This window comes from Virgibacillus sp. AGTR, assembly GCF_016919725.2.
Taxonomy (GTDB): domain Bacteria; phylum Bacillota; class Bacilli; order Bacillales; family Amphibacillaceae; genus Virgibacillus; species Virgibacillus salarius.
In genome coordinates this window covers 1-57,671 of record NZ_JAJERH010000010.1, presented here as the reverse complement: position 1 = coordinate 57,671, position 57,671 = coordinate 1, and the positions used below count along the sequence as shown (strand labels likewise).

The window sequence follows — 57,671 nt, the reverse complement described above, 5'->3', positions numbered from 1 at the left end:
GCTGCTGACATGCTGCCAATATAAATATATTAGCAAGTAATATTAAACCTATTCGCCATCTCATTAGAAATTCCTCCATCCATAATAAAAACGATTACTGTTATTTTGGATGAAATAATATAAATTATACAAAACGGTAAGATATTGAGGGTTATTTACGAAAACTATGATAAAGATAGTATTAGAAAAAATTACTTCGGCAAAGAACAAAAGCGCAAACGCCCGAATAGAAACGTAGTAACTGGAGCGAGTCAACGAAGATAAAGGATTACGGTGTGCTTGTGAGCCGATGATGACTTAGATTAGGGCGATTCATGAAGTCGCCTCGTTTCTGAAGGCTGGTGCTGGACGTGGCTCAACACGCCAAGATTTATTCACATGGGAAAATTTATAATTTCCCTGCTTATAAAAAAAGGTTGTCGCAACAATGTGCACAACCTTCAAAATCATTCGGTAACTTTTTAATAAAGTTTTTCATCACTGCTTTCCCATTATTTCTTTCCGTTGTTCTATGGTCAAATAGAAAGAAGAAGATGTCTAAGTTAGTGTTACTTTATTTTTATAGCAGTAATATGTTTAATAGGATTATCCTTGTTGGAACCGTCTTGATAATATAAATGAACCGGTCCGTCTTCTTTAAGAGGTTTTCCATCCCGAGCGAATAGAAAATAACTATGGTATAAATCATCAATGGAAATAGGGATTTCTTTACTATCAGTAACTAAAATTGCACCCGATGCATCCTTGCTAATTTCTGCATTATCAAGAAAATGACCTATTGGCATCACGTAAGAGCTTTCCAAGATTTTTTCGCGCTCGTATTTTTTAATACTTCTATTTACGGGTGGTTTTATATTTTGTTGATAGACCTCTTGGCTCCATCTTTGAGAAGCACGTTCTAATTCGTCTTGATCATTGGTATCAACTGGTTTTTCTGTAAAAGCTTTCTCTAGTTCTATTTTTCTGTCATCGAATATCCACACTGTTGGATCTAATGTAATGGGATACGCTACTTTCCCGTTTATTGGTACGATCATATTTATCACCTCTTAAAAGTTGTCCTTCTTAAGGATAGCAGACCTATACTAATTTTTCACTTCTAAGATTATGATTTTCTTTAATTTTATTTGCATTTTATTGATGCTAACGATAATATAATATAGAGAAGGAAGCTTATTTTTGGAGGGGATAGATTTGATTCATGAGGTGACAGTAAATCATCGCGAAAAAGCCCATGCCCTTCTTAAGGCTGATGCTGACAAAATTTTGCGACTAATAGAAGTTCAAATAGATAACCTAACAATGCCACAATGTCCTTTATACGAAGAAGTTCTCGATACACAAATGTTTGGGCTTTCCAGGGAAATTGATTTTGCTGTTCGTTTGAACTTAATCAGCGAAGATGAAGGTAAAGCACTCCTTGAAAATTTGGAGAGGCAGTTAAATATTCTGCATGAAGCAGCGCAGAAATCCGTGTGATAGTAACGTCACGAGATTAGTTGCGGGTTGAACGAAGATGCAAAAACTTTGCCTACAAACTAAAACGGCAAGGTTTTTTTGTTTAAACACAATGTAAATAGGTAAGTGAGTAGCTTCATACCCTGCGATAAGACATAATAAATATAGAATTTATAGAAAACAATACCGCTTGTAATACATAAAAGTAGGGAGAAGGAAAATGGTACAGAAATTAAAAAATTATGATTTTACTTTAATGATTACCCCAATCCTCTTAGCTGCATTTGGATTAGTAATGATTTATAGTGCGAGTATGGTATTCGCAGTAGTAAATGAGTATAAACCTACGCATTATTTGGGCTTACAATCTGTTAGATTTGCAATGGGATTAGGAGCATTTATAGTTTGCTGTATTTTCCCTTATAAGTATTACCAAAAATTAATAAAACCAATCATATTAGGTATCATTTTATTATTAATAGCTGTGTTATTGTTTGGTTCAAATGTAAACAATGCTCAGTCATGGATATTTGGAATACAGCCTGCTGAGTTTGCTAAACTTGCACTAATTATGTACCTAGCTTCTGTTTATTCGAAAAAACAAGAATATATTGATCAGTTTAGTAAAGGAGTACTTCCACCGCTTATACTAACAGGCATAATTTTAGGCTTAGTCGTCCTTCAGCCTGATATTGGAACAGCATCAATTATCTTTTTGATTGCATGTTCCGTAATTTTTAGTTCAGGAATTCGATTAAAACACTTGCTGATATTAATAGGTATTGGTGTTGCATTATTATTATTTGCAATACCATATATGATAACAGACGAAAGGCTTTCCCGTTTTACAGGAGCATATCAGCCCTTTCAAACACCCGATTCTCATGGCTATCAATTAATTCAGTCCTATCTGGCGATAGGTAATGGTGGTATTTTGGGAGAAGGGCTCGGGCAAAGTGTTCAAAAGCTCGGCTATTTAACCGAGGCTCATACTGATTTTATTATGGCAATTGTTGCTGAAGAGCTTGGTTTTTTAGGGGTGGTTATCGTTATAGGAATGTTAGCCATTATTGTTTTACGCGGAATTTTTATCTCGCGAAAAACAAAAGACAGCTTTGGAGCATTATTAGCTATAGGTATATCGTCAATGGTAGGTTTGCAGGCTATTATTAATTTAGGAGCAATTAGTGGTTTACTTCCTATCACAGGAGTTCCACTTCCGTTTGTAAGCTATGGTGGTTCGTCTCTATTGGTATTAATGATATCGATGGGGGTTTTAAATAATATAGCAATGCAAGTAAAGAAGAGAGAACAAGAACCAGCAACCGAACAACAGAATAATGATAGTAAAGTACTTTATACTAATCGAGGAGGAAAAACATGGAAGAACAACTTAAGCAGATAAACAAAATATTAGTTGCAAACCGAGGAGAGATAGCAATACGTGTTTTTCGGGCTTGTACTGAATTAAACATCCGGACAGTTGCTATTTATTCTAAGGAGGATTCTAGCTCTTACCATCGGTATAAAGCGGATGAAGCGTATCTTATCGGTGAAGGAAAGAAGCCAATTGAGGCTTACCTTGATATTGAAGGCATTATTAAGCTCGCAAAAAAAGTTGGTGTGGATGCGATTCACCCTGGGTATGGTTTTCTTTCGGAGAATATTTTATTTGCGAAACGTTGTGAAGAAGAAGGAATCATTTTTATTGGTCCCACAAGTAAGCATCTCGATATGTTTGGGGATAAGGTAAAAGCACGAACACAAGCGATTAATGCAGGAATTCCTATTATACCAGGAAGCGATGGGCCAGTTACTTCTTTAGAAGAAGTAGAAGAATTCACTACGCAGCATGGCTTTCCAATTATAATAAAGGCATCACTTGGTGGTGGCGGTCGAGGTATGCGCATCGTACGCAGTGAACAAGGACTTGCAGAAGCGTATGACCGTGCGAAATCTGAAGCAAGGGCTGCTTTCGGAAATGATGAGATCTATGTTGAAAAATTAATTGAGAATCCAAAGCATATTGAGGTGCAAATAATTGGTGACCATGCTGGTAATACAATTCACCTGTTTGAAAGAGATTGCTCTGTCCAGCGAAGACACCAAAAGGTAGTAGAAGTAGCACCTAGTACATCATTGCCTGACAAATTACGGATGGAAATATGTAGTGCAGCAGTACACCTAATGGACAATGTTCAATATGTTAATGCTGGAACAGTAGAATTTCTTGTAACAGAAAATGAATTTTACTTTATAGAAGTAAATCCACGTGTTCAAGTAGAGCATACGATAACTGAAATGATTACGGGTGTGGATATTGTTCAGACACAAATTAAGGTAGCTGAAGGAAGAAACTTACATGATACTTCTATTGGCATACCGGAACAAGATAAATTGGTTACAAATGGTTTTGCTATTCAATCTCGGGTAACTACAGAAGATCCCTTAAATAATTTTATGCCTGACACAGGAAGAATCATGGCATATCGAACTGGTGGGGGATTTGGAGTTCGATTAGATGCAGGTAATGGGTTTCAAGGAGCAGTCATCTCACCTCATTACGACTCACTCTTAGTAAAGGTATCTACTTGGGCACTAACATTTGAGCAAGCTGTACAAAAAATGGTCAGAAACTTAAAAGAATTCCGGATACGTGGAATTAAAACAAATATTCCTTTTTTAGAAAATGTCATCTTACATGAGAATTTTCTTTCAGGTGTTTATAATACGACCTTTATCGACCAAACACCGGAGCTATTCGTTTTTCCGAAACGAAAGGACCGAGGTACAAAGATGTTAACCTATATTGGTCATACGACTATTAATGGGTTAGATGCATCAGGGAAGAAGGCAAAACCATCTTTTTCAAAATTACAAATTCCTAAATTTGACTCAGCAGAGAAAATCCCTGATGGCACAAAACAAATTCTTGATCAGCAAGGACCTGAAGGACTTGCAAATTGGTTGAAAGAGCAAAAGGAAGTCTTATTAACTGATACGACATTCCGTGATGCCCATCAATCTTTATTAGCAACGAGGGTTAGAACAAAGGATTTGTATCAAATTGCTGAGCCGACAGCACGATTATTACCAAATTTATTCTCCGTAGAAATGTGGGGTGGAGCGACCTTTGATGTTGCTTATCGTTTCCTAAAAGAAGATCCATGGGAACGTCTGTTAAAGCTTCGAGAAAAAATGCCAAACGTACTTTTTCAAATGTTGCTACGTGCAAGTAACGCGGTAGGGTATAAAAATTATCCAGATAATTTAATTAAAGAATTTGTTGAAAAAAGTGCTACTGCAGGAATAGATGTTTTCCGAATTTTTGATAGCTTGAATTGGGTTGAAGGAATGCAATTAGCAATCGAGTCCGTTCGCGAAAATAACAAAATTGCTGAAGCCACAATGTGTTACACTGGAGATATATTAGATATTGGCCGTTCTAAATATGACATAGAATATTATAAAAAACTTGCTAAATCATTAGAGGATTCTGGTGCCCACATACTAGGTATTAAAGATATGGCTGGATTATTAAAACCGGAAGCAGCATATCAATTGATTTCAACCTTAAAAGAGACTGTTGATTTACCAATTCATTTGCACACGCATGATACAAGTGGAAATGGAATTTATTTATACGCTCGAGCAATAGATGCAGGTGTTGATGTTGTAGACGTTGCTGCTGGGCCAATGGCTGGGTTAACATCACAGCCAAGCGCACAAACACTATATCATGCGTTAGAATCCCATTCGAGACAGCCAAAGGTAAATGTTTCTGCTTATGAAAAACTTTCGCATTATTGGGAAGGGATTCGAGACTATTATCGTGACTTTGAAAGTGGTATGAAATCACCGCATACAGAAATATATATGCATGAAATGCCTGGTGGACAATATAGTAATCTAAAACAGCAAGCCAAGGCAGTCGGTTTAGAAGACAGATGGAATGAAGTAAAAGCAATGTTTAGGCAAGTAAATGATATGTTTGGCGATATTATTAAGGTAACTCCTTCCTCAAAAGTTATTGGTGACATGACATTATTCATGGTACAAAATAATTTAACAGAAGATGATATTTATGAACGAGGGGAATCTATCGACTTCCCTGATTCGGTAATAGAATTTGCTCAAGGCTATATTGGACAACCATATCAAGGGTTTCCTCAAGAATTGCAACGCATTATTCTAAAGGGTAAGGAACCAATTAAGGTACGTCCAGGCGAACTACTAGATCCGATCGATTTTACCCAATTAAAAGAAACGTTATTTAAGACACTAGATCGTCAGGTTACTAGTTTTGATTTGATATCACATGCATTATATCCAAAGGTATTTATGGATTACAATAAATTCTACGATACATATGGAGATATGTCGGTTTTAGATACACCAACTTTCTTCTATGGTATGAATCTAGGTGAAGAGATAGAAGTAGAAATCGAACAAGGAAAGACGCTAATTGTAAAGCTTGTATCGATATCTGAAGCAAGGGCAGATGGTACTAGGGTTATCTATTTTGAGTTAAATGGACAAACACGTGAAATTGTCGTTAAGGATGAAAATATCCAGTCAGAATTAGAAATAAAGCCAAAGGCGGATAAAGGAAATGATAAGCATATCGGAGCAACAATGCCTGGTACGGTTATTAAGGTTTTAAGAAATGTTGGTGAAAAAGTAGATAAAGGTGATCATATTTTAATAACCGAAGCTATGAAAATGGAAACAACTGTTCAAGCACCTTTTACAGGTACAATTAAGAATATATACGTTAGTGACGCCGATACGATCGAAGTAGGAGATTTGCTCATCGAATTTGATTAAATGGGATACCACTTGATTAATAGGGTGTTGGTCAGCGCTACTTGACGTAGCTTGTTACTATGTGAATAGCTGTGCCAAAAGTGTACCTGAAATAAAAAATCTCAAGGAAAAAAATTTCCTTGAGATTTTTTTATGCAAATAATTGACATAAACAGTTTCCATATTAAGTTGATGAAATATTGGGCTTATCTTGCGTTTGCTTTTCATACTTGCCACTTCTTGTTGCTAGCAAAACAAAATAGCTCAGCATGCCAAAATAAAGAGAAATTACGAGTGCATGTAAAAGTGCCGTACCTAGATGGAGTCGAGTAAAGATTATCATTGCTCCAAAGAATACTTGTAAGGAGATAAATGATAATGTTATGATCCAACCCCAATACATAATATGGTTGGAACGATAATTTTTAATCATTTGTATAAAAGCTATTACTGTCCATATAAATAATATTGCCGCAGCTAATCGATGTCCCATTTGAATCCATTGAGGTATAGTATATTCTGAGAAAGCAAATGGAGCATTATTATTACAGAATGGCCATCCACCACACACCAGATTAGATTCAGTATGGCGCACAAGGGCGCCAGTATAAACAACCAACATAGTGTATATCGTTAATGCATATATTTCGATACGATGAAACCTCTTAATAAATAGAGATTTAGCATCGAATTTTTTGTCAACCTCAAAAACGAGAAGCATAAGCAAAAAGACGGAAGCAAAGGAAATTAGCGAAATGCCAAAGTGTGCAGCTAATACAAAGTCAGATTGCCCCCATTTCACTGCTGCAGCCCCAATAAGTGCTTGAAGAATTAAAAAAAATAATGAAAGAAATGACAAGAACTTCACTTCACGAATATGGCCAATATGTCTCCAAGCTAATACTGCCAAGCCCAATACTGCAAAACCAACAATACCTGTGACCATACGGTGACTTAATTCAATTATTAACTCTGGTGTAATCGTAGTTGGTATTATTTCTCCTTCACATAATGGCCAACTATCTCCACATCCGTCAGCTGATCCTGTTTTCGTTACAAGTGCACCACCTAATAAAACGAACATCATACCAATGGTTGCCACGACAGATAACCACTTTAAGATTTTGATCATTAGTAAATCCTCACTTTATGTAATTTAAAAAATAGTATGTTTACAAATCCGATAGATTTATCATAATATTAATACCTGAGAAAAAGCAATGGTTTGCCTCAAAAATGGATTGTGTTGACACACAATTGTAATAGTATCATGTTTTGTTTTTCTTTTCACTATAGAAAATATAAAAAACGCTTGCATTGTTGTCTGTTGTTTGCTAGAAATAGTGTAGGGGAGTTTGATATACTTACCATCATTACGCGAAAATAACTACCATCCTACATAGCCAATTCTTTATTGTTTTAAAATGATTCACAAAATCGTCACAAAAACATGAGTGAATTACAGTAAAATAATTACTAGGTAGTTATTAGATTGTAAAACAATTCCATGATACAATTAATTTTTGGGGATACTTTGTTTTTATTGGATTTTCCACTAAAGTATACCTTGTCTCATTATGCCTTTTGGTAGGCGCTTGAAGGGGGGATATGAATGGATAAAGCAGAGACACCTACATCAACGGTTGTAAGCAATGCTGGTGTTTCCGACGATAAACGTTCCAACACGTTACTTGCAGATATTAAGTCATTGATCAAAGTTGGAATCATTAATTCCAATTTAATCACTGTATTTGCAGGTTTCTGGTTAGCGCTATATTTTACCGGATCTTCTTTTACAGATTATATTGGAACATTTATATTAACAATGGTAGGAAGTGCACTAGTGATTGCCGGAGGGTGTATGTTAAATAATTGGTACGATGCTGATATTGATCCAATTATGACAAGAACGAAATTACGCCCAACCGTAACCGGAACCATTTCACTTCAAGCTGTTCTTACACTTGGTATCGTTACCACATTAATAGGATTTGGACTACTCCTGTTTACAACTATTGAAGCGGTATTATTTGCGTTTATTGGTTGGTTTGTATACGTTGTTCTCTATACGATGTGGTCTAAAAGAAAGTATACGCTGAATACAGCAATTGGTAGTTTTTCTGGGGCAGCACCACCTTTAATTGGCTGGGCGGCAGTAGAACCGAATTTTCATATTGTTCCATTTATTCTGTTTTTAATTATGTTTATTTGGCAGACTCCACATTTTCTTGCATTAGCAATGAGAAAAAGTAAAGAATATAAAGCAGCAGGTATACCAATGCTACCAGTAGTACATGGTTTTGAATTCACGAAACGTCAAATTGTAATTTACATTGCATGTTTATTACCATTACCGTTTTACCTAGCTTCGTTGGGAACAACGTTCATGGTTATTGCTACTTTACTTAATGTTGGATGGCTAGCAATTGGTATCAGTGGATTCTTTATGAAAAATGATCTGAAATGGGCAAACATCATTTTTATTTATTCATTGAATTATTTAACTATCTTATTTTTAATGATGGTTCTAGTAACATGGAACTCTCCATTTAGTTAATTCGTCCTTAATTTAATTTATATATAAGGAGCATCAAGAAAAGAAAGAGAGGTATGGATACATGAAAGGTTGGATGGGAAAATTCAAATCTGTATTCCTTTTAAGTTTACTTGCACTTGTCCTTGCTGGGTGTGGGAAAGAAAACTTAACTGCCCTTGTACCAAAAGGGTATGGAGCAGAGTCTTCCATGAATTTAATTATTCTATCATCAATTATTATGTTATTTGTGTTTGTTATCGTATTTTTGGTTTATGTAATTACACTTGTCCGTTTTCGCAAAAAGAAGGGACAGGAAAATTTCATACCAAAGCAAGTAGAGGGCAACAAAACCTTGGAAACAGTATGGACAGTTATTCCAATTATTTTAGTGCTTGTGCTTGCAGTACCAACCGTTGCTGCTACATTTGATTTGGCAGATACATCCAAATCAAAAGATGGTATCAACATTGATGTTACTGGTAATCAATACTGGTGGCACTTTAGTTATGCTGGTGAAGAAATTCAAACAAGTCAGGATTTATACATTCCAACAGGAGAAAAAGTATATCTAAATATGCAATCATCAGATGTAATCCATTCATTATGGGTACCAAGTATCTCTGGTAAGATGGATGTTAACCCTGAAAATGTCAACACCATGTATATTGAAGCAAAAGAAGAAGGGGTTTACTGGGGCAAATGTGCAGAGCTATGCGGACCTTCACATTCCTTGATGGATTTTAAAGTTATTGCTGTTAGTCCAGAAGAATATGATCAATGGGTTGAAGACATGCAAGGTGTTGATCCAGAAGCGCAGCCTCAAGATGCAGTGGCTCAAGATGGTAAGGCAGCATTTGAGGAAAATAACTGTATGAGCTGTCACGCTATTGGTTCTTCGCCAAATGCGGTAGGTCCAAACTTAACCAACTTTGGTGATCGCTCTAGAATAGCTGGTATTTTGGAACCAACAAAAGAGAAGTTAGTTAATTGGATTATGGATCCTGAATCCATAAAACCAGGGAACAAAATGACGAATAATTACCCTGAACTATCTAAAGAAGAAGCAAGTAATATCGCAGAGTATTTGCTGCAATTGCAGCCATCTGAGATAACTCCAGAGAGTGCAGGAAACTAATTAAACTAAAGGGTGGAAGAAGTAAAAGGGAGGTTTAAAATTTGAGTATTGCAGCTGCTCAAAAGAAAGGCTTCGGTGCTGTTATTTGGGATTATTTAACCACAGTCGATCATAAGAAAATTGCGCATTTGTATTTATTCGGCGGTGGCTTCTTTTTCCTACTTGGCGGACTTGAAGCATTGTTTATTCGTATACAACTGATTAAACCTGAGAATGATTTTTTAAGTGCAGGTTTATATAATGAAATGATAACGATGCATGGTACGACTATGATATTCCTTGCAGCTATGCCATTATTGCTAGGAATAATGAACGCTATTATGCCCTTACAGATTGGGGCACGAGATGTAGCCTTTCCATTTTTAAATTCACTTGGGTTTTGGCTATTTATGTTTGGTGGGGTTCTTTTAAACTGTAGCTGGTTCCTCGGAGGCGCTCCTGATGCAGGTTGGACTGCCTACACACCATTATCAACCACGTCTCCTGGTCATGGAGTGGACTTTTATATCCTAGGTCTCCAGATTTCGGGTGCAGGGACATTAATGGGTGGTATTAACTTTTTAGTAACAATAGTTACAATGCGTGCACCAGGCATGACATATATGCGTATGCCGCTCTTCACTTGGACGACATTTGTAACAAGCGTGCTCATTTTATTTGCCTTTCCAGCTTTAACAGTTGGACTGTTTTTATTAATGTTTGACCGTATGTTCGGATCTGCGTTCTTTGAAGTTTCGCTTGGAGGAAATGCAGTTATCTGGCAGCATCTATTTTGGATATTTGGTCATCCAGAGGTTTACATTTTAATACTTCCAGCATTTGGTGTGTTTAGTGATATATTCGCAACCTTCTCTAAGAAGCGATTATTCGGTTATACTGCCATGGTATTTGCTACAATACTGATCGCATTCTTAGGTTTTATGGTTTGGGCACACCATATGTTTACCGTGGGTCTTGGACCTGTTGCTAATGCTATTTTTGCGATTGCTACGATGGCGATCGCCGTACCTACTGGTATTAAGATCTTTAACTGGTTGGCAACAATGTGGGGCGGTAGCATTACGATTAATTCCGCAATGCTTTGGTCATTAGCATTTATTCCATCATTTACAATCGGTGGAATGACAGGGGTAATGCTTGCCTCAGCTGTTGCAGACTATCAATATCACGATTCTTATTTTGTTGTAGCTCACTTCCACTATGTTATTGTAGGTGGAGTAGTATTTGGTATTTTGGCAGCCTTACATTATTGGTGGCCGAAGATGTTTGGAAAAATTCTAAATGAAGCCTTAGGTAAATTATCGTTCTGGTTATTCTTTATCGGCTTCCATTTAACTTTCTTTATTCAACACTTTTTAGGTCTAATGGGTATGCCTCGACGCTATTGGGTATTCTTAGAGGATCAAGGCTTGGATATAGGTAACCTAGTTAGTACTATAGGAGCACTGTTAATGGGTGTTGGAGGTCTTTTATTTGTTATTAACATCATCTATACATCTGTTAAAGGAGAAAAAGCTCCAGCGGATCCTTGGGACGGTCGTACGTTAGAATGGGCTATTCCTTCTCCACCACCGTTCTATAACTTTAAGCAAACACCACTTGTACGTGGGCTTGATCCACTATGGATTGAGAAAACGGAAGGTAAGGGTGAAATGACTGCCGCCGAGCCACTTGGGGACATTCATATGCCTGATGGATCTATTTTACCTTTCATCATGTCATTAGGTTTCTTTATTGCAGGGTTTGGATTTATTTATCAGGTGGATCAAAAAGCATGGTTAGTAGCTGTGTTTGCCGGTATGGGTATTGCGCTAGCTTGTATGCTTATTCGCTCTTTGAAAGATTACCATGGCTTTCATATTACCAAAGAAGAACTTGAAAGGGAGGCTGACTAATATGAGTCACGATCATTCCTTAAATCCAGAAACGATGCCTCAGGAACCAGAAAAGGCTACCCTTGAAGGTAAAAATAAATTCCTTGGGCTATGGTTCTTCTTAGGCGGTGAGACAGTTTTATTCGCCAGTCTGTTTGGGACTTTCTTAGCATTGAGAAATTCAACTGCAGACGGTCCTGCTGGTGAAGAAATTTTTGGCTTAGAGCTTGTTTTTCTAATGACAATGCTTTTATTAACTAGTTCACTTACTAGTGTGTATGCGATGTATCATATGAAGAACAATGACTTTAAGAAAATGCAATTATGGTTAGGGATCACTGCATTTCTTGGTATTGGATTCCTAGCTTGTGAAATATATGAGTTTTATCATTATATTCACGAGTATCATTTTACGTTTAGATCGTCTGCTTTTGGTTCAGCGTTCTATACGTTAGTAGGTTTCCATGGAGGGCACGTAGCGTTTGGGCTTAGTTGGTTAATTGCCATTATGGTTCGAAATGCGAAGCGTGGTTTAAACCTATATAATGCACCAAAATATTACACATTCAGCTTGTATTGGCACTTTATTGATGTCGTATGGGTATTTATCTTTACGGTTGTATACCTAATGGGAAAGGTGGGTTAATTCATGACGGATAACACCAATATCAATTCGTTCCAAAAGCAAAAGAATAAAGAAGAAATGAAGAAGCAACTTATTACTTTTGCTCTTATGATTGGATTTACCATTATAGCTTTTGCTATTGTTGCAACTGAAGCAATGGATAAAATGTTCGCTATTCCTCTACTGCTAATTTTAGCAGTAGTTCAAGTAGCATTTCAGTTCTATTATTTTATGCATATGAAGGATAAGGGACATGAGTTTCCATCCATGATGATTTATGGTGGTATATGGGCTGCTATATTAACGGTAGCAGCATTAGTAGCCATTGTTTGGTGGTAGGATAAAAGAGGCTGAGACAATAGATTGAAGAAACAATAAAAAAACGAACGATGATTAGTTGAAAATAATTATCGTTCGTTTTTTGATCAAAATAATTCATTTAGCACCTGAAATAAGCGAGATTCCGGCGGGAACAGCACGAGTCCGAAGGTCCACTTGGTAACGTGTTTTTCTTTACCAAGTTAGCTGAGGCTGTGTCCGTGGAAAGCGAGTATGTTTTTGCGGTGCGGCGATGATACTCCTATTGATAACATGATTATTCGTATGTTGAGTAAAGAAGTTGTGTTTTGTCTCAGCCTCTTTTTCTTAGTCTAGGAAATTATAAAATTAGCCCATGTGGATAAATAGGCGCGTGTTAAGTCACGTCCAGTTCCAGCTCCCAGAAACGAGGCTACTTCATGAATCGTCCTAATCTAAGCCATCATCGGCTCGCGAGCTCACCGTGATTCTTTTATCGCGGTTGACTTGCTTCAGTCGCTACGTTTCTATTCGGCGCTACGCTTTTGTTCTTGCTTTATGCTAGTGTTTTCTAAAAGTCGTCACATTATAAGTGTGTGTTAATATTCATATTCAGTTATAATAGTGAGGACAATCCTTTTATAGAGGTGAATAATAATGTGGCTAGAATTACAGATCTTCGGATTTCGTGCCTTATGGAGTCCGTATTTTCTATTATTTGTAATCGGATTGGGTGTCGCTTACTTTTTAGTTACAGGTCCATATCGTCATAAATTTGGTGGAACTGATAAACCGACGGGTAAACAGCAAGTTATGTTCTATATCGCAATCTTTTTACTTTACGTAGTTAAGGGAGCACCGATAGATTTGCTTTCACATATTATGCTAACTGCTCACATGGTACAGATGGCAATTTACTACTTAGTATTTCCTATACTCGTAATAAAGGGAATTCCAACTTGGATTTGGAAAAAAGTAATTGGAGCACCAATTATTAAACCGCTTTTTAACTTATTAACTAAACCGTTAATTTCACTGCTCCTGTTTAATGCACTATTTTCCATCTATCACATTCCTGTAATCTTTGACTTTGCTAAATCCAATCCGATTGCACATACAACTATTTCGCTTGTAATACTTGCAGCAGCTTTCATTGTTTGGTGGCCAATCTTATCACCAATTAAAGAAATGGATACAATGCGACCACTAGTGAAAATAGGGTATATTTTTGCTAATGGTGTGTTAATCACTCCAGCATGTGTGTTGATCATATTTGCAGACCATCCTTTATTTGCTGCATATAGTCAAGATGGAGCCTGGTTACAGGCGCTTGCTTTATGCGTTCCGGGAGAGGTACTAGAGGGAATATCTTTTTCCATTTCTGGACCTGAAATGTTCTCCCCAATGAGTACCGTTGAGGATCAGCAATTAGGTGGGATTATTATGAAAATCATGCAGGAAATCACCTATGGTATTCTGTTAGGTAGAATTTTCTTTAAGTGGTTTAATCAAGAGAGCTTGAGAGTCGATCCAATACCAGCAGATATAAGAAATTAACAAAGATTTATTCCTATAGAAAGATTACTAATATTGTTTTCAGCACTTTACTTGATTGCAATTTTAGTCCTAAGCCTCACCTCTTTTATCTAGTTACTTGGTAATTAGGTGGGGGCTTTGTTGTGTTTAGGAATTTTTTTATACTGGTGTAAAATTGAAATACTAATAATATGACATTATGTTGTAAAAATAGTATCAGTAAGTCTATTTTAAATGGAAACCGTATTTTTAAGCATAAGCTAAAACTGATTCGTCCATAATGACTTTATCAGGACGTCGTGATTTTAGCCTTTAACAAAATATGATAAAATATAAAAGCATAATCTTGAGGTTTGCTGAGTTACTTATGCATTTTTAGAAGGGAGCACATATTTTCTATGCCTTTATTGCCCACTATTAGTACGTTTTTTATTGTTCTTAGTGCAGTATTAGTCGCTTTTGGCTGGCGATTTATTGTTAAAGGAGAGGCGAAAAGCCACAAGAAAACGATGATTGCCGCTGCAATTAGTGCATTGCTGTTTTTTATTATTTATATATCAAGAACTATTTTTATTGGTAATACGAGCTTTGGAGGACCAGAGGATCTTGAAATATATTATACGATTTTCTTGATTTTTCACATTACCTTAGCTACAACGGGGGCTGTTTTTGGTATTACAACGTTGGTATTGGCATTTAAGCGTAAGATCAGCGTACATAGAAAAATAGGTCCGATTACGAGTATAATTTGGTTTTTAAGCGCGTCTACCGGAGTAATTGTTTATCTTTTACTATATATACTCTATGAGGGTGGAGAAACAACTAGTTTAATAAAAGCAATTTTAGGAACATAGAAAAGAGTTAGAGGCTTAAGCCTCTAACTCTTTTTATATTTTTATATTCCAGTTAATAATACCTGCCTCTTTTGCTGAATTAAACGCGATTACTAGTAGTGGACCGAGTATAAATCCGAATAGACCTAGGAGTTTTAGTCCAATGAACATGGATATTAAGGTGGCTAATGGTGACAATCCTATATGCTGTCCCATCACTTTTGGCTCAACTGTTCGACGGATAGCAAGTAGGATAACAGCAAGCACGGCGAGTTGAATCCCCATCCCCGTATCGCCAGCTAGGAACATAAATATCGACCAAGGTCCAAGGATGGCAATTGAACCAATGATTGGAATTAAGTCAATCACCCAAATGATTAATGACATAATAATCGCTACTTCAGGTGCTATGAAAAATAATCCAATCAATGTTACAGCTAGAATAATAAGGCTCACAAGAAACTGAGCTTTGAAGAAACCCAAAAATACACTCGTCAGCCTTGCGTTCATAAACGATACTTTTTCTGCTGTTTCTTTCGTCATTACGTGATACATTTTGGCCTTTAGCAATGGTAGTTCAACCATAAATAAAAATAAAGCAATTAAATAGACAATGAAACTAATTAAGTATTGAGGAACCGTTGCAAATACTTGTGCAATTCGATCAAGCGTGAATTTCTCTTTAGCAGTTTCACTTAGTGCATTCAAATTGGCTTCAATGCTAGATGATACCTGATTAACAAATTCAGATGGTAAATCATCTGTATATTGCTGAACTTCTGTTTCCCATTCCCTATAGATTTGGTTCAATTCATTGAAATGAGAAGGCACATCTTCAACAAAATTAACTACTTGTGTGACAGCCCTTGTAACAGTAAAGGTCCCTGCTACTCCAAGTACGATTAAAAACAGTAAGAAAACGATAGTCACTGAGATTTTTCTGTTGACTTTTAATCTTCTTTGAATTAGTCGAATTACTGGATTTAGGAAAAGGGCAGAAACAAATGCTACAATCAAAGGTATTGATATGGGCAAAATAAAAATCGCAACTAAAATGATGAATATACCTAAAAAAATGAGTGTCCAATGGCGTTTTGTCATATTTCGAAACAACTTATTACGATGGCTCCTTTCCTAGAAAAAACAGTTACAAATATATAAAAAATATAGCATTTATTTTTGAATTTGAACAGAATAATATTTCTAAAAACTTCCATGCACAACGGCTTATATACTTTTTATATCTAAATGTTATGTTACATATATACATGGAATGTGTAAAAAAACCGGCTACTCTCATACTTAGGAGTAGTCGGCTGCTAGTTATTTATTGGTTGAATTGTTCAATTTCAGATTTCACTTTACTAACTAAGTTATTTGCACGTTCAACTAAATTTTCTGGAAAGCCTTCTTCCTCTCCATATTCAACCCCATGCGGGTAATAGTGCTTTCCTAATAAAGGTGTCATTAGTTTGATGACGGCGTTTCCACGATCGACATCACCTTCAACAGCATAGCCTTGAATTCGAATGTAGTATGTAATATTCTTTTCTTTGGAATCCATTCGGTAATCATAAGTGACACGTTCATAATCCCATTGACCTGCACGAATAAAAGCATGTTTAGCAGTTAAATGATCCAGTGGCTTTAAATCAATAACCAAGTCTTCCAGTCCTGTATTTTCTAATCTCATTTTATCCACCTCACCTAATAGTCCTCACTATACTATATTAGTATGAATTGCAAGAACTTGCAATTGAAAAGACATATTGAAAAATAGGATAAATTCCTACAGGATGACTGCTAATATAACTATTGGATATTCGCAGGACTGAAATTGTTGTAATGGGTTCTATTTGCGTATTTTGAAAGTGAAATTATTTGCCGAACTTGGCATTTTTTTATATGATTACCATTAAAATAATAGAGAAGATAGCATGATTTATATATTAGAATCATATATATACCATAAAACGTAAAAGGAGACTATATAATGCGATTTATTAAAAGCATCATACTTTTATCTCTATTAGCGGTAGTAGGATTCTATTTCTTGGAGCAAAATGATATGTCTCCGGAAGCAACAATAGAATCAATTAGTGATTCGGTAAAAGAAAAGCAACAATTACTTAAAACAAAAGTTGTACCTGAGAAAAAGGAAGAAATTCCATTAGCAGGTGAACTTTTTCAATGGTTTGGTAAATCAACCGATGCATTAATTCAAAGCATGGGAAAACCTACTAGAAAAGATCCAAGTGCTTACGGATACACTTGGTGGGTTTATACGGATCAAAAAGAAACCTATGTGCAATTTGGGGTGGCAGATGATAAAATTCAAACAATCTATGCAACTGGAAATAATATTAACATAAAGCCTGTTACACTGGGCGAGTCTTATGAAAACATAAGCAAACAGTTTAATTTTTCAGATGAAGTAACTTATCGAAATGGATTAACTTCATATACGTTTATGCTTAAAGATGAAGATAAAAAAATGCGGCCACTCGTAAAATTATCCGATTCTGTCTTTATGCAACTCTATTTCGATACATTTACGAATACATTATCCTCTGTACGAGTGTTAGAAGCGGAAACGTTATTAAAGCATCAGCCTTATGAGCTTCAGTACCGAGGGAATTTGCCTGAGCAGCCCGATTTAACAAACGAACAATGGGCAAAGGTAGAGGAAGGTATGGAACAACAGATTTTTGATATAACAAATGTGATGCGACATAAGCAAGGGAAAACAACGTTAAAATGGGAAAAATCTGTAGGTGAAGTAGCATTTCTGCATAGTAAAGATATGTCAGATAATAATTATTTTTCCCATTCTAGTTTAGATGGAAGAGGTTTAAAAGATCGGTTAGATGAAGGGAAGGTTTCATTCGTATCAGCAGGTGAGAACATTGCCGCGCAATATCCAGATGCTGCAGCTGCTATGGAAGGATGGTTGAATAGTGAAGGGCATCGAAAGGCATTGCTGAGTGATGATTATACCCACCTAGGGGTAGGCGTTTACCGCTTATATTATACACAAAATTTCTTAGCAAAAGCGTTCTAATTGTAAGCAAGCGAAGATTTATAATGCTTCGCTTGCTGATTTTGAATCACATCTATCATGCCTATGCATAGAATAAATAGTGCATATGACTATGTATTAAAAGAGGTGATGAGGATGAGTGACCAGAAACTACACCCTTCAGTCCTTGAATTTAAGCAATTTATCAACGAACATCCCAAGCTGATTGAGCATATAAGAAAAAGTGGTAGACCATGGCAGGAAACATATGAAAAATGGGTATTACTAGGTGAAGATGACCCTTTTTGGGAAAAATATAAGGGTGATAAATCGCAAACAAAAACCCAAAAAGAAAAAGCAAAAAAGGAAAAAAATTCAGAGCTATTCAGTCAGTTAATGAAAATGACAGAATCAATGGATCTAGAAAAAATTCAAAAGCAAATTGAACAGTTTAGTGACTCCATTACGACGATACAAGAACTTATTGGACAATTTCAACAAAATAAAAGCACTTCTTCACAACAACCAAATGAAAGAATGGGATGGTTTCGCGACTAAGGAGTGAAAATATGGATCCGAATTCCTATAACTACTTACGACAAAATCCTGAATTATTACGATTTGTTAGACTTAATCCTATCTGGTATCGATATTTATCACGAGATCCTAATCTTATCGAAGACATGAGAAAGGAGTCCAAACGCTTCTATGGAAAAACATTTCCTCAGCAGGTAGAGAAAGTAAATAATCACATTCAAATGGTGGGAATGTTAATGCAGTTTGCTGGAGCGATGAAGGATTAATTATTTTCAGAAAGCAGGAAAAGTGATAAGATAAGGATGGAGGTGGATAGGATGATTGCGACAATGGAATATGTAGATATTCTAGATCGGTCTGAGCAGCTTGGTAGAATGATTTTAGACTCAGACGTTATGGAAGCCTATAATCGATCTCAGCAGGAACTTGATGAGGACCAACATGCACAACGGCTTATACAAGCATTTATAGATATAAAAAGTCATTATGAAGATGTTCAACGTTTCGGTAGATATCATCCAGATTATAATGCGATTATGAAAGAAGTTCGAAGAGTAAAAAGGGAGATGGACATGAATGATAAAGTTGCTTCCTTTAAGATAGCTGAACGTAATCTACAAAAATTGCTGGATGAAATTAGTAATTATGTTGCTCATAGTGTAAGTGAGCAAGTCAAAGCCCCACAAGATGGTGCTGCATTATCCGATAGTGGATGTGGTTGTGGTAGCGGTGGCGGATGTGGATGTGCATCTTAAATGATGGAAAAAGTATATTATTTTTAGCGAGGTAACTTATGCGAACAAAACGTCAAGGAATTGTGGTCTGGTTTCAACATATGAAGAATCTAAAGCAAATTAAGCGCCATGGTCATTTTTTATACAGTTCAAAGAAAATGAAATATGCTGTATTATATGTCGATCAAGAGGAAATAGAAAAAGTAGAAGAAAAATTATTAAGGCTTTCTTTTGTTTCTAAGGTTGAGCGCTCCTACAAGCCTTTTGTTCGAATTGATTTTGAAAATGCGAAACCAGATAAGGCTAAACAATATGATTATAAAATGGGGATATGACGGAAAAGCTGCGAATTGATTGTTCGCAGCTTTTCGTTTGAAACAATTCTCTTATACAAAAGAAAAAACCTGCAGAAATGATTCTACAGGTCCCTTTGTTTTCTTGTTAGAAAACAAAAAGGCAAAGGGAGAGGAGAAACCGGAAGAAGAACTTATGGGGAAGAGTAAGTCTTCTCCGTGTTTTGAAACAACCAAGCTAACCTTTAGCTGTCTCATTATGTTAGTATGGTCGATCATAAGGATAATATACACCTAGCTAAAAAATTTTTTCAATGAATTCTTGTTTTCGTTTTCATACTTTTGTGGTAGGATAAATGTCGAATAGGGTAAAATCGAGGTGGAATAATGCGTATAATAGCTGGTGAGTATAAGGGAAGGCAGCTAAAAGCTGTACCAGGGAAGACAACTAGGCCAACAACTGATAAAGTAAAGGAAGCAGTTTTTCAAGTGATTGGTCCATTTTTTCAGGGTGGGAATGCATTAGATCTCTTTGCAGGTAGCGGCTCGCTTGGATTTGAAGCATTAAGCCGCGGTGTGGAGAAGGTTGTATTCGTAGACAAACACCCAAAGGCAGTACATACCATTAATGAAAATAGTAAACAACTGAAGTTGGAAAATAGAGTGGAAATTTTCCGCGCAGATGCATTTCGTGCAATTCACGCCGCAGCTAAACGTGAACTGGATTTTCAACTCGTTTTACTCGATCCTCCTTATGGAAAGGTAAACTATGAAGAGTTAATCAACGAAATGATTCAACTTCGGCTTATAAAACAAGGTGCTTGGATATATTGTGAGCATGACATGTCTGAAAAACTGCCATCGGATCACCCATATTTAAACGTAGTAAAACAAACCCATTATGGTGGTACGATAGGAATCACCATTTATAAAATGAATGAGGAAGGGAGCGCTTATCTTGACTAGATTGGCGATATGTCCGGGCAGTTTCGATCCTGTGACGTATGGACACTTAGATATCATACAACGAGGAGCAAAGATCTTTGATCAGGTTATTGTAGCCGTATTCAATAATCAATCAAAGGCCCCTTTATTTAATGTAGAAGAACGTATCAACTTATTGGAACAATGTACAGCAGATTTACCAAATGTATCTATTGATTCATCAAATGGTCTATTAATGGATTATGCAAGGTCAAAAAATGCGCAGGCAATTATTCGTGGTCTTCGAGCTGTAAGTGATTTTGAGTATGAGATGCAAATTACTTCGATGAACCGGAAATTAAATGAAGATATCGAGACTTTTTTTATGATGACAAATAACCAATATTCATTTTTAAGCTCAAGTATCGTGAAAGAAGTTGCGAAGTATAAAGCGAATGTTAGTGATCTAGTTCCTAATGTTGTAGAAGCAGCATTAGAGCAAAAGTATAATTAATGGACAAAAGAATGAAGAAGCAATAAAAAACGAACAATAATTAGTTGAAATTAATTATCGTTCGTTTTTTGATTAGAATTATTCATTTAGCACCTGAAATAAGCGAGACTCCGGCGGGAACAGCACGAGTCCGAAGATCCACTTAGTAACTTGTTTTTCTTTACCAAGTTAGCTGAGACCGTTCCCGCGGAAAGCGCGTATAGTTTCACGGTGTGGCGATGATACTTCTATTGATAACATGATTATTCGTATTTTGAGTAAAAGAAGTTGTGTTTTGTCCCAGCCTCTTTTTATAGTCTAGGAAATTATAAAATTTGCCCATCTGGATAATTATGGGCGTGTTAAGCTGCGTTCAGCTCCCAGCGCCCATGAATCGCCCTAATCTAAGTCATCATCGGCGTGAATCCTCTATCTCCGTTGACTCGCTCCAGTCGCTGCGTTTCTAATCGAGCGCTTGCGCTTTTATTTATACAGCTAACCATCGCTTTATTTTGCAGCATTTAGTCGAATAGCAATTATAATAATAGAAATTCCTAGGGAAATGATGGTAATGATTGGACCATATGTTATTATTTTCTCCAATACCTTATTCCAAATATTTTCATGAACGGCTTGCGATACAGCGATATGATCGGAATCAAATGCTTGTTTATTCAAATATAACGGTTTATAAAGGACGATAGTAAGGATGGCAGCAATCATTCCATGAAGAATTCTAGCAAAAAAATAAGGCGCAAAACGAATATCTGTTTTTGCAAGTATGCTCGCAACTTGTGCTTGAACCGACAAACCATTAAAACCTAAAATAAAACTTACTAAGATAGCTTTTGTTAGAAGCGTATCACTTGTTATTCCTGAAATGCTCTGCGCACCAATTGTTATCTCGAAAAGTCCAGATAATAGAGGTAAACCAAATTCGGGAGACATAGAAAATAATTGTAAAATATGTTGGAAAAATACAGATATGAATGTGGATATACCAGTTAAAAAGAATAACTTTGTAAGCACAGAAAATAAAATGATAAATCCACCAACCATTACTAGTGTTTTAACAGAATGAAGGACAGCATCTCCGAGAATTTCTCCTAATGGTCGATTGTCCATTAATCTTGTTTCATGCATATCTTTAAATGCTTTAACGATTGATACTCTCCCACGAACTTCCCTTCTCATCATATCTTGTTTTTCTTTGTTTTTTCCATAGAATCGCATACAAATACCAACAAATGCATTACTAATATAATGACAAGCAGCTAGTAATATTCCTAGTTTTGTATCGTGGAAAAAACCAACAGATACTGCTGCAAAAATAAATAATGGGCTGGAGGCATTAGTAAATGAAACTAATCTTTCAGCTTCAATTTGTGTTAATTGTTTTTCTTCTCTTAGTCTACTTGCGATTTTGGCGCCAGTAGGATAACCACTTGCCATCCCCATAATCCATCCAAAGCTTCCAACACCTGGAATATTAAATAAAGGGCGCATGATTGGTTCAAATAGTACGCCAATAAATTTCACGACACCAAAACTGATTAGTAGTTCAGCAGTTATAAAAAAAGGTAATAGTGATGGGAATACCACTTCCCACCAAATACTTAAGCCACGGATACTGGCTTCAAATGTTTGATCTGAAAATTGTATTAGTGAAAATGCGATAAATGCCGTTGTCCCAGAAAGAAGGATTGTTTTAACTATTTGTGACAATGTTGCGCCTCCTAATTGTTAGCCTTGCTCTGTACTTATTCGTATGATAGTAGTAGAATTGGAATATCATTAGGAGAAAGCGCGTTCTCCTAATGCGATGTACAAGTCTATATAAATATACGCACATACCTAGCGAATTTATGCCATACACTTTTAAAACAGATGGTGTTAGTGGAACATAGTGGAGGGTAAAGAAATGACAAAAAAATACTTGGCTAGCTTACTTCTAATGATAGTTGCTGTTTATTTTTTAGCGGCATATCAGCTTCCATTTTATATTTATAAGCCTGGTGGTGCAGATGCGCTCAATCCAATTGTTGAAGTAGAAGAAGGTTATGAAAGTAAGGGAGATATGCATCTTGTTACAGTTAGTGGCGGACAAGCTACACCAGTACAATACATATTGGCAAAGGTGCTACCTCATCATCAAATAGTTCCTATTGAAGAAGTTTTCCCCGATGGTATAACAGATGATGAGTATATGCATGCTCAATTGCAAATGATGGAAAATTCACAAGAAGCATCGACTGTAGTTGCATATAAAGCTGCACATCAAGATATATCAATCGATTACAATGGCGTATACGTTGTTTCAATTGTTGAAAATATGCCTGCTGATGGGAAATTACAAATGGGAGATCGAATTATTGGAATTGATGGAGAGGAGATTAAAGAAGCGAATGATTTAATTCATTACGTAGAAGAAAAAAAGGCTAACGAAACAATTACTGTAGATTTCGTTCGTGACGAAAAAGAGATGTCTGTAAAGATTACACTCGAATCATTAGCTGATTTAGGTAATAAGCCTGGAATAGGTATTCGATTAGTAACTGATCGTGCGGTTTCAGTAAACCCTCAAGTACATTTTTCTAGCGGGAAGATAGGTGGTCCTAGTGCAGGACTCATGTTCTCTTTGGAAATTTATGATCAATTAACGGAAGAGGATTTGACGAAGGGTTATGAAATCGCAGGTACGGGCGAAATAGACTATGACGGTAACGTACATCGAATCGGGGGAATCGATAAAAAAGTGGTTGCTGCTGATAAAGAAGGTGCGGATATCTTTTTTGCTCCAAACGAGGCAGGTAATGGTGAGACAAATTATGAAATCGCACGTAAAAAGGCAGCGGAAATAGAAACAGATATGAAAATAGTCCCTGTTGATACATTTGAAGATGCGCTTGATTATTTACAGCAGTTGAAGTAAATAAAAAACAAGACCTAGATTTTTTAGAGGATAGGTCTTGTTTTTTAATGCTATTATAATATTTTAATCGGTGGTTGGATTTCTTGATTACGTAGAGCTAATTTTACATCTGGAGCAAGAATACTATAATAGGCATCACTTGCTCTTTCTTCCATTTCTAACATCGGATGCATGGTACGACCCAACTTCTGAATAAGAGGAACATCTATTTTCTTCTTCTGTTGATGAATATAAGCTTGCCCCGTTTTATTAAATCCAAGTACACGAACGTAAGCCATCTTGGATGGATTACATAAGATGTCGATTTCTTTCTTTTTGGTATTCGTCAATATATGTACGAACATACGTTGTAATCGTGTCCATGTGTAACGCTTTGTTTTTAGCGTCTGCATCCATTCTCCAAATGAATGAACACTCCTAGCAGCTTTTTTTAATCGATGTTCAAGCCCTTCATCTACACCTTGAATCATAGAAAGTTCCTGTAGCGACATAGTTGTTACACGATAGTGTAGAAATGGAAAATAATTTTCCCAAACATGCCAAGTTCCAGCGCGTTGATTATAATTTTCTAATTCCATTTTTGTTGTATCAGGAATAGAGTTGCTAATTTCATGTGTGATCGTGTTTCTTTCTGTTAGAGTTTTTCGTATACTGGTTGCACTGGCAATTGATCCTGAAATTGTTTCATCATGGTAACCACTTTGGGAGCGTTGGACAGTTAATGGTCTAATCGGGAGATTATGATCCATAATGGTTTTTACATAACTAAACCCTAGAATATTATTTGGTTTGGTTAAATCCATTTCATCAGTAGATAAGCTAATATGACGGTATGCTGCTTTACTAGCTTCTGGAAAAGATATTCCGGAATTTAACTGGTCTCTAAGAACGTTTTGATAGTCTTGTTGATTTGTTTTTAATCTGTGATAACTGTTTATAAAATTGTCAATATTGCCTGATTCACTACCAAAGCATAAGCTAGATACACCTAATTCGCTTAAGGTTAAAACTGCTCCCTTAGCAAATAAATCACTGCTTTGCACAGCGAATGGATATGGTAACTCAACTACTAAATCAATTCCCTTGCTTAGGGCCGCTCTTGCACGATAAAATTTATCCATAATTGCTGGTTCTCCTCTTTGTAGGAAGGACCCACTCATCACGGCTATCATACATTCTGCCTGACTTATTTTTCGAGCTTCCTGTATATGATATACATGCCCGTTATGAAATGGATTATATTCAACTACTAGCCCACATGCTTCCATTTTCATCATCTCCTAGTTCAAATAAAGTTTCACTTTATTACCGGTAACCTGGGCAGTAAATCTAGATGAAAAAGTAATAACACGTAGAGGAAATTGCCCGTAGAAGCCCGATTGGTTCAACTAACATTCAGAAGTAGTACACTTTTGAATAAAGTGTCACTTTATTGTATCAAAAAATAGATTATTTCGCATTTGGTCTACTGTTATGATGACTAGTGATAGGAGTGATCGGGAACACTCTATATAAAGGATATAGCTAATCAATTAGTTTTGTATTCTGTAAAGAAAATATGTTGACAAAAGTCTTTTTTTCTTTTAAAATTACTCTTGTTGCCTTGAGGTGATTATATTGAAATTTGCATTAGCTCAATTAAAGAAAAGTGCTTATAATGAACCATTCACTTTTGATGAAAAAGTAAATGTTTCTGAACTGGAGACAATGAATAACGATATTCGTCAAATTGAACCAGTTCGTGTTCATGGACAGTGTTTTTTTCAAGGAGACCAAATCATTTTTTCATTGGAGATTAGTGGAGAGATGATACTTCCTTGTGCGCGAACACTAGTAGATGTCCCGTATCCGTTTGATATTCATGCAGATGAAGTATTTACTACTGCACCATACGTTACTGAAGATGAAGCGGAAGAAGAAATACATCCGATTGATGGGGAAGTACTTGACTTAACCCCGCTTATAAAGGAAAATATTCTATTAGAGGTTCCGTATCGAGTATTTTCAGATGAAACAAATGACCAAATGAAGTCCCCTACAGAAGGGAAAGGTTGGGAGTTTATTTCAGAAGAAAAAAAAGAAAAGACGATAGATAAGCGTTTTAAGAAATTGGAATCATTGTTGAAAGATGACGAGAAGAAAGACTAACATCATTCTACTCGGTTTTCTTATCTTCTATGAAGGAGGTGTAAGTCATGGCAGTACCTAAAAGAAGAACTTCTAAAAAAGTTAAAAATCAACGTCGTACTCATAAAAAATTACACGTACCTGGCATGGTAGAATGTTCAAATTGTGGTGAATTAACAAAACCACATTATGTTTGTAAATCATGCGGACATTATGACGGGAAAGAAGTAGTAAGTAACTAATAAAGTATAATCATAGCTTACAAACAGATCACAAATTGTGATCTGTTTTTTATATAATCAACAGGTAGTTATGGAATCTATGGTTGTCTATTTTCACTCCAAGTTAGCTGGAACCTGTTATATAGGAAAGGATTTCACTAGATAAGCGCACCCTCTATTTTTACTTTTATTTGTACAATAATTAAAAAAACTGTTAAAAATACATAATACTTTATTCTATCACTCCTATTTTTTGCATACATTGATAGCAAATGTATAAGGAGGGATGTTATGAATGCAACTCGACAAGATGCATGGACTAAAGATGAGGATGTGTTGTTAGCAGAAACGGTCCTGCGCTATATACGAGATGGAAAAACACAATTAGAAGCTTTTAAAGAGGTAGCTAAAAAATTATCAAGAACTTCAGCTGCATGTGGATTTCGTTGGAATGCGACAATTCGTAAACAATATCAGGATGCAATTCAAACAGCGAAAGAGGAACGAAAGCTTGGCAATAGAAAGGATATATGGAGCTTTACTGAGCCTAAAATTCAAGAAAGAGATACGATAGAAACTGCGATTCTGCTATTAGAAAAGATGAGATCCAATTTTTCAACACAAAAAACAGAAGATATCAAGAATGATAAAGAATATGCGGAGCATTTAGAGAAGGAAAATGCGCATCTAAAAGAGAAACTTACGCGATATGAAAATGCTTGGGAAGAAATGGGTAAATTATGGAGTTGGGTAAAAACGGATTCACAGGATAAGTAATAAAAACAGATAACTCATTGCGCTTGATTTGTCTAGCGCATAAGTAGATAATTTAAAGCCTTTTTTATGTTTTATATAATGTAAACAAAAGCCAAATTCAGATAAAGTGAAACTTCAATCAGTGGGGGTTTTTGTTTATCCCGCACTTACCATATTGGTTTTACTTTATTGCTTGAAGTGAGGGTATTAATGCCAGTTATATGCGAGATAAAAAGACATGAATGCAATTTTACATTCATGTCTTTAGCTTCAATTTAATTTGAACTTTCTTGCTCTTTTACCCCTTCAGGCATCCATATTAAAGGATTTTCGCCTAAGTCTCTTTCCATTTCATAATGCGCTTTTTGGAATCCCATTTTTTCCCAAAAGCCGTGGGAGTTAATACGAGGATTCGTTTTAATAGGTAATTGATAACTTTTAGCGAAATTAACAAGTACTTTACCATACCCTTTTCCCTGATATTCAGGTAAAACTTCTAACTTCCAGAGTGTTAGATAGTCTTGAGGTGGTTCGAAATAAAAGTCGTATTTTTTCTTTACTTTATAAAGGCTCATTCTGGCGATTAAACTATCCCCAACATAAATCCCGTAGAATGGCGAGTCATTTTGATTTTCGATCATATTATTTTCTAGGTCTTCCAGCATTGATAATTCTTGATTGCCATATTCCTTGAAATGTTTAAATTTTTCAAGTGTTTTGTAATTGATCATGAGTTTTTCCACTTTCACGGATTCCATAAAAGTTCCCCCTCTATATCGTTGCTGTCATTTACTTTGTTACAATTATTTTGGATTTTCTATATATTTATTATAATATAAAAGGAACAATATGAAAATAAAAGAATTATTTAGCGTTTTTAACGATGAACAGTTCGGGGGAAATGGTAATAAATGATTAATGTACTTAGCTATTTCATTGCATTGTTAGTAACAGTTCCACTATTTGCTACTGGGATATTGTATTACATTGCTCGTTCTTCAGGTATACACCCCTTAAAGGCTTTACATGTTGCAGTTCATTGGACAACAATATTTTACATCCTATCTGTATGTGTAATAGGGTCAATTATTTTTAATTTCAATGTTATTGGCATTATAATTACATTTTTGCTTGTACTCATCACTACCATTATTGTTTTACAGTGGCGTATGCAAACGGAGGTTAATTTTGCGAGGGCTTTTAAAATTATGTTACGGATTTCATTTTTGATTTTCGGTTTTTTATATGCCTTACTTGTTTTACTAGGAGTTATTCAGCGAATTTTTTTCTAACTGTACCTTGCAAAACAGATCGCATGAAATTTACGCTCTTTTTATGTACAATACAAAAAGGACATTACATATAAAGGAGCATGGGATCTATGCGGATTGACCCGATCGTTTTGAAGAAACGGAATAAATTAATACAGGATTATAGAAATAACGACGAGCAAATTCAATCTTTTTTTGATTATGCTCCATTTGGCAGTTTTGATAAAAGATATGATGAACTAATGGAACGTTCTTTTCAACGAGAAAGTTTATGTGAGGTATTGCATGAATTGAACCAAGGCTGGAACGCTCCTCCATCTACATTGGAAAATATAGAACGGTTAGTAGCGGATGACAGTGTGGTTGTAATTGGGGGACAACAAGCAGGATTAATGACGGGTCCAATGTATACGATAAATAAGATTATTTCAATTATACAGTTTGCTAGGGAACAAGAAAAAATTCTCGGTGTTCCAGTTATTCCTATTTTTTGGATCGCCGGAGAAGACCATGATTTTGATGAAGTAAATCATATTTACCTTCCTCAACAACAGCATTTACAAAAATATAAGGTGCAACATAAGGTTTGGGACAAAATTTCATTATCTGATTTGCAGATTAATAAAGAGCAAAGTGCAATTTGGTTACAGCAGTTATTTAAAGATCTAAAAGAAACAAACTATACAAAAGAATTATATGAGCAAATGAAGCATTGCTTGAATGATTCTGCTAGCTATGTTGATTTTTTTGCACAAATAATTTTTGCCCTTTTTCCAAATGAAGGTGTCGTACTCATTGACTCGGGTGATGATCGCGTACGTGAACTGGAAAAAGAGTACTTTGTGCAAATGATTAAACAACAGCCCGAGATCAGTAAGGGTGTACATGCAACGATTAAGGAATTGAATGAATTAAATTATTCTCTATCTCTTGATGTGGAAGAATCGGATGGTCACTTGTTTTTTCACAGAAATGGAGAGCGAATTTTATTACGCCGTATGGAAAATGGTGACTGGCAAGGGAAACAAAATGAGGTAGTGCTTACTACTGACGAGCTAGTATACATTGCTAATCAAAATCCAAATCTATTAAGTAACAACGTAGTTACTCGTCCATTAATGCAAGAGTTTTTATTTCCTAGCTTGGCATTTATCGGAGGACCAGGAGAAATAGGTTATTGGGCTTCTTTAAAATCTGCCTTTCATTCGGTTCAGTTAAAGATGCCACCTGTCTTACCAAGGCTATCTTTAACGATTGTAGAACGTCATATAGAGAAAACAATGCACAAGTTTCAAATTTCAGCTGAAGACGCAATAAATCATGGCACTGTTCACCTTAAAGAACATTGGTTCGCTCAGAAGAATCAGCCAGCTATTGAAGAAATTGCTGAACAAGTAAAAAAAGATGTTGAAAGGGCGCATTTGCCTTTGAGGGAAGTTGCGATTGATATGCGAAGCGATTTAGGTGATTTAGCTAATAAGAATCTGCAATTTTTAAAAGCAGATGTATCCTTTTTGGAGAGTAAGTTAATAAATGCACTACGATCAAAACATGAGGAAGAATTAAAAGCATTTGATTTGATGAATATAGTATTACATCCAGAAAATGGTTTACAAGAGCGTGTTTGGAATGTATTACCTTGGATTAATAAGTATGGTTTAGGCTTTATAAGTGAATTAATGAATCATTCCTATCAATTTACAACTGATCATTATATTATTTATGTATAAAAAGGCAATTATTCTCCCACTAATTACCACCATCGTATAAAAAAGCTGTCATATATTGATATGACAGCTTTTTCCGTTGTTATTACCGTTAGCTTTTAGCTGTATAAACAGCTTTTTTTTTATGTTTTTTTAAATATGAGTGGTGAATAGTGGGGGAATGTGGTAATATTGGATATACAAAGGTGGGGTGGACTATATGTTCATGGGTGAATTCCAACATAACATTGATACTAAAGGAAGAATGATTGTTCCATCTAAGTTTCGTGAGGGGCTTGGGGAAAGCTTTGTTGTGACCCGTGGACTAGATAAATGTTTATTTGCTTATCCAATGGACGAATGGAAACTATTGGAGGAAAAGTTAAAAAAACTCCCACTTACTAAGAAGGACGCCAGAGCATTCACGCGATTTTTCTTTTCTGGTGCAATTGAATGCGAAGTTGATAAACAGGGAAGAATAAATATTCCGCAGAATTTACGCAGTTACGCTGCATTGGAAAAGGAATGTGTCGTGATTGGTGTTTCAAATCGCATTGAAATCTGGGCGAATGAGAATTGGGAAGAGTACGTGACAGACTCAGAAGAATCCTTTGCAGAAATTGCAGAGAACCTAATGGACTTCGATATCTAATCAACTAGAGAGGACATTTGACATCATGAAGGCGGCAAACGATAGAAATGGGTGTTTCAATGTTTGAACATTATAGTGTTTTAAGAACAGAGACAATTGAAGGAATGGAGATCAAGCCAACTGGTACGTATGTTGATTGTACAGTAGGGGGTGGAGGGCATTCTGAGCAAATTGCCTCAAGATTAAGCGAAAACGGATTACTAATAGCTTTTGATCAAGATTTAGATGCATTACAGGCTGCAAAAGAACGATTAGCGGAATATAAAGATCGAATATTATTTGTTCATTCTAATTTTAGCAGGCTAGAAGAAGCTCTAGAAGAGCATCAAATTGACCAAGTAGATGGGATTTTATTCGATTTAGGTGTATCTTCTCCTCAATTGGACAGGGGAGAAAGAGGCTTTAGCTATCAGCATGATGCAATACTTGATATGAGAATGGATCAAACAAAAGATCTGAACGCTTATGAGATCGTAAATAACTGGTCGTATAATGATTTGGTGAAAATTTTCTTTAAATATGGTGAAGAAAAATTCGCCAAACAAATTGCCAGAAAAATAGAAGCCTATCGGAAAACTAAAACGATAGACACGACACATGAATTAGTGGGAATTATTAAAGAAGGTATTCCTGCACCCGCTAGACGTAAAGGGGGACATCCTGCTAAAAGGATATTTCAAGCCTTACGAATTGCGGTAAATGATGAGTTAGGTGTGTTTAACGATGCCTTACATCAAGCTGCAAGAGTTGTAGGCATTAGTGGAAGAATTGCAGTAATTACCTTCCATTCATTAGAGGATAGACTTTGTAAACAAGCTTTTAAAAAATGGAGTACACCAAAGGCTACACCAAGAAACTTGCCTATTTTACCGGAAGCTAATGAAGCACCTTTTCGGCTAGTTAACCGAAAACCGATTATTGCTAATGAGCATGAGTTGGAGGTTAACCGAAGATCACGATCTGCTAAGCTGCGTATTATTGAAAAAATATCTGATTGGAAACCACATTTTAGGTATGAAGAAGGGTGGAGAAAATAATGAGTGTAAATCATGCTAGATCATGGGAACAAATTAGACCGCAGCAGACACCGAAGAAGGAGCAATCCATACCTGTTAAAGTGCAGAAGCAGGGTTGGATTACAAAAGGAGAAAAATTAATTTATTCCATAATTGGGGTATGTATAATTGTAGCAGGATTGTATATGGTTTCTTTTTCTTCATCAACGGATACGGTTAATCGAGAATTACAACAATTAGAAAGCAAAGTCAAGTTACAACAAGCTGTTAATGATCAACTTAGCTATGAGTTGAAAGAGTTGAGTAGGCCGGAAAGAATTATAAATATAGCTGAAAAGAATGGTCTAAAAATTCAAGATACCAAAGTGAAACAAGCTCAGAAAATGAATAATTAGAATCAAGGGGAACATGGTTATGAGGAAAAATAAAGCGACTCACTTCATGGCAGGCATTTTTATAATCCTTTTCGTAGGTGCATTTCTTACATTGTCAGGACGGTTTCTCTACATTCAAGCCACAAAGGAAATAAACGGAGTATCATTGGAGGAATGGGCAGATAAACAACGAACATCATCTTATACATTACCCGCAGAAAGAGGAAAAATATACGATAGTAATGGAATGACGCTGGCTTATGATCGACCTACATATAGATTATACGCCATTGTAGATGAATCCTATTCCGAAGATTTAGAGGAGCCAAAGCATGTAAAAGATCCGGAGAAAACTGCGGAATTGCTGGCTCCTTTATTAGATATGAAAGAAAGTGAAGTGCTTGAACAGTTAAATGCTGGCATCGAAAAAAATAAATTTCAGGTTGAGTTTGGAAATAACGGTAAAGAATTATCTCAGCAGAAAAAAGATGAAATTGCAGCTTTAGATTTGCCTGGAATTAATTTCAAGGAAGAAGCAATTCGCTATTATCCAAATGGAATGTTTGCTTCACAAATTATTGGGTTTGCAAGAGAAACAGAAGTTGATAAGAAAGACAAAACTGGTACGAAACAAGAAATCAAAGGTGTAGCTGGCATTGAACATGAAATGAATGATTTATTAAGCGGTAAAGATGGGCGCATATCTTATCAGCGTGATCAATATAATAAAAAGCTCTTGCATCCAGAAGAAGTTGTTACTGAACCTGAGGATGGAGATGATGTTTATTTAACGATCGAACAGAAAATTCAAACCTTACTGGAGGATACACTTACACAGGCAGATGAAAAGTATGAGCCTGAGCGCATTTCTGCTGTTGTAATGAATCCTAAAACGGGTGAAATTGTGGCGATGAGTAATCGACCAAGCTATAATCCGAATGATCCAAAAGTAGAAAATTGGTTTAATGACGTTGTTTCTACACCGTTTGAACCGGGTTCAACGGTTAAAATGTTTACTTGGGCAGCAGCGATAGAAGAGAATGTATATAATGGTAGTGAACCTTATATGTCAGGTAGCTACCAACCCAATGAGCAAATAAAGCCTGTGCGTGACCATAATGGAGGTAACGGTTGGGGGAAAATCTCATTTGATAAGGGATTCCAACGATCATCCAATGTAGCAGCTTCTAAGCTTGTATGGGAAAAAATTGGTACCGACAAATATCTAGAATACTTAAAGGCCTTTCAATTTGATAAAAAAACGGAAATTGATTTACCCAATGAGGTAGCTGGTGAAATTTTATATAATTGGCCGCGTGAGAAGTTAAGTACTTCTTTCGGTCAAGGTAGTACGCTAACACCAATTCAACAAATGAAAGCTGCAACAGCTATTGCAAATGATGGAAAAATGCTACAGCCTTATGTGATCAAAAAAATTGTTGACGCTAATTCTGGAGAAATAATCGAAGAGAAGTCACCAAATGTAGTTGGCAAACCAATTTCTAAAGCGACAGCTGAACAAGTTTTAGAGCTTTTGAAATCTGTTGTAAATGGAGAAGATGGGACGGGTAAAAAGTATAAACTGGATGATTATACAGTTGGAGGTAAAACAGGGACAGCGCAGATTCCTAATCCTGAAGGAGGATATTTATCTGGTAAAGAAAATCATGTTTTTTCCTTCTTAGGCATGGCACCCATCGATGATCCGGAGTTAATGATGTATGTATCTGTTAAGCAGCCCAAGTTAGAGCCAACGGAATCAGGTTCGACACCAGTATCTTTTATTTTTAAAAATGTAATGGAGAATGGGCTTCACTATTTGAATATTAATCCTGATAAAGAGAAGACCAACAAGGTTAAACAAGTAAGCATCCCTACCTTAGTAGGAAAAGATGCTAGTAAAATGGAGAAAGAGCTTAAAAAGCATGGGTTGAAAGTTACGGTAGCTGGTCAAGGGGAAATTGTAGCTAGTAATGTCAGAGAAGGTGAAAAAGTGTTACCAAATGATCATGTTTTATTAATAACTGAAAAACCAAAGATGCCTAACATCGTGGGCTGGTCGCTACGTGATGCATTACAGTTAGCAAATCTATTGGAATTGAAAACAGAGACCTTTGGTAATGGCTATGTTGTTACTCAGAATATAAAGGAAGGTACACCTGTAAAGCCTAAAGACTATTTAGGTATTGAATTAGTACCTCCGAATCAAGAAAAGCAGGAAAACACTTCATCAGATCAAGAAGATACAGGGGAATAACACAAGTAATATAATTTTGTGGCGATGAGAAACAGTGTTCTAATCCAATTTTATTGTTCATATAGTGGATACAAGCATGTCTATAAAAAGGAGATGTAGTATGAAACGTGTATCTGCTGTGACGACAAAAAAACGGATAGTCGCTGTTTTTCTTATTGGTTTATTAATATTTACAGTTATTGATATTCGTTTAGGGTATGTGCAATTTGTAATAGGCGATAAATTAATGGGACAAGCCAATGAATTATGGACAAGGGATATTGAATTTGAACCTGAAAGAGGAAATATATTGGACAGTAATGGTGAAGTACTTGCTGAAAATGTAACAGCTCCATCCGTTGTAGTTGTACCGAGGCAAGTTGATAAGCCTGAGGAAACGGCAAAGAATTTGTCCAATATTCTAGACATTTCATATGATAAGGCTTATGAATATGTTACACGAAATGCATCGAGTGTGAACATACATCCAGATGGCAGGAAAATAGATGAAAAACAAGAAACCGCTATTCGAACATTGAATATGGATGGTGTCTATTTATCTAAAGATTCTAAGCGACATTATCCATACGGAGATGACCTTTCCCACGTGATCGGATTTGCAGGCATTGATAATCAAGGATTAATGGGTCTTGAGTTATTTTATGATGATAAATTAAGTGGAGATAAAGGCAGTCTCTCCTTTTACTCAGATGCGAAAGGTAGACGTCTAGATAGATTAGCAGATGAATACAGCCCTCCCAAGGATGGACTAGACCTCAAAACAACTATTAACACAAAAGTACAAACTATTATGGAGCGTGAACTTGATCTAGCTGAGTCCAAATATCATCCAGATGGTGCAGTTGCGATTGCCGTAAATCCTAAAACTGGGGGAATTCTTGGTATGACGTCACGTCCAAACTTTCATCCCGAGAATTATCAAGAAGTAGACTCCGATGTGTTTGATCGAAACCTGCCGATCTGGAGTACGTATGAACCAGGTTCCACATTCAAAATTATTACATTAGCTGCTGCTCTTGAGGAAAAAGTCGTAGATTTAGAAAATGATCACTTTCACGATGATGGTGACATCTCTGTTGGAGGAACCGAATTACATTGTTGGAAGAGCGGTGGTCATGGGCATCAAAGTTATTTGGAAGTTGTCCAGAATTCTTGTAACCCTGGCTTTGTAAGCCTTGGTCAAATGTTAGGAAAGGAGAAGCTATTTTCATATATCAATAGTTTTGGATTCGGTAAAAAGACAGGAATTGACTTGCAGGGAGAAGGGAATGGAATTCTGTTTAAACCAGAAAATGTAGGACCAGTTGAATTGGCTACTACAGCTTTTGGACAAGGTGTATCTGTTACTCCAATTCAGCAAGTAATGGCGGTAGCAGCTGCAGTTAATGGTGGCTATTTATACGAACCATATATTGCAGAAGAGTGGATTGATCCTAAAACAAAAAAGACAACCGAAAAAGTGGAACCTACCATGAAAAAGAAAGTTATTTCCGAATCGACTTCCAAGGAGATACGTCATGCTTTAGAAAGTGTTGTTGCACAAGGAACAGGACGACCTGCATATGTTGATGGCTATCGAGTTGGCGGGAAAACAGGTACAGCACAAAAAGTTGGACCAGATGGTAGATATATGGAAAATAACTATGTGGTATCCTTTATTGGTTTTGCTCCAGCAGATGATCCTGAAATCGTTGTGTATGTAGCTGTTGATAATCCGAAAGATACGGTCCAGTTTGGTGGTGTGGTAGCAGCACCAATTGTTGGTACAATTATTGGTGATAGCCTAAGGGCAATGGAAGTCGAACCTCGTAAGGGTGGACTGGACAAAGAATATCAGTGGCCAGAAGAACCGAAAGTAGAAGTTCCTGACTTAGTGGGACTAGATAAAGAAGAATTAACGGAATACATGACAAACCTATCCATCGAAACTAGTGGAAAGGGTGATTATATTATTGATCAAGCACCTAGTCCTGGAACAAAAGTAGAGCAAGGATCAAAAATCCGCATTTATTTATCGGAAAATAATCGTTAAACAGGGATAAATTTGCTATAATGATTTAGGTGGAAAAAGAATAAAAGAGGGTGCTGTCACCCTCTTAAAAATTGTAATCTACGAGAATACATATGTGGGACATTATTTTAGATTGGGATGTTAAACATGAAATTAATTGATTTGTTAGGATGTATACCTTTTTATGAAACAAATGATGATATAGCTCATATAGAGGTAACTGGTATTGAAATGGATTCGCGAAAAGTAGAATCCGGTAATCTTTTTGTCTGCATCAAAGGCTTTACAGTTGATGGACATGACTACGTAGAGCAGGCGGTTCAAAATGGAGCCAGTGCCGTTATTGTCGATCAAGAAGTACATTCAAGCGTACCAATAATTAAAGTCGCTAATACAAGCAGAGCATTATCGATGCTTGGTGTGAAATATTATAATAACCCTACTGTTAAGCTACCTTTAATCGGTATCACTGGAACAAATGGTAAGACTACGGTGACGTATCTGCTTGAAACGATATTTAATGAATATAAGAAAAAGACAGGTGTTATTGGAACGATTCATATGAAAATAGGAAATGAAACATATCCGGTTGCCAATACGACTCCAGATGCGTTACTACTTCAGAAGTCGTTCAAAAAGATGCTAGATCAAGATGTAGACCAAGCAATTATGGAAGTTTCTTCGCATGCGCTTGTGCAGGGAAGGGTTTATGGTTGTGATTATGATATAGCGGTTTTTACAAATCTATCTCAGGATCACTTAGATTATCATAAAGATATTGATGACTATCTAAGAGCCAAGAGCCTCTTGTTTGCGCAGCTAGGCAATAGTTATAGCGGTGAAGATAAATATGCCGTAATTAATGAAGATGATGCGTCAAGTACACTATTAAAAGAAAGTACAGCTCAACATGTGATTACGTACGGAATCGAAAATTCTGCTCAAGTAATGGCAAGTAATATTATACTTGGTGCAGCAGGTACAACTTTCCAATTAACGACACCTGTTGGAGAGTTAACAATCCAAAGCAAGCTTATTGGTATGTTTAATGTATATAATATGTTGGCGGCCAGTGCTGTAGCAATTGTGAGTGATATTCCGATTGCCCACATTAAAACGGCTTTAGAAAAAATGGAGGGTGTAAATGGTCGATTTGAACCTGTGAATGAAGGGCAGTCCTTTGCAGTTATTGTTGACTATGCACATACACCGGATTCATTATATAATGTTTTACAGACGGTGAAAGAATTTGCAGAAAATCGTGTGTTTGTAGTAGTAGGCTGTGGTGGTGATCGTGATCGTACGAAGCGGCCACTTATGGCGGAAATTGCATTAAAATATGCAGATCATGCTATTTTCACATCTGATAATCCGAGAACGGAGGATCCCCAAGAAATTTTGGATGATATGACAAATGGTTTGCATGCTAACGAAGATTATCAAGTTATCGTAGATCGAAGATTGGCAATACAGTATGCTGTAGAACATGCTAAAGCTGGTGATGTTATTCTAATAGCAGGTAAAGGGCATGAAACATATCAACAAATCGGCAATGTTAAATATGATTTTGATGATCGAGAAATAGCTCGCCAAGCTATTTTAGCTAAGGAGTAGAGATTATGTTTAGTTTAAATTGGCTTTCGGGATTTTTTCCAGACTTTACGGGGGATATCCACGGAAAATCAATAGAACATGTTCATACAGACAGTAGGCAGCAAAAGCCAAATTCCTTGTTTATTCCGATTATTGGGGAGAACTTTGATGGTCATGCTTATGTGGAACAGGCAATTCATAATGGAGCAATTGCTGTATTTTGGGATCAGGCGAAGGCTCTACCACAGCAGGTTCCCGATGACCTTCCGATTTTCTTTGTTGACAATACGATTACTGCCTTACAGGAAATGGCTTTTCATTATCGGAAAAAGATTGATCCAATCGTAGTAGGTATTACAGGTTCAAATGGTAAGACTTCTACGAAAGATATCGTGGCAGCTATGCTGAAAGCTGTATATCGAACACATTATACAGATGGAAATTATAATAACCATATCGGATTACCATTAACTATTTTATCTATGCCGATTGATACGGAAGCATTGGTTTTAGAAATGGGAATGAGCAACTTTGGAGAAATTGAACAATTATCCGAAATTGCAAGGCCAGATTATGCCATAATTACCAATATTGGCGAATCACATATTGAATATTTAGGTTCACGCGAAGGTATTGCCAAAGCTAAACTTGAGATCACTTCCGGACTAAAGTCAGATGGTTATTTAATTATCGATGGTGATGAGGAATTGCTTTATCATATGCATAAAAAAGCTAATGTTCGTACATGTGGATTTAATCATACGAACGATAAACGAATCATATCGGTCGAGTTAAAACATGCACAGACACTTTTTCAGCTAGGTAAAGATGAGGAATATAGCATACCTTTTTTAGGAGAGCATCATGCTAAAAATGCAACATTTGCAATAGCACTTGGAGAATTGTTAAATATTAGCGGCGCATTAATACAGCAATCATTTTTGCAAATGGAAAAGACAGGAATGCGATTTGAATGGCTAACAGGTAATAATGGTGTAGCCATTATTAATGATGCCTATAATGCTTCTGCGACATCGATGAAGGCTGCAATAAAAGTTGTAAAACAATTACATGATTTTAAGGATAAAGTACTAGTACTAGGTGATATACTAGAATTAGGAAATCATTCAGAAATGTTACATCGGTCTGTAGCTGAAGTTATATCAGAACCTGTGACAGAAGTTTTCACATTTGGCGAGGATGCTAAATACATTACTAAAGCAATGAAAGAAAAACATTCTCTAATTCCCTCAACGCATTTTAAGGATAAACAAGCGCTCATTGAGGCACTTCAACCTTATTTGAATAAAGACACTGTAATTTTGTTTAAAGCATCTAGAGGATTGAAATTTGAATTAATGATAAAAGAAGTTAGTTATTTACAATAGATGGACGGTTTCTAACAAGGAGGAGAAACAATGAATATATTCGTATTAGTCATAACGATTGCTATAGCATTTTTAATCACCGTCCTTATGTCTCCTATTATTATTCCATTTTTAAGACGATTAAAGTTTGGACAAAGCATAAGAGAAGAAGGGCCAAAATCACATAAAAAGAAAACAGGTACGCCTACAATGGGTGGATTAATGATTGTTCTAAGTGTTATAATCACATCAATAATTATGGCCTTGAAAACAAATTCAGATGGCATTGGCTATGAACTTTGGTTACTCATTTTTGTGTTAGTAGGGTACGGATTATTAGGATTCTTAGATGATTTTATTAAAGTCGCAATGAAGAGGAACCTTGGTTTGACTTCAAAACAAAAGATGTTTGGTCAGCTGATTATTGCACTTGTTGTATATTTTATATTGAGAGATCAAGGCTTTCCGACCTACATTTCAATTCCAGGTACATCTATTCAATGGGAATTGGGCTGGGGTTATGCACTTTTAATTATTTTTATGCTTGTTGGTGCTTCTAACGCCGTTAATCTTACAGATGGCTTGGATGGATTACTTGCAGGTACCGCTGCTATTGCATTTGGTGCATTCGGAATTCTAGCTTGGTATGGAATTCCACAAAATGAAGTCACTATTTTTTCATTAGCTGTAGTTGGTGCACTGCTTGGTTTCCTTGTATTTAATGCACATCCTGCTAAGGTATTTATGGGTGACACAGGCTCATTAGCGTTAGGTGGAGCCATCGCTGCTATTGCCATTTTAACTAAATTAGAGATTATTTTAGTTATTATCGGTGGAGTTTTTGTTATTGAAACGTTATCTGTCATTATTCAGGTTATATCTTTTAAAACAACTGGAAAAAGGGTGTTTAAAATGAGCCCACTACATCATCATTATGAATTATTAGGTTGGTCTGAATGGCGTGTCGTAACAACCTTCTGGTTAGTAGGCTTAATTTTTGCAGCTTTAGGTATATACATTGAGGTGGGCATAAATTGAGAAAGCTAAATGATTTTCCCTATTCACATGTACTTGTATTAGGTTTAGCTAAGAGTGGTACAGCTGCTGCTGAGGTATTAATGAAAGATGGGAAAAAGGTACGTATAAACGATAAAAAAGCAACTGCTTCAGATGAAGAGGTAATTCGATTAAGGGAGATGGGTGCAGAGATAATTGTTGGTTCCCATCCTCTTTCTGTGTTAAATGATATCGACATAATCGTAAAAAACCCAGGAATTTCCTATGAGAATCCAATTGTTGCCGAGGCTATAAAAAAAGAAATTCCAATTATTACTGAAATAGAAATAGCTGCGCAGTTAACAGATGCAACAATCATTGGTATCACAGGTTCAAATGGTAAAACAACGACAACCACGATGACTGCTCAAATGCTTACACAGAGTGACCAACCTGTTAAGATAGCTGGAAATATTGGAATAGTTGCAACTGAAGTAGCACAAACAATAGATAATAACGAGAATTTAGTTTTAGAACTATCTTCTTTTCAGTTAATGGGGATAGATAAATTCAAGCCTAGGATTGCAGTTTTATTAAATATTTTCGAGGCGCATTTAGATTATCATAAAACACTTGATAATTATAAACAGGCAAAATTTAATATCTTTAAGAATCAAACGGAAGAAGATTTTCTCGTCTATAATGCCAACGATCGTAGCTTGATTGATGCAGTAGAAAACAGCAAAGCTCATAAAGTTCCTTTTTCTGTTAAGGAGCGTTTAGAAGATGGTGCTTGGATGGATGAAACATCGATTTATTTTAGAGATGAAAAGATTATGGATCGATCAAATATCGCCTTAATGGGAGAGCATAATTATGAGAACATACTTGCCTCAATAGCTGCTGCTAAGCTTAGCGGTGCTACGAATCACGGGATTCAAACTGCCCTATCTGCTTTTACAGGGGTAAAGCACCGTTTACAATTTGTCGGAAAACATCTTGGTAGGATGTTTTATAATGATTCAAAGGCAACGAATATTCTGGCAACACAAAAGGCGTTATCAGCTTTTGAAAAACCGGTAATCTTGTTGGCTGGTGGGTTAGATCGAGGGAATGAATTTAGTGAACTAATCCCTTACTTAGAACATGTTAAAGCGATGGTGTTATTTGGAGAAACTGCAGAAAAATTGAAGGCAGTTGGCGAACATGCAGGCGTTCCCCAGATAAAATTAACAGATAATGTGGAAACAGCGGTACAAACTGCTTTTGATTTTTCAGAAGAAGGTGACACCATTCTGCTTTCTCCAGCTTGTGCAAGTTGGGACCAATATGCGACGTTTGAAGAAAGAGGAGACATGTTTATACAAGCCGTGCATACGATAGTATAGGGGCTTGTTTAAAGAACTTGTTCAAGAAGTATGTCTCACCTTCTTTTTGAACCGAGTAGAAAAAACATCGTGAAGTAAATAGCTTTAAACAACACCCCGATTTCAATCTAAAGAGGGGTGTTATTTTTGTTCCAGAATAAAGCGAGATCACATACTTCACCCGATTATATCTTATTGGGCGTTATCATAAGTTTGTTACTTATTGGAGTCATTATGGTCTACAGCTCCTCCTATGTTTGGGCAGAATATAAATTTGGTGATGCGTGGTATTATGTAAAAAGACAAGTATTATTTGCTGGCGTCGGCGTAGCAGCAATGCTTTTTGTGATGAAAATTCCCTATAGTACGTGGAAAAAATACGCGAGAGTGATTTTGTTAGCTTGCTTCATACTTTTATTTTTAGTATTAATACCAGGAATTGGAATGGTACGTGGAGGAGCACAAAGCTGGATTGGAATAGGGGCATTCAGTATTCAACCATCGGAATTTATGAAGTTAGGTTTAATTATTTTTCTATCTGCATTTTTAGCAACGAAGCAGAAGTATATTACCTCATTGAAGCAAGGTTTTCTTCCATCCATTATGCTGATATTTACTGCGTTTGGCTTAATTATGCTTCAACCAGATTTAGGTACTGGTATGGTATTAGTATTAACGTGTATGATTTTAGTATTTGCTGCTGGTGCTAGACTTTCACATTTTTTTGGACTAGCTCTACTTGGGCTGATAGGCTTTGTAGGTCTGATTGCATCTGCACCGTATCGTATTAGTAGAATTACTGCATTCTTAAATCCGTGGGAAGACCCACTTGGCGATGGATTCCAAATTATACAATCACTATATGCAATTGGTCCAGGAGGTTTAATGGGGTTAGGATTTGGGAATAGTCTACAGAAGTATTTTTATTTACCTGAACCACAAACTGATTTTATCTTTGCTATTTTAGGAGAAGAGCTTGGCTTTATTGGAGGTACTATCGTTTTATTGCTGTTTCTACTCTTACTATGGCGTGGGATAAAAGTATCCCTGGAGGCACCTGATCTATTCTCTCGTTTCTTAGCACTTGGGATAGTTTCCATGCTTGCGATTCAAGCAATGATAAATATTAGTGTCGTTATTGGTTTAATTCCTGTAACTGGAATTACCTTGCCTTTTTTAAGCTATGGAGGATCATCATTAACATTAATACTATGTTCTGTAGGTATTTTGCTAAATATTAGTAGATATACGAAAATCTAAAATTACTTACTATAAAACCATAGTTTGCAGAGATATTGCAAAGAGCTTAAAAACTTTATTTTCCATCTATGTACACTACAACTTTAAAGGGATAATGTGATATACTTTAAATTAACATAAGGAAATGGTATTTATTTGCCATTTCTATTGTTAATTTATGATAAAGGAAGAAATGGAGATGGCAAAAAAGAAAGTTGTTTCAATAGAAGATAGGATACCGAAATTGAAGCAGGCTAGGAAAAAAAAGGCAAATCGACGGTTAATATTTTATCTTTCTATTTTTTTCTTATTAATTTCTATTATCGTCTATCTGCAATCTTCATTAAGTCATATCCGATATATCGAGGTAGAAGGAAATACCTTTTTATCGGATAAAGAAGTAATAAGCATAAGTAATTTAGCGGAAGATATGAATATATGGACAATTGATAAATCAGCGAGTGTGAAAGCAGTAGAGAATAATCCGATTATTTCATCCGCAAGTGTAGATAGAAAATTACCGTGGACAATCACTATTCAAGTGGAAGAATATGAGCGTGTTGGTTATGTACAAAAGGAAACAAAATATTATCCAATTCTAGGGAACGGTACTGTGCTCAATAGTTTGGAACAGCATACCTTTACTGGAGATGCTCCATTAATATCCAATTTTACCGAAAAAGAATATATACATAGGATGACAGCAGAACTAGAAAAACTTCCCAAAAGTATATTGAAGTTAATTTCTGAGATTCATTGGGCTCCAACGGATGATAATAAAAACAAAATTCGCCTATATATGAATGATGGATTAACGGTTGATGCAACGATTCGGGATTTTGCAGCTAGAATGGAAGTATACCCATCTATTGTTGCTCAATTGGATGCAGACAGTGAAGGAATTGTTCATATTGGAGTAGGAGCCTATTTTGAGTCTTTTAATGAAAAAGAAGAGAGCCAGCAAGATGAAACCACTGAATCTGAAGAATCAGTAGAAGATACTATAAATCAGGAGGCAACATCTGAAAATCGTGAGTAAAAGAATTTAATTTCTTATGAAAGTCATAATTCCAGCTCTCTTTACGAAATAGTTTAATATAAGAGGTATGGTTTCTTTTTCCTAAATAATTAATGATCACATTGTATTAATTGTAAAATCTGCTTAATTTTTTTAAAAAAATTACCGAAAAATAAAAGGAATCCTATATTTTATGTGGAATAACCTATATATATTTTATTTTTAGGAAATGTTTTAAACTATTACATTATTAGGATAATTACAGAATTTGGTATAAGAAGTTTGCTTAGTTGTGCAGCTTCTGAACTGGGGGGTGCCTTACTTGAACAACAGTGAAGTATTAGTAAGTCTTGATATAGGTACATCAAAAATCAAAGTTATAATAGGTGAGGTTTTAAACGATTCATTAAACATCATTGGAGTTGGTTCTGCTAAATCAAATGGCATGAAGAAAGGTGCTATTATAGACATTGATCAGACAGTCCAGTCCATTAGAAATGCTGTTGAACAAGCAGAACGTATGGTAGGCATGCAAATTGATAGTGTTGTAGTCGGCGTGAATGGAAATCACATTCAATTACAACCTTGTCACGGAGTAGTAGCGGTTCAAAGTGAAAACCGTGAGATAAGTGATGATGATATTACGAGAGTGATTGATGGAGCCCAAGTTATGTCCATTCCTCCAGAACGTGAGATTATCGATGTCATACCTAAACAATTTATTGTTGACGGGTTAGACGAGATTAATGATCCACGAGGAATGATTGGCGTACGATTAGAAATGGAAGGTACGATTATCACTTGCTCTAAGACGGTTTTACATAACATCTTAAAATGTGTGGAGCGAGCAAATCTCCAGGTTGCTGATATTTGTCTTCAACCACTTGCAGCTGGTACGACCGCCTTATCAAAGGATGAAAAGAACATGGGTGTCGCATTGATTGATGTTGGTGGTGGTTGCTCAACTGTATCTATTTTTGAAGGTGATCATCTTGTCTCAACAAGTGTCGTTCAATTGGGCGGTGACAATATTACAAAGGATCTGTCGATTGGGTTACGAACGTCTACAGAGGAGGCTGAAGATGTTAAACTAAATTATGGACATGCCTTTTATGATCATGCTTTAGAGGAAGAAGTATTCGATGTTTCCATAATAGGAAGTAATACAAAGCAAACGTATAATCAATTGGAAATCTCAGATATGATAGAAGCTAGAATGGAAGAAATTTTTGCGTTTGCTGAAAGAGAAATTAGAAAGATGGGCTATCATAGATTACCTGGTGGATATGTACTGACTGGAGGTACGATGGCTATGCCGGGTGTTCTGGAGCTTGCGGAGGATATATATCAATCCAATATTCGTATAGCGATTCCAGATTATATAGGTGTCAGAGAACCACAGTTTACTGCGGGGGTTGGAATCTTGCAATTTGCCTACCGTAATGCGAAAATACAAGGAAAAGAATTGTTTCCATCTGTTATCGAACAGAAACAAGAAATACAACCAAAGCGAGTAAAAAAACAGTCAAAATCAAATGAAGCAAAAGAAAATAATAAAAAAGAATCTGGAATAGCTAATTTGTTTAAGTATTTTTTTGATTAGACAATTATTTCCATCGACTTAAAAAGCAGTATTTTTTACTGTATACTTTAAGGTGACCTCTAATTAATTAGCTTCTAGAAACGCTTGTAATTTTGCATATTAGGAGGAACGAGATATGTTGGAGTTTGATACAAACATGGAAGAATTAGCCACAATAAAAGTAATTGGAGTTGGCGGTGGCGGTAATAATGCTGTTAACCGTATGATCGAACACGGCGTTGAAGGTGTAGAGTTTATCGCTGTAAATACAGATGCTCAAGCTTTAAATCTATCAAAAGCAGAATTGAAAATACAAATTGGTGGAAAATTAACTAGAGGATTAGGTGCTGGAGCTAATCCTGAAGTAGGCAAAAAAGCCGCAGAAGAAAGTAAAGAACAGCTTGAGGAAGTACTGCAAGGAGCAGATATGATATTTGTAACTGCTGGAATGGGTGGAGGTACTGGTACTGGTGCTGCTCCAGTTATTGCACAGATCGCAAAAGATCTTGGTGCCCTTACAGTAGGAGTAGTAACGCGTCCATTCTCTTTTGAAGGCCGAAGAAGATCCACGCAAGCAATTTCTGGAATTGAGTCATTAAAAGGTAGTGTGGACACATTAATTGTTATACCAAATGATCGTCTTCTAGAGATAGTAGATAAAAATACACCAATGTTAGAAGCTTTCCGCGAAGCTGATAATGTATTGCGTCAGGGTGTACAAGGCATTTCAGATTTAATTGCAAAACCAGGGCTAATCAATGTTGACTTTGCCGATGTTAAAACCATTATGTTTGATAAGGGCTCTGCCCTAATGGGGATTGGTGTAGCTACTGGTGAAACAAGGGCTACTGAGGCTGCTAAAAAAGCAATCTCTTCACCACTATTAGAAACCTCAATAGATGGCGCACACGGCATCTTGATGAATATAACTGGGGGTACTAACTTAAGTCTGTATGAAGTTCAAGAAGCTGCTGATTTAGTTACTTCTGCTGCCGATAATGAAGTCAATGTAATCTTTGGATCGGTTATTAATGAAAACTTAAAAGATGAAATTGTTGTCACGGTTATAGCGACAGGCTTTGATGAATCTACTAAGAAAATGGAGCAGCAACCAAAACAGCATCGACCGGTAATTAATCATCATCAGCATGCTGCTACTAGAGTAAATGAAGAACCACCTAGTAGAGAAAGAGAGAGTGAACCTGTTCAACAGCAAAGACCAAGACAAGAGGAAGATGGTTTAGATATTCCAACTTTCTTAAGAAATCGAAACCGTAATCGAAATCGTTAATGATAAAAAGAAGGCAATGCTACTATTACGTGCATTGGCCTTTTTTATTGTCAAAGAAATTATAAAATTAGTCCATGTGGATACATAGGAGCGTGTTGAGCCGCGTCGAGCGTAAACGCCCTACGATAAGTCATCATCAGTTCGCAAGTTCACCGTTATTCCTTTATCTCTGTTGATTCGCTCTAGTCGCTACGTTTCTAATCGAGCGATTGCGCTTTTATTCTTTGTCAATTTGTTCATTATAAGGAAAAGAACCATCCTATGAATGAATTTAGAACATGAGTAACAATTGGACTGGTCACTGGTACTTTATTACTATAAATTCTGTTTTCCAGTTCCTCTCTCGATTTTCTTCACTATTACACCCACCACACAAAAATTGGCCAAATTATCAAGTTTAAGCATTATGTATATCCTCTTTTCTTTTAAATTGGATCAACCAATTTCATGCATAGGTCATTTAAGTCCAATTTTTAACTTGGCTATAATTACCGACAAACATTCCAACAACTCGTTAAAATTAGTCATACGAACCATACAGGAAATGACAGACTTTTCCTTTTCTCTTCGATATACTTTAATCATTATGAAGTTAATAATTTAAAATCTTTCATATGACAGAATACGTGAAAGGAAGGAAAGGTGTGACTATTTATCTGGATGCTGTTTGGGCATTAAATTTTTTATTAGATATCATGCTTTTAATGCTCACACAAGCTTTAGCAAGAGATAGTACACGGATTATCCGCATAGTAATTGGGGGATTTGTTGCATCTTTACTCGTTCCTATCTCTCTCTATTTTCCTGATACTTTTTTTACCAGTGTAATAGGAAAACTCTTGTTCTCGTGCTTCATTATCTTAACTACATTTGGTTATCATAATTTTTACCGTTGGATAAAATTATTGCTGCTATTTTATTTTATTACCTTCTCTATTGGAGGTGGATTAATAGGTATTCACTATTTATTTCAGCGTCCATTTGGTTTAGACAGCAATGGATTTCTGACCTTTAACAGCGGCTTTGGAGATCCAGTAAGCTGGCTATTTGTTGTAATCGGGTTTCCATTGGTTTGGGTATTTACAAAATCCCGTATGGACAAGCATGCTGCAGAAAAAATACGCTATGATCAATTGTGCCCAGTAACTATACAAATTAAGGGAAAGAGCTATTCTACTACAGGGTACATTGATAGTGGTAATCAATTAATCGATCCGCTTACAAAAAAACCGGTAATCTTATGCGACGAACCTTTCTTGAAGAATTGGTTTACGGAAGAAGAATGGAAACGAGTTCGTAAGTGCAGTGAATCACTAGATTTGGATAGTTTGCCAACGGAGTGGGAGAAATATTTGCAGTTAGTACCTTATCAAGGTGTTCAAGGTAATAGTACATTTCTCTTTACGATTCGACCAGATACATTAGTTATCTATTATGGTGAACAAAAGATTGTAACGAGTAAAGTATTGGTAGGGCTTCAGTTTTCCAATCTAACAAAAGATGAAAGCTATCATTGTTTATTACATCCACAAATTATAAAATTAGCGACAATTCATTCTGCATAAAGGAGAGATTGCTTTGAGATCAACAAAATTACGCCTTCGTTTATGGTGGTACAAAATTTTAATTAAATTAGGACTCAAATCAGATGAAATATATTATATTGGTGGGAGTGAAGCTTTACCACCACCACTTTCTAAGCAAGAAGAACAGGAATTATTAGTCTTACTTCCAAAGGGAGATAAATCCGCCAGAGCCATTTTAATCGAACGAAATTTACGATTGGTTGTTTATATTGCTCGTAAATTTGAAAACACAGGAATAAATATTGAAGATTTAATTAGTATTGGAACAATCGGACTTATTAAAGCGGTGAATACCTTTAATCCTGAGAAAAAAATTAAACTTGCCACATATGCATCTCGTTGTATAGAAAATGAAATTTTAATGTATTTAAGAAGAAATAATAAGCTTAAATCAGAGGTATCCTTTGATGAACCGCTAAATATCGATTGGGATGGAAATGAGTTACTACTCTCTGATGTTTTAGGAACAGATGAAGATATAATTACAAGAAATCTAGAGTCCAGCGTTGATAAAAGCTTATTGAAGAATGCTCTGTCACAGTTAAATGCCCGTGAAAAACAAATCATGGAGCTGAGATTTGGTTTAATTGGAGAAGAAGAAAAAACACAAAAGGATGTAGCGGATATGTTAGGTATTTCTCAGTCATATATTTCCCGATTAGAGAAAAAAATTATTCGCCGATTAAAAAAAGAATTTAATAAAATGGTCTAGCCTTGTCGCTGTAAGTAAAGAAGGTTTTTATGAGTATTTCTTCATGCTAGTGTCTGCATAAAAATCTTCTCAGTCGGAGATACTGTCCATGAACAGCATCACCAACTGGGAGGGTTGAACGCAGATGACAAGACATAAGGTTGAAATATGTGGTGTTGATACATCGAAGCTACCTGTACTAAAGAATGAAGAAATGCGAGAATTATTTAAGAGAATGCAACAAGGAGATGGAGACTTATCTGCACGGGAGGAGCTGGTTAACGGAAATCTGCGACTTGTCTTAAGTGTTATTCAACGATTTAATAATCGTGGAGAATACGTTGATGACTTGTTTCAGGTTGGCTGCATCGGATTAATGAAATCCATAGATAATTTTGATTTATCCCATAATGTGAGGTTTTCTACCTATGCTGTTCCTATGATCATTGGGGAAATCAGAAGATACTTGCGAGATAATAATCCAATTAGAGTTTCTAGATCATTACGCGATATTGCTTATAAAGCACTACAAGTAAGAGAAAAATTAATCAACAAAACATCAAAGGAACCAACCCCAATGGAAATTGCAGAAGAAATGGGTATTCCCCATTCAGATATTGTTTTTGCATTGGATGCTATACAGGATCCGGTTTCCTTATTCGAACCAATTTACAATGATGGCGGTGATCCGATCTATGTAATGGATCAAATAAGTGATGATAAGGATAAGGATTCTACCTGGCTTGATAAATTATCTTTAAAAGAGGGGATGCATCAATTAAACGATCGTGAAAAAATGATACTAAACAAACGATTCTTCCAAGGAAAAACACAGATGGAAGTTGCAGATGAAATTGGAATTTCCCAGGCGCAGGTTTCTCGTTTGGAAAAAGCAGCGATTAAACAAATGAATAAACAGATGTTTGAATAAATGAAAGGCTATTAAGATAGTCAAGGGAAGATTACGGATCTGTTCCCTCAGAGTGTAGAAACGCTATAGGTGTTTCTACACTTTCAGCTTGTAGAGAATGTCTACAAGCTTTTTTATTCTGGTAATTTAAGGAAATTATAAGTGTTAGCCAATCTGGATAAATATGGGCGTGTTGAGCCGCTTCCAGCTTCAGTGCCCAGGGAACGATGCGACTTCATGAATCACCCTAATCTAAGTCATCATCGGCTCACAAGCTCACAGTGATTCCTTTATCTCCGTTGACTCGCTCTAGTCGCTACGAACCTGTTTGAAGTAAACAACGAATCTCCTGCAAATTTTGACGAGTTCGTGTCATAAGTATCTATAACTTCCAACGCAAGCATTCTTGTATAACTAATCGCAAAGATATCTTGTAAATTTATTGTTCCATGAAAGATCACAAAAGTTATGCATATATATAGAGTAAGGGTGAGGTGAATAAAAGTGATAAAATTATCTGAACTACAAATTAAAGAAGTAATCATTATTGACAATGGTCGAAAACTGGGACATATCAATGACTTAGAAATTGATACAACAAATGGTAGAATTCTTGCAATTGTAATCATTCCGAGGGATAAGAAAAGTGGATTATTTGGTAAGGCAGAAGAACTTGTTATCCATTGGAATCAAATTGTTCGAATTGGATCGGATGTTATCCTCGTAAAAGATGTCGAAAAGCCGAAATTATATAATGAACCATTTATTCAGGAAAGAAAATAAAAAACAGCAGATTTTGTGGTAAAATGAAACAAGCAGTGAACGTGGGAGGTAGTTAGATTGTCAGAGCCCTTTATCAAGCACAATGATTCCATATTACATATCGAAAAATGGCAAAAACGAAATGAAAAATTAAAAGTTGGATTTACCACAAAACATGGTGGAGTAAGTAGGCAACCATACGCATCCTTAAATGGTGGGTTACATGTTAATGATAGTACAGAAAATGTAATAAAAAATAGAGAAATAATTGCTAATCATGTAAGGATTCCATTAAATAATTGGGTTAGTGGAGAGCAAATCCATCAAACACGCATACATGCTGTCACTGAAAATGACAAAGGTAAAGGTGCAACCGAATATGATACGGCAATTAAAGATACAGACGGATTAATTACAAATACGTCAGGGATTTTATGTACTGGATTTTTTGCAGATTGTGTTCCATTATTTTTCTTCGACCCAATTACTTCTTATATTGGTATTGCACACGCAGGGTGGAAAGGTACTGTTAGTGGGATAGCTGATGATATGGTCAATACCCTAGCCAATCATGGGGTAAATGTGAGCGACTTGTTAGTGGCTATCGGCCCTTGCATAACAAAGCAGTTTTACGAAGTAGAGCAAAAGGTTATCGATAGGATTCCATTATCACATAGACAAAGTTCAGTTCTACCAACTGGTATAAATCGATATTTACTTGATTTAAAACAATTAAATATAGATATTCTTTTACAAGCTGGGGTATTACGTAATAATATAGATGTAACAAATTATTGCACGTTTCGAGAGAATGACTTATTTTTCTCACACCGCAGAGATCATGGGAGAACTGGTAGAATGTTAGGCTTTATTGGCTTTTCATCATGATTATACGAGGGAGGAGAATTGGAAATAATGGATGTAGCACAAAATTTAACAGCAATACAGCAAAAAATAAGACAAGCATGTTTGAAGCGTAATCGAAATCTGGAGGACATCACCATAATTGGTGTGACGAAATATGTTACAATAGAGCGAACAGAGGAAACGATACTAGCTGGCATCACGAATATCGGTGAAAATCGACTTGAGGGCTTCCAAGAGAAGTATAATCTTTTAAAAGACAAAGGGACCTGGCACTTTATTGGTACACTGCAATCTAGGAAAGTAAAAGAAATTATTAATCAAGTTGATTTTTTGCATTCGCTGGATAGATTATCGTTAGCGAAAGAAATAAATAAACGTGCAACTGATCCAGTGAACTGCTTTATTCAAGTAAATGTAAGCGGCGAAGAATCGAAACATGGTATTGATCCAGACCAAGTTATTCCATTTATAGAGGACTTAGCAAACTATCCTAACGTGTATGTAGTTGGTTTGATGACAATGGCTCCTCACATTGATGATAAAGAAAAACTACGAATGATTTTCCGTAGATTAGCTGATATAAGGTCAAACGTACAACGTGAAAATTATACGCATGCGCCTTGTCAGTATCTTTCTATGGGCATGAGTAATGATTATGAAATAGCAATTGAAGAGGGTGCAACACATATCCGAATTGGTACAAAATTAGTAGGGTGAGGTGACAAAATGAGCTTAAAGAACAAAATTAAAAACTATTTCACAATGGAAGATGAGTATGAATATGAATATGTTGATGTTGATGAACTAGAAAATGATCCTAGACCACAACCGAAAGATAAAAATCAAAATGTCGTTAATCTTACTAGTATGCAAAATCCAACTTCTAAAGTTGTACTATGTGAACCTAGGACATACAATGAAGCCCAGGAAATAGCCGACAATATCGTTAATCGCCGAGCAGTCGTTATTAATCTACAACGCGTGGACAATCATCAGGCGAAACGCATCGTCGACTTTTTAAGTGGAACAGTATATGCTGTAAATGGCGATATACAAAAGCTGGGTGCACAAACATTCCTCTGTACACCTGATAATGTCAATGTGTCTGGTACGATTACAGACGCTTTTATGGAAGATGAATATGAAAAAGGATGGTAGTAAATAAATGTTTGGACTTTATCGATTATTAGATACTGCTTTTGTTATATACAGTTATGCGTTAATTATATATATTTTTATGTCGTGGTTTCCAGGTGCAAGGGAATCTTCATTCGGACAAATATTAGCAAAAGTATGTGAACCGTATTTAGAGCAATTTCGTAAGTTTATTCCTCCGATCGGCATGATCGACCTATCACCAATCGTCGCCATTTTTGTCTTGTATTTAGCAAGAATGGGGTTATTACAATTCTTCCAGATGTTTGTTTTTTAAAGGGTTAAACAATGGAGATCTACCAGCATTTTAGGAAAGATGAGGAGCCCTTTATTGATCAGGTCATGTCATGGAAGGAACAAGTGGAGCGATCCTTTCAGCAACGGTTAACAGATTTTCTTGACCCTCGTGAACAGCAGATCATGGACATGCTTATTGGTTCCAAAGGCGATGAAGTAAAACTAGCCTATCATGGAGGAAATCCATATGTGGAGCGGAAACGGGTAGTAATTGCCCCCTTTTATGACACAATACAAGCTGATGATTTTCAATTAACATTATTACAAGCTAGTTATCAATCTAAATTTGTAAATGTGACACACAGCGACATAATGGGCGCATTTCTATCTTTAGGTATTAAACGAAAAAAGCTTGGAGATATTTACGTGGACAATGGCCTGATCCAAATCGTCGTTGCAGATGAAATAGCTTCATATGTGAAGACTAATTTATTATCCATCAAAACAACAAAAATAACGTTGGAAGAAATGCCGTTATCAGAATTTAAACGGAAACAAATGAACTGGGAGGAATCAGATTGCACCGTCTCCTCCTTACGACTTGATACACTTGTTAAAGAAATCTACCGGATTTCAAGAAAAGATGCGGTATCTTACATTAATAAGTCACATGTCAAGGTGAATTTTAAAGTCATCGAAGATGTAAAGTTTCTCTTACAGGAAGGTGATCTATTATCACTAAGAGGTAAGGGAAGGAGTAAAGTGGTACAAATTAGGGGGAAAACAAAAAAAGATAAAATTAAGGTAACTACTGCAATCTTGAAATAATTTTGTTAAATATGCAGGAATTAGCTACCTTTTGTCGAATAAAAGTGTAAGATGGGGATAGTACGTTTTGTGAAACAACTTTAATAGGAGGTGGCTGTTGTGCCATTATCACCATTGGATATTCATAATAAAGAATTCACTAGAAGTTTTCGCGGATATGATGAAGATGAGGTAAACGAATTTCTTGATCAGGTAATTAAAGATTATGAAATGGTTATACGTGAGAAAAAGGATTTAAAGGAGCAAGTAGATCACTTAAATGAGAAGCTTGGTCACTTTACGAATATCGAAGAAACCCTAAATAAATCAATTCTTATTGCGCAGGAAACTGCCGAAGAGCTAAAAGGCAATGCTACAAAAGAATCCAAATTAATAATTAAAGAGGCAGAAAAAAATGCTGACCGCATTATTAACGAAGCTCTAAGCAAGTCTCGTCGTATTTCAATGGATGTAGAAGAGTTAAAAAAACAGGCCAAAGTCTTTCGTACACGTTTAAAAATGTTGGTTGAAGCTCAGTTGGACATGATAGGTACTGATGATTGGGAACAGTTATTTGATGCGGAAATAGGTGAAGACCTAGAATTAGCAGAGAATGAATCATAAGCCTTGACGCTAGTCGCTATTTTACATATAATTCTTACACAGAGGTCTATGAATCATTAGTTGAATAAATTAAGCAAGGATAGAGCTAGTATAAAGGTGAGTTACTGAATAGCGAGTTGGGGTATGGTGGGAGCCCAACACAGTAATACTTTTAGAAAATCACTCTTGAGCTTTCATTATGAAATGAATTAGTAATGAACGGGATCATTCACGTTACGAATTTCGAGTGAATTTGACAGTTAGTCAAATTTATAAGGGTGGTACCGCGAGTCTTCTCGTCCCTTTTGGGATAGAGGGGATTTTTTAATTTAGAAGGAGGAGCATAAATGGACTATAAAGAAACATTATTAATGCCAAAAACTGCATTTCCGATGCGTGGAAACTTACCAAATAAAGAGCCTATTCGCCAGTCAGAATGGGAGGAAAAGGACCTATATAAAAAGAGCTTAGAAAGAACAAAGGGGAAACCATTATTTATTCTTCATGATGGCCCTCCATATGCAAACGGAGATTTGCATATTGGTCACGCATTAAATAAAATTTTAAAGGATTTTATTACTCGTTATAAATCGATGACAGGATATCATGTACCATATGTTCCAGGATGGGATACACATGGTTTACCAATTGAAACAGCACTGACAAAAAATAAGAAAGTGAAACGTAAAGAATTAAGTATTGCTGAATTTCGAAAACTTTGTGCTGAATACGCACTTGGACAAGTAGATAACCAGCGGGAGCAATTTAAAAAGCTAGGTGTACGTGCCGATTGGGACAATCCATATATTACGTTGACAAAGGATTATGAGGCCGCGCAAATAAAAGTATTTGGAGAAATGGCGAAGAAAGGCTATATATATAAAGGATTAAAGCCAGTGTATTGGTCTCCTTCTTCAGAATCCGCTTTGGCCGAAGCCGAAATTGAATACCATGATAAACGATCTCCTTCCATCTACGTTTCATTTGAAGTAACGGATGGTAGAGGCTTATTGGAATCTGACGTCAAATTTATTATCTGGACGACAACACCTTGGACGATCCCAGCTAATCTTGGAATAAGTATCCACCCTGAATTAGAATATGCTGTAGTTGCAGTAAATGATGATAAGTTTGTCATTGCTCACGCTCTTTTAGAAGCAGTGACAGAGGCGTTAGAATGGAACAATCCAGAAGTAATTCAAACCTTTAAAGGAGAAGAAGCGGATAAGGTTGTCGCTAAACACCCTTTCTATGATCGTGAATCATTAGTAATGCTTGGAGAACATGTAACAACAGAAGCTGGTACAGGTTGTGTTCATACAGCACCTGGACATGGTGAAGATGACTTTTACGTAGCTAGAAGTTACGGTATGGATGCACTTTGCCCAGTAGATGAAAAAGGTGTATTTACCGATGAAGCTCCTGGCTTTGAAGGTCTGTTTTATGATAAAGCAAATAAAGTAATTACAGAAAAATTAGACGAAGCCGGTGCATTGTTAAAGCTCGCATTTATAACGCATTCCTATCCACATGATTGGCGTACGAAGAAACCAACGATATTCCGTGCAACGTCACAGTGGTTTGCTTCGATTAAGGACTTTCGTCATACGATATTAGATGAAATCAAAGCTATCAATTGGTATCCACAATGGGGAGAAACAAGATTATATAATATGGTGCGAGATAGGGAAGATTGGTGTATTTCACGTCAGCGAACATGGGGTGTGCCAATCCCAGTATTTTATGCAGAGGATAAAACACCAATCATTACAGATGAAACAATTAGTCATGTGTCTGATTTATTTAAGGAGCATGGATCTAATATTTGGTTCGAGTGGAAAGCAAATGATTTACTACCTAAAGGCTTTACCTCGGAGCACAGCCCAAACAATATGTTTACCAAAGAAACGGATATTATGGATGTATGGTTTGATTCTGGATCTTCACATGAAGCGGTATTACTTGGCAGAGAAGATCATTATCGTCCAGCAGATATTTATTTAGAAGGTAGCGACCAATACCGAGGGTGGTTTAATTCATCCTTATCCACATCAGTAGCTGTTACTGGAAAAGCTCCTTATAAAACTGTTATTAGCCATGGGTTTGCACTTGATGGTGACGGTAGAAAGATGAGTAAATCGCTGGGCAATGTAATTCAACCTGGGAAAGTACAGAAGCAGCTAGGGTCGGATATTCTTCGTTTATGGGTATCTTCAGTAGATTATCAAGCTGATGTTCGTATTTCAAATGATATCTTAAAACAGGTTTCTGAAGCGTATCGTAAAATCCGTAACACATTCCGTTTTATGCTTGCTAATCTTGCTGATTTTGATCCGAAAACAGATCGAGTTGCTGATACAGAATTGGAAGATGTCGACAAATATATGCTCTATCGTCTTCAACGATTAATAAACGATGTGCGTGTAAGCTATGAAAGCTATGAGTTTTCACCAATATTCCATCAAATTCATAATTTCTGTGCAGTTGATTTGAGCTCCTTCTATTTGGATTTTGCTAAAGATATTTTATATATTGAAGCAAAGGATAATCATAGAAGACGTAGTATTCAAACAGGCTATTATGAAATTCTAACGTCTCTAGTTAAACTATTAACACCGATTATTCCGCATACAGCTGAAGAAGTGTGGGAGTATATTCCAGGAGTAGAAAGTGATAGTGTTCAATTAACAGACATTCCTGAGTCGAGAGAAATAACAAAATTTGCTGTAGAAAAATGGGATCACTTCATGCGTGTTCGTGATGATGTGTTAAAGGCATTAGAAGAAGCTAGAAATGAGAAAATAATTGGTAAGTCACTTGAAGCAAAAATAAAGTTAGTACCGAAAGATGAGCAAACGAAAGATGTATTACAGTCTATTGAGCAGCTACATCAATATTTAATTGTTTCAGAGGCTGAGGTAAGTGATGATACGTCAGAAACTAAGCCTTATTCGTATGTTCATGTTGCAGTTGATAAACACGCTGGAGAAAAATGTGAACGATGCTGGATTTCTGCTACAACAGTAGGTGAAGATAGTGAACACCCTGCTTTATGTTCACGTTGTGCTGAGGTCGTAAAGAGACATTATTCCGCATAAATTTAATCTAGTCATTAAAAAGAATCTGGACAAAAGTAAATAAGAAACACAAAAACGAGCTATAATTCATTAATGAATT

At 36.1% G+C, this 57,671-nt stretch carries 55 protein-coding genes and 1 other annotated feature (1 of these 56 running past the window's edge); of the genes, 47 read left to right on the top strand and 8 right to left on the bottom strand.

Annotated features, from left to right (window positions below; all coding sequences use genetic code 11):
- Together JUJ52_RS06605 and JUJ52_RS06600 are read right to left on the bottom strand one after the other, a co-directional pair.
- Positions 1-64: the 5' end (the start) of a YhcN/YlaJ family sporulation lipoprotein gene (locus JUJ52_RS06605; RefSeq protein WP_026680767.1), read on the bottom strand. The gene continues 536 nt to the left of window position 1, outside the view; 64 of the gene's 600 nt are visible here — the first part of the coding sequence; the start codon lies at positions 62-64; its stop codon lies off the left edge, out of view.
- A 484-nt stretch (positions 65-548) separates the two neighbouring features.
- On the bottom strand, positions 549-1,037 hold the full coding sequence (locus tag JUJ52_RS06600) for a hypothetical protein (RefSeq protein ID WP_026680768.1): 489 nt from the start codon (positions 1,035-1,037) through the stop codon (positions 549-551).
- Positions 1,038-1,197: 160 nt separating this feature from the next.
- Here JUJ52_RS06600 and JUJ52_RS06595 point away from each other — a divergent pair, with 160 nt between their 5' ends.
- From JUJ52_RS06595 to pyc, 3 genes are all read left to right on the top strand, one after another.
- On the top strand, positions 1,198-1,479 hold the full coding sequence (locus JUJ52_RS06595; protein WP_026680769.1) for an Fpa/YlaN family protein: 282 nt from the start codon (positions 1,198-1,200) through the stop codon (positions 1,477-1,479).
- Positions 1,480-1,678: 199 nt separating this feature from the next.
- The gene (gene ftsW, locus JUJ52_RS06590) at positions 1,679-2,863 is read left to right on the top strand and encodes a putative lipid II flippase FtsW (RefSeq protein WP_026680770.1); all 1,185 of its coding nucleotides are present in this window, start codon (positions 1,679-1,681) and stop codon (positions 2,861-2,863) included.
- Entirely contained in the window at positions 2,839-6,285 is a 3,447-nt protein-coding gene (gene pyc / locus JUJ52_RS06585) for a pyruvate carboxylase (RefSeq protein ID WP_205388501.1), read from the top strand. The genes ftsW and pyc overlap by 25 nt, the downstream gene beginning before the upstream one ends.
- Before the next feature lie 163 nt (positions 6,286-6,448).
- Here pyc and JUJ52_RS06580 read toward each other — a convergent pair whose 3' ends face one another.
- Positions 6,449-7,396: a COX15/CtaA family protein gene (locus JUJ52_RS06580; protein WP_026680772.1), complete on the bottom strand. Its 948-nt coding sequence runs from the start codon at positions 7,394-7,396 to the stop codon at positions 6,449-6,451.
- A gap of 480 nt (positions 7,397-7,876) precedes the next feature.
- Between JUJ52_RS06580 and cyoE the strand changes: the two genes are divergently transcribed.
- The 7 genes from cyoE to JUJ52_RS06545 all read left to right on the top strand — a co-directional run bounded on the left by cyoE (position 7,877) and on the right by JUJ52_RS06545 (position 15,121).
- On the top strand, positions 7,877-8,821 hold the full coding sequence (gene cyoE / locus JUJ52_RS06575) for a heme o synthase (RefSeq protein ID WP_026680773.1): 945 nt from the start codon (positions 7,877-7,879) through the stop codon (positions 8,819-8,821).
- A 61-nt stretch (positions 8,822-8,882) separates the two neighbouring features.
- Positions 8,883-9,935, top strand: a complete 1,053-nt coding sequence (coxB, locus tag JUJ52_RS06570) for a cytochrome c oxidase subunit II (protein WP_121605039.1) — start codon at positions 8,883-8,885, stop codon at positions 9,933-9,935.
- Between the two features lie 41 nt (positions 9,936-9,976).
- Complete coding sequence (ctaD, locus tag JUJ52_RS06565) at positions 9,977-11,830, top strand: cytochrome c oxidase subunit I (protein WP_166530933.1); 1,854 nt, start codon at positions 9,977-9,979, stop codon at positions 11,828-11,830.
- A 1-nt stretch (position 11,831) separates the two neighbouring features.
- Positions 11,832-12,455: a cytochrome (ubi)quinol oxidase subunit III gene (locus tag JUJ52_RS06560; protein ID WP_026680775.1), complete on the top strand. Its 624-nt coding sequence runs from the start codon at positions 11,832-11,834 to the stop codon at positions 12,453-12,455.
- 3 nt (positions 12,456-12,458) lie between these two features.
- Positions 12,459-12,773 carry a cytochrome c oxidase subunit IVB gene (gene ctaF / locus JUJ52_RS06555; RefSeq protein WP_121605041.1) on the top strand — a complete coding sequence of 105 codons (315 nt, stop codon included), beginning with the start codon at positions 12,459-12,461 and terminating at the stop codon, positions 12,771-12,773.
- A 615-nt stretch (positions 12,774-13,388) separates the two neighbouring features.
- Positions 13,389-14,288, top strand: a complete 900-nt coding sequence (ctaG, locus tag JUJ52_RS06550; RefSeq protein WP_121605042.1) for a cytochrome c oxidase assembly factor CtaG — start codon at positions 13,389-13,391, stop codon at positions 14,286-14,288.
- Positions 14,289-14,665: 377 nt separating this feature from the next.
- On the top strand, positions 14,666-15,121 hold the full coding sequence (locus tag JUJ52_RS06545) for a DUF420 domain-containing protein (protein WP_026680778.1): 456 nt from the start codon (positions 14,666-14,668) through the stop codon (positions 15,119-15,121).
- Positions 15,122-15,154: 33 nt separating this feature from the next.
- Here JUJ52_RS06545 and ytvI read toward each other — a convergent pair whose 3' ends face one another.
- Positions 15,155-16,213 carry a sporulation integral membrane protein YtvI gene (gene ytvI, locus JUJ52_RS06540; protein WP_205388502.1) on the bottom strand — a complete coding sequence of 353 codons (1,059 nt, stop codon included), beginning with the start codon at positions 16,211-16,213 and terminating at the stop codon, positions 15,155-15,157.
- A 214-nt stretch (positions 16,214-16,427) separates the two neighbouring features.
- Complete coding sequence (locus JUJ52_RS06535; protein WP_026680780.1) at positions 16,428-16,793, bottom strand: YugN family protein; 366 nt, start codon at positions 16,791-16,793, stop codon at positions 16,428-16,430.
- Between the two features lie 300 nt (positions 16,794-17,093).
- On the opposite strand from JUJ52_RS06535, the gene JUJ52_RS06530 reads away from it, so the two are divergent.
- From JUJ52_RS06530 to coaD, 7 genes are all read left to right on the top strand, one after another.
- Entirely contained in the window at positions 17,094-18,161 is a 1,068-nt protein-coding gene (locus JUJ52_RS06530) for a CAP domain-containing protein (protein WP_121605043.1), read from the top strand.
- Between the two features lie 114 nt (positions 18,162-18,275).
- Positions 18,276-18,677, top strand: a complete 402-nt coding sequence (ylbD, locus tag JUJ52_RS06525; RefSeq protein WP_026680782.1) for a YlbD family protein — start codon at positions 18,276-18,278, stop codon at positions 18,675-18,677.
- Positions 18,678-18,688: 11 nt separating this feature from the next.
- The gene (locus tag JUJ52_RS06520) at positions 18,689-18,922 is read left to right on the top strand and encodes a YlbE-like family protein (RefSeq protein WP_026680783.1); all 234 of its coding nucleotides are present in this window, start codon (positions 18,689-18,691) and stop codon (positions 18,920-18,922) included.
- Positions 18,923-18,973: 51 nt separating this feature from the next.
- On the top strand, positions 18,974-19,411 hold the full coding sequence (locus JUJ52_RS06515) for a YlbF/YmcA family competence regulator (protein ID WP_026680784.1): 438 nt from the start codon (positions 18,974-18,976) through the stop codon (positions 19,409-19,411).
- A 38-nt stretch (positions 19,412-19,449) separates the two neighbouring features.
- Entirely contained in the window at positions 19,450-19,725 is a 276-nt protein-coding gene (locus tag JUJ52_RS06510; protein WP_026680785.1) for a YlbG family protein, read from the top strand.
- A gap of 345 nt (positions 19,726-20,070) precedes the next feature.
- Positions 20,071-20,649 (top strand): 16S rRNA (guanine(966)-N(2))-methyltransferase RsmD, encoded by a 579-nt coding sequence (gene rsmD / locus JUJ52_RS06505; protein ID WP_026680786.1) that lies wholly within the window; start codon positions 20,071-20,073, stop codon positions 20,647-20,649.
- Positions 20,642-21,121: a pantetheine-phosphate adenylyltransferase gene (coaD, locus tag JUJ52_RS06500; RefSeq protein ID WP_121605044.1), complete on the top strand. Its 480-nt coding sequence runs from the start codon at positions 20,642-20,644 to the stop codon at positions 21,119-21,121. Before rsmD ends, coaD begins: the two co-directional genes overlap by 8 nt.
- 486 nt (positions 21,122-21,607) lie before the next feature.
- Here the strand turns inward: coaD and ylbJ are convergent, their stop codons facing one another.
- A complete protein-coding gene (ylbJ, locus tag JUJ52_RS06495; RefSeq protein ID WP_026680788.1) occupies positions 21,608-22,825 on the bottom strand; it encodes a sporulation integral membrane protein YlbJ in 1,218 nt (405 codons plus the stop codon).
- Between the two features lie 196 nt (positions 22,826-23,021).
- Here ylbJ and JUJ52_RS06490 point away from each other — a divergent pair, with 196 nt between their 5' ends.
- Positions 23,022-24,032, top strand: coding sequence for a SepM family pheromone-processing serine protease (locus tag JUJ52_RS06490; RefSeq protein ID WP_026680789.1), 1,011 nt, complete (start codon positions 23,022-23,024; stop codon positions 24,030-24,032).
- A gap of 53 nt (positions 24,033-24,085) precedes the next feature.
- On the opposite strand, the gene JUJ52_RS06485 is transcribed toward JUJ52_RS06490, so the two are convergent.
- Positions 24,086-25,300 carry a nucleotidyltransferase gene (locus JUJ52_RS06485; protein WP_166530037.1) on the bottom strand — a complete coding sequence of 405 codons (1,215 nt, stop codon included), beginning with the start codon at positions 25,298-25,300 and terminating at the stop codon, positions 24,086-24,088.
- Between the two features lie 349 nt (positions 25,301-25,649).
- Between JUJ52_RS06485 and JUJ52_RS06480 the strand changes: the two genes are divergently transcribed.
- From JUJ52_RS06480 to JUJ52_RS06470, 3 genes are all read left to right on the top strand, one after another.
- Positions 25,650-26,180 (top strand): YceD family protein, encoded by a 531-nt coding sequence (locus JUJ52_RS06480; protein ID WP_026680791.1) that lies wholly within the window; start codon positions 25,650-25,652, stop codon positions 26,178-26,180.
- A gap of 47 nt (positions 26,181-26,227) precedes the next feature.
- Complete coding sequence (gene rpmF / locus JUJ52_RS06475) at positions 26,228-26,401, top strand: 50S ribosomal protein L32 (protein ID WP_026680792.1); 174 nt, start codon at positions 26,228-26,230, stop codon at positions 26,399-26,401.
- A 270-nt stretch (positions 26,402-26,671) separates the two neighbouring features.
- Positions 26,672-27,157, top strand: coding sequence for an RsfA family transcriptional regulator (locus JUJ52_RS06470; protein ID WP_026680793.1), 486 nt, complete (start codon positions 26,672-26,674; stop codon positions 27,155-27,157).
- 254 nt (positions 27,158-27,411) lie between these two features.
- Here the strand turns inward: JUJ52_RS06470 and JUJ52_RS06465 are convergent, their stop codons facing one another.
- Positions 27,412-27,894 (bottom strand): N-acetyltransferase, encoded by a 483-nt coding sequence (locus tag JUJ52_RS06465; RefSeq protein WP_026680794.1) that lies wholly within the window; start codon positions 27,892-27,894, stop codon positions 27,412-27,414.
- A gap of 153 nt (positions 27,895-28,047) precedes the next feature.
- On the opposite strand from JUJ52_RS06465, the gene JUJ52_RS06460 reads away from it, so the two are divergent.
- The 26 genes from JUJ52_RS06460 (at position 28,048) to ileS (ending at position 57,592) form a co-directional block, all read left to right on the top strand.
- Positions 28,048-28,428 (top strand): DUF3397 domain-containing protein, encoded by a 381-nt coding sequence (locus JUJ52_RS06460; protein ID WP_026680795.1) that lies wholly within the window; start codon positions 28,048-28,050, stop codon positions 28,426-28,428.
- A gap of 89 nt (positions 28,429-28,517) precedes the next feature.
- Positions 28,518-30,137: a bacillithiol biosynthesis cysteine-adding enzyme BshC gene (gene bshC / locus JUJ52_RS06455; RefSeq protein ID WP_026680796.1), complete on the top strand. Its 1,620-nt coding sequence runs from the start codon at positions 28,518-28,520 to the stop codon at positions 30,135-30,137.
- Between the two features lie 196 nt (positions 30,138-30,333).
- Positions 30,334-30,765 carry a division/cell wall cluster transcriptional repressor MraZ gene (gene mraZ / locus JUJ52_RS06450; protein WP_026680797.1) on the top strand — a complete coding sequence of 144 codons (432 nt, stop codon included), beginning with the start codon at positions 30,334-30,336 and terminating at the stop codon, positions 30,763-30,765.
- 59 nt (positions 30,766-30,824) lie between these two features.
- Positions 30,825-31,802, top strand: coding sequence for a 16S rRNA (cytosine(1402)-N(4))-methyltransferase RsmH (rsmH, locus tag JUJ52_RS06445; RefSeq protein ID WP_026680798.1), 978 nt, complete (start codon positions 30,825-30,827; stop codon positions 31,800-31,802).
- Positions 31,802-32,176 carry a cell division protein FtsL gene (gene ftsL / locus JUJ52_RS06440; protein ID WP_026680799.1) on the top strand — a complete coding sequence of 125 codons (375 nt, stop codon included), beginning with the start codon at positions 31,802-31,804 and terminating at the stop codon, positions 32,174-32,176. The genes rsmH and ftsL overlap by 1 nt, the downstream gene beginning before the upstream one ends.
- A 19-nt stretch (positions 32,177-32,195) precedes the next feature.
- On the top strand, positions 32,196-34,412 hold the full coding sequence (locus JUJ52_RS06435; RefSeq protein ID WP_121605048.1) for a penicillin-binding protein: 2,217 nt from the start codon (positions 32,196-32,198) through the stop codon (positions 34,410-34,412).
- Positions 34,413-34,512: 100 nt separating this feature from the next.
- On the top strand, positions 34,513-36,444 hold the full coding sequence (locus tag JUJ52_RS06430) for a stage V sporulation protein D (protein ID WP_205388503.1): 1,932 nt from the start codon (positions 34,513-34,515) through the stop codon (positions 36,442-36,444).
- Positions 36,445-36,570: 126 nt separating this feature from the next.
- Positions 36,571-38,037, top strand: a complete 1,467-nt coding sequence (locus JUJ52_RS06425; protein WP_205388504.1) for a UDP-N-acetylmuramoyl-L-alanyl-D-glutamate--2,6-diaminopimelate ligase — start codon at positions 36,571-36,573, stop codon at positions 38,035-38,037.
- 5 nt (positions 38,038-38,042) lie between these two features.
- Entirely contained in the window at positions 38,043-39,404 is a 1,362-nt protein-coding gene (locus JUJ52_RS06420) for a UDP-N-acetylmuramoyl-tripeptide--D-alanyl-D-alanine ligase (protein WP_255637542.1), read from the top strand.
- Positions 39,405-39,434: 30 nt separating this feature from the next.
- Positions 39,435-40,421 (top strand): phospho-N-acetylmuramoyl-pentapeptide-transferase, encoded by a 987-nt coding sequence (gene mraY, locus JUJ52_RS06415; protein ID WP_026680804.1) that lies wholly within the window; start codon positions 39,435-39,437, stop codon positions 40,419-40,421.
- Entirely contained in the window at positions 40,418-41,767 is a 1,350-nt protein-coding gene (gene murD, locus JUJ52_RS06410) for a UDP-N-acetylmuramoyl-L-alanine--D-glutamate ligase (RefSeq protein ID WP_121605052.1), read from the top strand. The genes mraY and murD overlap by 4 nt, the downstream gene beginning before the upstream one ends.
- A 126-nt stretch (positions 41,768-41,893) precedes the next feature.
- Positions 41,894-43,006: a stage V sporulation protein E gene (spoVE, locus tag JUJ52_RS06405; protein WP_026680806.1), complete on the top strand. Its 1,113-nt coding sequence runs from the start codon at positions 41,894-41,896 to the stop codon at positions 43,004-43,006.
- Positions 43,007-43,184: 178 nt separating this feature from the next.
- On the top strand, positions 43,185-44,024 hold the full coding sequence (locus JUJ52_RS06400; RefSeq protein WP_121605053.1) for a cell division protein FtsQ/DivIB: 840 nt from the start codon (positions 43,185-43,187) through the stop codon (positions 44,022-44,024).
- 301 nt (positions 44,025-44,325) lie between these two features.
- A complete protein-coding gene (gene ftsA, locus JUJ52_RS06395; RefSeq protein ID WP_121605054.1) occupies positions 44,326-45,606 on the top strand; it encodes a cell division protein FtsA in 1,281 nt (426 codons plus the stop codon).
- A gap of 115 nt (positions 45,607-45,721) precedes the next feature.
- Positions 45,722-46,876 carry a cell division protein FtsZ gene (gene ftsZ / locus JUJ52_RS06390; protein ID WP_026680808.1) on the top strand — a complete coding sequence of 385 codons (1,155 nt, stop codon included), beginning with the start codon at positions 45,722-45,724 and terminating at the stop codon, positions 46,874-46,876.
- A gap of 644 nt (positions 46,877-47,520) precedes the next feature.
- Positions 47,521-48,441 (top strand): sigma-E processing peptidase SpoIIGA, encoded by a 921-nt coding sequence (gene spoIIGA / locus JUJ52_RS06385; protein WP_026680809.1) that lies wholly within the window; start codon positions 47,521-47,523, stop codon positions 48,439-48,441.
- Positions 48,442-48,454: 13 nt separating this feature from the next.
- Positions 48,455-49,174 carry an RNA polymerase sporulation sigma factor SigE gene (gene sigE, locus JUJ52_RS06380; RefSeq protein ID WP_026680810.1) on the top strand — a complete coding sequence of 240 codons (720 nt, stop codon included), beginning with the start codon at positions 48,455-48,457 and terminating at the stop codon, positions 49,172-49,174.
- A 124-nt stretch (positions 49,175-49,298) separates the two neighbouring features.
- Positions 49,299-50,084, top strand: a complete 786-nt coding sequence (sigG, locus tag JUJ52_RS06375; RefSeq protein ID WP_026680811.1) for an RNA polymerase sporulation sigma factor SigG — start codon at positions 49,299-49,301, stop codon at positions 50,082-50,084.
- 483 nt (positions 50,085-50,567) lie between these two features.
- Positions 50,568-50,846 (top strand): YlmC/YmxH family sporulation protein, encoded by a 279-nt coding sequence (locus JUJ52_RS06370; protein ID WP_026680812.1) that lies wholly within the window; start codon positions 50,568-50,570, stop codon positions 50,844-50,846.
- Between the two features lie 57 nt (positions 50,847-50,903).
- Positions 50,904-51,713, top strand: coding sequence for a peptidoglycan editing factor PgeF (gene pgeF, locus JUJ52_RS06365; RefSeq protein WP_121605055.1), 810 nt, complete (start codon positions 50,904-50,906; stop codon positions 51,711-51,713).
- Between the two features lie 27 nt (positions 51,714-51,740).
- Entirely contained in the window at positions 51,741-52,409 is a 669-nt protein-coding gene (locus JUJ52_RS06360) for a YggS family pyridoxal phosphate-dependent enzyme (protein ID WP_026680814.1), read from the top strand.
- Positions 52,410-52,418: 9 nt separating this feature from the next.
- A complete protein-coding gene (locus tag JUJ52_RS06355; protein ID WP_026680815.1) occupies positions 52,419-52,850 on the top strand; it encodes a cell division protein SepF in 432 nt (143 codons plus the stop codon).
- A 7-nt stretch (positions 52,851-52,857) separates the two neighbouring features.
- Complete coding sequence (locus JUJ52_RS06350; RefSeq protein ID WP_026680816.1) at positions 52,858-53,124, top strand: YggT family protein; 267 nt, start codon at positions 52,858-52,860, stop codon at positions 53,122-53,124.
- A gap of 11 nt (positions 53,125-53,135) precedes the next feature.
- Entirely contained in the window at positions 53,136-53,912 is a 777-nt protein-coding gene (locus JUJ52_RS06345) for a YlmH family RNA-binding protein (protein ID WP_121605056.1), read from the top strand.
- 99 nt (positions 53,913-54,011) lie between these two features.
- Positions 54,012-54,515 (top strand): DivIVA domain-containing protein, encoded by a 504-nt coding sequence (locus JUJ52_RS06340; protein WP_026680818.1) that lies wholly within the window; start codon positions 54,012-54,014, stop codon positions 54,513-54,515.
- 67 nt (positions 54,516-54,582) lie between these two features.
- Positions 54,583-54,801: a binding site (T-box leader), on the top strand.
- 40 nt (positions 54,802-54,841) lie between these two features.
- The gene (gene ileS, locus JUJ52_RS06335) at positions 54,842-57,592 is read left to right on the top strand and encodes an isoleucine--tRNA ligase (RefSeq protein ID WP_205388505.1); all 2,751 of its coding nucleotides are present in this window, start codon (positions 54,842-54,844) and stop codon (positions 57,590-57,592) included.
- Positions 57,593-57,671: the final 79 nt, after the last annotated feature.

Excerpts from the sequence above, each read along its gene's own strand:
- JUJ52_RS06600 (WP_026680768.1), bottom strand. The coding sequence starts at position 1,037 with ATGATCGTACCAATAAACGGGAAAGTAGCGTATCCCATTACATTAGAT.
- ftsW (WP_026680770.1), top strand. The coding sequence starts at position 1,679 with ATGGTACAGAAATTAAAAAATTATGATTTTACTTTAATGATTACCCCA.
- pyc (WP_205388501.1), top strand. The coding sequence starts at position 2,839 with ATGGAAGAACAACTTAAGCAGATAAACAAAATATTAGTTGCAAACCGA.
- JUJ52_RS06580 (WP_026680772.1), bottom strand. The coding sequence starts at position 7,396 with ATGATCAAAATCTTAAAGTGGTTATCTGTCGTGGCAACCATTGGTATG.
- cyoE (WP_026680773.1), top strand. The coding sequence starts at position 7,877 with ATGGATAAAGCAGAGACACCTACATCAACGGTTGTAAGCAATGCTGGT.
- coxB (WP_121605039.1), top strand. The coding sequence starts at position 8,883 with ATGAAAGGTTGGATGGGAAAATTCAAATCTGTATTCCTTTTAAGTTTA.
- JUJ52_RS06560 (WP_026680775.1), top strand. The coding sequence starts at position 11,832 with ATGAGTCACGATCATTCCTTAAATCCAGAAACGATGCCTCAGGAACCA.
- ctaF (WP_121605041.1), top strand. The coding sequence starts at position 12,459 with ATGACGGATAACACCAATATCAATTCGTTCCAAAAGCAAAAGAATAAA.
- ctaG (WP_121605042.1), top strand. The coding sequence starts at position 13,389 with ATGTGGCTAGAATTACAGATCTTCGGATTTCGTGCCTTATGGAGTCCG.
- JUJ52_RS06545 (WP_026680778.1), top strand. The coding sequence starts at position 14,666 with ATGCCTTTATTGCCCACTATTAGTACGTTTTTTATTGTTCTTAGTGCA.
- JUJ52_RS06535 (WP_026680780.1), bottom strand. The coding sequence starts at position 16,793 with ATGAGATTAGAAAATACAGGACTGGAAGACTTGGTTATTGATTTAAAG.
- JUJ52_RS06530 (WP_121605043.1), top strand. The coding sequence starts at position 17,094 with ATGCGATTTATTAAAAGCATCATACTTTTATCTCTATTAGCGGTAGTA.
- ylbD (WP_026680782.1), top strand. The coding sequence starts at position 18,276 with ATGAGTGACCAGAAACTACACCCTTCAGTCCTTGAATTTAAGCAATTT.
- JUJ52_RS06520 (WP_026680783.1), top strand. The coding sequence starts at position 18,689 with ATGGATCCGAATTCCTATAACTACTTACGACAAAATCCTGAATTATTA.
- JUJ52_RS06515 (WP_026680784.1), top strand. The coding sequence starts at position 18,974 with ATGATTGCGACAATGGAATATGTAGATATTCTAGATCGGTCTGAGCAG.
- JUJ52_RS06510 (WP_026680785.1), top strand. The coding sequence starts at position 19,450 with ATGCGAACAAAACGTCAAGGAATTGTGGTCTGGTTTCAACATATGAAG.
- rsmD (WP_026680786.1), top strand. The coding sequence starts at position 20,071 with ATGCGTATAATAGCTGGTGAGTATAAGGGAAGGCAGCTAAAAGCTGTA.
- JUJ52_RS06490 (WP_026680789.1), top strand. The coding sequence starts at position 23,022 with ATGACAAAAAAATACTTGGCTAGCTTACTTCTAATGATAGTTGCTGTT.
- JUJ52_RS06485 (WP_166530037.1), bottom strand. The coding sequence starts at position 25,300 with ATGGAAGCATGTGGGCTAGTAGTTGAATATAATCCATTTCATAACGGG.
- rpmF (WP_026680792.1), top strand. The coding sequence starts at position 26,228 with ATGGCAGTACCTAAAAGAAGAACTTCTAAAAAAGTTAAAAATCAACGT.
- JUJ52_RS06470 (WP_026680793.1), top strand. The coding sequence starts at position 26,672 with ATGAATGCAACTCGACAAGATGCATGGACTAAAGATGAGGATGTGTTG.
- JUJ52_RS06465 (WP_026680794.1), bottom strand. The coding sequence starts at position 27,894 with ATGGAATCCGTGAAAGTGGAAAAACTCATGATCAATTACAAAACACTT.
- JUJ52_RS06460 (WP_026680795.1), top strand. The coding sequence starts at position 28,048 with ATGATTAATGTACTTAGCTATTTCATTGCATTGTTAGTAACAGTTCCA.
- bshC (WP_026680796.1), top strand. The coding sequence starts at position 28,518 with ATGCGGATTGACCCGATCGTTTTGAAGAAACGGAATAAATTAATACAG.
- mraZ (WP_026680797.1), top strand. The coding sequence starts at position 30,334 with ATGTTCATGGGTGAATTCCAACATAACATTGATACTAAAGGAAGAATG.
- rsmH (WP_026680798.1), top strand. The coding sequence starts at position 30,825 with ATGTTTGAACATTATAGTGTTTTAAGAACAGAGACAATTGAAGGAATG.
- ftsL (WP_026680799.1), top strand. The coding sequence starts at position 31,802 with ATGAGTGTAAATCATGCTAGATCATGGGAACAAATTAGACCGCAGCAG.
- JUJ52_RS06435 (WP_121605048.1), top strand. The coding sequence starts at position 32,196 with ATGAGGAAAAATAAAGCGACTCACTTCATGGCAGGCATTTTTATAATC.
- JUJ52_RS06430 (WP_205388503.1), top strand. The coding sequence starts at position 34,513 with ATGAAACGTGTATCTGCTGTGACGACAAAAAAACGGATAGTCGCTGTT.
- JUJ52_RS06425 (WP_205388504.1), top strand. The coding sequence starts at position 36,571 with ATGAAATTAATTGATTTGTTAGGATGTATACCTTTTTATGAAACAAAT.
- JUJ52_RS06420 (WP_255637542.1), top strand. The coding sequence starts at position 38,043 with ATGTTTAGTTTAAATTGGCTTTCGGGATTTTTTCCAGACTTTACGGGG.
- mraY (WP_026680804.1), top strand. The coding sequence starts at position 39,435 with ATGAATATATTCGTATTAGTCATAACGATTGCTATAGCATTTTTAATC.
- JUJ52_RS06400 (WP_121605053.1), top strand. The coding sequence starts at position 43,185 with ATGGCAAAAAAGAAAGTTGTTTCAATAGAAGATAGGATACCGAAATTG.
- ftsZ (WP_026680808.1), top strand. The coding sequence starts at position 45,722 with ATGTTGGAGTTTGATACAAACATGGAAGAATTAGCCACAATAAAAGTA.
- sigG (WP_026680811.1), top strand. The coding sequence starts at position 49,299 with ATGACAAGACATAAGGTTGAAATATGTGGTGTTGATACATCGAAGCTA.
- JUJ52_RS06360 (WP_026680814.1), top strand. The coding sequence starts at position 51,741 with ATGGATGTAGCACAAAATTTAACAGCAATACAGCAAAAAATAAGACAA.
- JUJ52_RS06355 (WP_026680815.1), top strand. The coding sequence starts at position 52,419 with ATGAGCTTAAAGAACAAAATTAAAAACTATTTCACAATGGAAGATGAG.
- JUJ52_RS06350 (WP_026680816.1), top strand. The coding sequence starts at position 52,858 with ATGTTTGGACTTTATCGATTATTAGATACTGCTTTTGTTATATACAGT.
- JUJ52_RS06345 (WP_121605056.1), top strand. The coding sequence starts at position 53,136 with ATGGAGATCTACCAGCATTTTAGGAAAGATGAGGAGCCCTTTATTGAT.
- ileS (WP_205388505.1), top strand. The coding sequence starts at position 54,842 with ATGGACTATAAAGAAACATTATTAATGCCAAAAACTGCATTTCCGATG.